Here is a 57022-nt window from a genome sequence, read left to right as displayed (position 1 = left end):
CGTCCTGGGCGGTGCCGCCGGTCAGCAGGGTGTCGCCGGGGATCACGCGCTCGTCCAGCAGGTTCATCGCGGCCAGCGGGGTCGCGGCCAGGTGCACGGTGGTGACCTGGGCCAGCAGGCGCCGCTGGGGCTCCAGGGCCGACGCCGAGCCGAACTCGCCCGAGCGGCGGCCGGCGTCGACGGTCAGCACCGGGACGCGCCGCCAGAACGCGGCCAGGGCCGGGGCCAGACTGTCCCGGACGACCACCGCGGCCGGCGTCCGCACGGCCCACAGCTCGTCGAAGCGGCGCATGGTCTCGGCGTGGCCGTCACCGGACGGCAGCGTGATCCGCGGGGTGAGGCCGAAGGCGGCCAGGGCCTGGCCGACCGCGTCGGGGTCGGTGCCGGTGGCCACGGGGACGGCGGTGAGGCGACCCTGCTCGCGCATCGCGAGCGCGACCGGGGCGAGCCGCAGGGCCTCACCCACGGTGCCGGCGACCAGATGGACTTCGGGCAACGACATCAACATCTCCGAGGCGTACGCAGGTGGGCGGCGAACCGGTGAAGGTCACGCGCCGTAGCGGGAACGCCTTGGACGCTATTTCAGTTACACAGCGTGATACAAGGTCCAGCGGTGTGATCTGGCTGAACGGCCCAACCCAGACATCTCAGGCGGGCTTTTCGGGCGCAAACCACCCGGGACCCGGGTAACGGTGAACATTACGCAGCGTCAGCCGCGGGGTTGCTGGTCGAGCAGTGACGGGTCGTCGCGCAGCAGCGCGGCCAGCCGACGGGCCGCCATCTCGGTCTCTTCCGGCCGCTCGACCTGCAACGGGATGGGCTGGGGCAACGGTGTGGGCATGCTCCGCTGCTCCGGCACCGAGGCGCCGCGCTCGGCCGCGGACGGCTCGGCCGGCGCCCGGTGCTGCTCGGGGTGGATGCGGCGAGTGGCCCCACCGGACGTGTCAGCCTGTGTCGGCACCGGCACCGGCGGCGGAGGCGTGGCGGCGAACGGGTGCGGCGGATAGGCCGGCGGTTGCTCGCTCGAGGCCATGCCCAGGTCGCGCAGGCGGGCGCCCAGGTCGCGGGACGACTCGCCGGGGTCGCGCTCGGGATAGCGGGGGTCGGCCGACGCGGGCGGCTCGTCGAAGGAGCCGTAACGGCGCTCGGCCGTGTCGGGCTCGGGGTAGTAACTGGCCGGGCCGTACCTGTCCTGATCGTCCTGGCTCAGCCGGCGGGTGTCAGCCCCGGGATCGGCCGGCGCCGCCGAATAGGGCCGCACGTCGGCGTCGAGATCGAAGTCGGCGTGCCGACCGCCGCCCGACTCGGGGGCCAGAGCATTCGCGTTCTCGGCGTTGACCTGCACCTGACCCTCGGACAGGTAGAAGTGCAGCAACAGGGGATCGCCGGCGCCCTCGACGCCCACGCTCACCCCCAGCTCGGGATGACGCGCGACCACCGCCGCGACCGCCTCGACCAGCTCCGTCACGGCCGCCGGCGTGCCGGGGGACTCACCCGTGGCTCGTCGGCGCAGCTCGTCACGACGCGCGAGCTTGTCGAGAGCGTCATCCAATCCGCCTCGCACGTGATCGTCCTTCCGTAGCGGGTCTCGCCGATTACCACTCTGCCCGCTCGAAGGCCGATTTGGGAACCTCGATCTCAGCGACCCGTCGCACACCCGCCGTCAGGAGTACGACGATTTCTGCCGGACCGCCTTGTCGAGAGCCTGATCGAGCACGACGAGCAAGGCGTCGCGCACCGACCCGCGGAAGCGGGCGTCGAACGCGAGCACGGGCACATCCTCCCGGATGGCCAGGGCCCAGCGCACTTCGTCCAGGCTGTAGCTCATTTGACCGTTGAAGGTGTTGACGCCGACCACGAACGGAAGCCCGGCCCGCTCGAAGTAGTCCACGGCGGGATAACAGTCGTCGATCCGGTTGGTATCGACCACGACCAGCGCGCCCAGGGCGCCCTTGATCAGGTCGTCCCACATGAAGGCGAAGCGGGTCTGTCCCGGCGTGCCGAAGATGTAGAGCTTCAGCGTCTGGTCGATCGTGAGCACGCCGAAGTCCATGGCGATGGTCGTCGTCGTCTTCGTCGAGCCCAGGCCGGGGTTGTCGATACCGACGGCGGCCGAGGTCATCTCGGCCTCGGTCGTCAGCGGCGAGATCTCCGAGATGGCGCCCACGGTGGTGGTCTTGCCGACGCCGAAGCCGCCCGCAACGATGATCTTGACCGGGACCGGGGCCTTCTTGGGCGGTCCGCCGCTGCCCACGGCGGCGGTGCCGACGACGCGGTCAGGTGATTGCTCGTAGTCCACGGATCACTCGCATGATGGTTTCGGGGTCGGGGGTCTCGTTGTCCAGCACGTGGACGTCCAGTTGGCCGGCGGCCCGCAGGTCGCCGACGAGGATGCGCGTGACGCCGAGATGCAGGCGCAGCCGGGCGGAGATCTCCGCCACGGAGACGGGTTCGAAACAGAGGCCGACGATGGCCCGCATCTCGGGTGAGAGACGGACGGGCCCCGCGCCGGGGGTAACGGTCACCTGCGTTTCCATCCCGATGTCGGGATCGGCGCCGTTGGTGCGGCCGGACGTGATGACGAACGGGCGCAACGCAGCGGACTGCTCGGGGGCCGGCGGTTGCTCGTCCTGGGGAGCGGGACGGTAGCCGCCGGCCGCGAGCGGGCCGGACTGCAGGAACGGGCGGACACTCGGCCGAGCCGGGTGTGCCGGGTCGTCGGGGTCCGGATAGGTCATTGCTGAACGGCGTTCTTCAACTCGGCGATCAGGCGCGGGCTGAGGGCGCCACCGGCCCGGGTGGCGAACAACGTCATTTCGTACGCCAAGGTGCCCAGGTTGGCCGAGCGGTCCGCGATCACACCGAGCACCGACCCGGCGCTGATGGCGGTGACCAGCAGATACCCGTCGGCCATGTCGATGATGACCCGGTTCAGCGAGCCCAGGCGGTACCAGCTCGCGGCCCCACCGGCCAGGCTGGTCAGACCCGAGACCACGGCGGCCAGACGCTCGGCGTTGGGCCGGTCCTTGATCGCCGACATCGCCATGAGCAGACCGTCGGACGACACCGCGATGGCCTCGATCACGCCCGCGGTGCCGGAGGTGAAGGAGTCCAGCAGCCAGTTGAAGGTCTTGGCCTCGGCGCTCAGCTGGGACTGAGCAAAGCCGTTGCCGGTGTCGGTGCTGTAGGGGGAAGTCATCGCGGTTGTCCCTCGGGTTGTGGCTTCGTTTCGTTCAGTGCGAGTGCGACGCCGTACTCGAACTGTTCCATCAGGGCTCGGGCCTCGTCCGGGTCCAGGGGAAGACTCGGCGACGCCGGCGGCGGGTAGTTCGGCTCGTCACGCGGCAGGGTGGCGCCCGGCACCCGGCGCGCCAGGGGCGCGTGGCCGGCCGACGGCGGCGAGGACATCTGCGTCTCGGCGACGTCCCACTCGGCCCGGCTGACCCCGGCCTCGAAATCGTCGAACGCGGCCCTCGCGGCGACCGCGTCGTCCTGCGACGGCAGGCGGGCCGGAAGCGCCCGTCCACCCTCTTCCGGCAACTGGCTGCCGGGGATCCGGCGGCGCAGCGGGCCGGTGTTGCCCTGGCTGGGCGGCTGCACGGCCGGGGCCGGCGGCGGTTCGGGCATCGACGGCGGCGGCATCGACGGCGGCTGGTAGGCCTGGGGCGCGTACCGGTAATCCTCGTCGCTCGTCCGCTGCTGCGGGATGGCCGGCATGGCCGGCGGCGGCTCGACGGCCGGCTGCGCCCAGCCGGTCGGGGCCGGCGTCTCCACGACGGGCTGTGACCAGGTGGTCTGCGGCGGCGTCGACGGCTGCTGGTGCCAGGCGCCCGGACCGGCGGCCGGCAGCTCCGGCATCGCGGCCGGCACCCGCCCGGCGACCGGGGCGTTCAGGTCGTAGTCGGGCGTGACCATCGGCTGCTGGAAGGCCACCGGCTGGCCAGGCGTGTAGACCGGCTCCGCGTCGTACACCGGCTGCCCGGCGTACGGGTCGAGGGCCGGCCCGGTCACCTGGGCCGTGGCCTTGATCGGCGCGAACGCGTTCCACGACTGCCCGGTCTCGAGCGTCTGGGTGGCCCGGTTCAGCACGTTGGCGTCGAACGGCTGCTGGCTCCCGGGCACCGAGGCCCGGGCGGCCGAACCGGCGATGACCTGCGCGAACTCCGACGTGTGGTAGCCGGCCGGAGCCGGCGCGGCGACCGACGGGAACGGCGGCACGTCCGGTGCCATCGTGGTGATCATGCGGGCGATCAGGTGCGACGGGTTGAGGTCGACCCATGCGGTGATGCCGCCGCCGGGCGTCTCGGTCAGCGTGACCTCGATGCCGTGCCGGCGGGCGAGCCGGCCGACCACGAACAGGCCGAGCACCTCACTGGGGGCGAGGTCGAGCCGCTCGCGCCGGGTGAGCCGGGCGTTCTCCTCGGCCAGGCGCTCGGGCGGCATGCCCAGGCCCTGGTCGACGATGGCCAGACGGGCGCCGCCGCGCAGCTCGTTGGCCGTGATCACGACGCGGGTGTGCGGCGGCGAGAACGCGGTCGCGTTCTCCATCAGCTCGGCCAGCAGCAGGGTCAGGTCGGCCAGGACGGCCGGCACGACCACGATCTCTTCCGGCACGTCGACGTCGACGCGGGTGTAGTCCTCGATCTCACCGAGGGCGAGGCGGACGACGTCCTGCAGCGGCAGCGGGGCCATGTGTTCGTTGGCGCCGGTGGCGCCGGAGAGCACGACGAGGCTGGACGCGTTCCGGCGCAGACGGCTGGACATGTGGTCGAGGCGGTACAGCTCGGCCAGGCGGTCACCGTCGGTCTCGCGGCGTTCCAGGTTGTCGATCAGCGCCAGCTGGCGGCCGACCAGGTTCTGGGTACGCCGTCCGACGTGCGCGAACATCTGGGCGGTGTTGCGCCGGCCGAGCACCTGACGCTCCACCAGGCGTACGGCGGTGGTCTGGACCCGGTCGAAGGCGCGGGCCAGGTCGCCGATCTCGTCCTGGGCCTCGACGTCGACCGGGTCGAGGCGGATCGGCCGGACGGATTCGGCGTCGTCGTCGGCCACCCGCTCGAGCTCGGCCTCGGCGGCCCGGGCGATCCGGTCGGCCGAGACGGTCAGACGGCGCAGCGGCCGGGCCACCGCGCGCGCCATGAACAAGCTCAGGCCGACCACGATCAGCAGCAGCAGGAACGAGCCGCCACCGATGAGGAAGGCGTCGCGGATGGCGGTGTCGCGGTTGTTGGTGACGATCGCGTCCACGTCGGCCGCGACCCGCTTCTCGACGAAGCCGCCGAGCACCAGCACGGACTGCAGCGACGGGAACAGCGTCTGGATCTGCAGCGACGCGATGGCCGTGGCCGGGTCGGTCGCGGCCAGCTGCAGGAACTGCGGGCCGACGCGGGACGAGAACGCGTCCTGGGCGCCGAGGTAGAGCTTGTACTGGCTGTCGGTGAAGAACGACTGGGCGTTCAGGATGATCTGCTGGAGCTGGATCAGCGACTGCGAGAACAGGCCGATGAAGCCGGGTTCCTTGGTGACCACGGCCGAGGTCAGGTAGCCGGAGGCCTGGCTGATCAGGTCGTCACTGCGCAGCGCCTGTTCCAGGGCGAACAGCTGGCGGCCGACACCGGTCTTGAGGTCGGCGTTGGACGAGAGCGCGAGCCCGTTGATGATCGGCGTGATCCGGTTGGTGAACTCGAGGACCAGGTCGTTGGGCAGGATCGCGCGGTTGATCACGTTCTGCCGGGTGTTGTCGAGCCGGGTCGCGTTGCGCAGCGCCCGGGACAGCTCGCGGGAGACCGCGTCACCGCCGTCATCGACCCGGGCCACGGCGTCGCGGGCGGCGGAACTCTGCAGCACCAGGTCGGACTGGCCGACCAGGCCGAACAGGAACCCGACCGAGAGCAGGCGCTCCTCCTGGAGCTCCTGCACCGCGGTGCCGACGCGGGTGGCCAGGGCCACGGTGTCCGACGTGTTCTGCGCGTCCGTGGCGGCCTGGACGCGGTTGACGATGATCGGCACGCTCAGCGCCACGACGCCGAGCAGCGGCACGAGCACCAGCAGGGCGAGCTTGCCCAGGATGCGGAACTTACCGAAGAGCACCGGACCGCTCCCCCCGCCGTGTCGGGTCGAGCTCGCCGTAACCCGGAGCCTGGTCGTACGGGTTGTTGTACGGGCCGGGCCGGTTCGAGCCGACGTCGCTCGGGCGCTCTGCCGCCGGCTCGGTCTCGCGCCGGCGGGTGAACGCCGGCCAGATCAGCGCGCCCAGCACCAGCAGCAGGGCGAGCGCGCCCATGATGATGGCCTCGGTGCGCCGGTAGTCGTACGTGCCGATCCGGTCGTCGAGCAGGCGCTCCATCTCTTTGAGCGTGATGCCGGCGAGGTTGCTGAGCGCCGTCTGCAGCGTCGTCTGCGCGGTCGACATGGTGGCGGCGTTCGGGGTGCCGGCCGGGTTGGCGCCACGGTTCATCGCCTCGACCCCGCGGCGGAACGAGTCGAGCGCGCTGACCAGGCTGCCGCTGAGCGTGTCGCTCTCGGTGTTGTCGACCGCGGCCTGCAGGTTCTCGGTGAGCTGCTTGACGTTGTCCTGCACGGTGAGCACCTCGTGCGCGAACTGCGCCTGCACCTGCGGCCGGCTGGCGGCGGGCAGGCCCTGCAGGAGGTTCGCGTAGTCGCCCATCCGGTTCACCCGGGTCACGGTCGTCGGCATGTCGACCGCCACGGCCTGCTGCAGGTTCGAGATGTCGCCGTCGGGGTCGCGGTTGAGCTGGGCGTTGCGCCGGACCGCGGCGTACAGCGCCAGCGTCAGGTCGCTCGCCTCGACGTGCGCGTTGAGAATGTTGACGGGGCCGGTGACCTTCGGCAGCTTGCTGATCTTGTCTTTGAGGTCGGCCCAGCGCTCCTTGGTGCGCAGGTCGTCGCCGAGCTTGGCGTCGGCCGCCGAGACACGGGTGACGGCCGCGGCCAGCGACTCGGGCGCCTCGCTGACGCCCTGGATGCCGGTCGACTGCGATTCGGCGAGAGCGCTCACGAGCGGGGTCAGGGCGGTCATGTACTCCACGCCCTTGAGTTCCAGCTCGGTGCTGCTCCGCTTGTCGGAATTATCCGTCCAGACCCGGCCGAACAGCACTGCTGTCGGCACGAGAACCAGGACCGTCAAAATCACCGCGAGAGCGGAGCCTAAACGGGTTCGCCGGCTGTTCATTGCTTTCGTCCTCCGCCATGCACACGCGATGAGCCGTATTTTTGGCTACGTTCCGTAGCCGTCAGGCGCACGATCCGGGCCAATCTATCCGAGAAATCCTCAAGGAACCCCTTTCCAAGGGCCAGAACTCTCTCGGCTGATCGGGGGATACAGGGTGCCGTTGTCGTCGTTGTAACGAGCGTTCAGTTCCGTTGCCCGGGTCGGAAGCCCCAGCCCAGACCGGTTCGCAGAAGACAGGAAAGTTATCGCGGCGATGGTAACGGCAGAGTGGCCGGACGAAAAGCTACAAGATCGGTAAACGTCGGCCGATAAGACCGACGTCGATTAAGCGAAAAGTAGTTGACTCATAACACTCAGCAATGAAGTGGCTGAAAGTGCTGGACTGATCACTGCTCAACGACGGGCGTTCGGACCCCGGTGGGGCTTTCCCGCGGCTTTTCCCCGACGCGAACCGGGGAAAAGCCCGAAACGGGTCAGATGCGGGCGAGTGCCTTGCGAAGGGGGTCGAGACCGAGCGAACCGAGGTTCAGCGCATCCCGGTGGAACGTTTTCAAATCGAAATCCGCACCCTTGCGCCGGCGGGTCTCCTCACGGGCCTGGAGCCAGATCCGCTCGCCGACCTTGTAGGACGGGGCCTGGCCCGGCCACCCAAGGTAACGCTTCCACTCGAAGCGCAGCGTCTTCTCCTCCATCCGGGTGTGCGCCCGCAGGAAGTCCCAGCCCAGCTCCGGCGTCCAGCGCTCGCCCGGGTGGAAGCCGAACGGATTGTCCCGCGGGATCTCGAGCTCGAGGTGCATGCCGATGTCGACGATCACCCGCGTCGCCCGCAACGCCTGGCCGTCGAGCATGCCCAGCCGGTCGCCCGGGTCGGCCAGATAGCCCAGCTCGTCCATCAGGCGCTCGGCGTACAGGGCCCAGCCCTCGCCGTGCCCGGAGCACCAGCACAGCAGGCGCTGCCAGCGATTGAGCGTGTCGGCCCGCAGCAGCGTCTGGCTGATCTGCAGGTGATGGCCGGGCACACCCTCGTGATAGACGGTGGTGACCTCACGCCAGGTGGAGAACTCGGTGACCCCCTCGGGCACCGCCCACCACATGCGGCCGGGCCGGCTGAAGTCCTCGCTCGGGCCGGTGTAATAAATGCTGCCGTCGCTGGTCGGGGTGAGGCAGCACTCGATGGTGCGGGCGGGCGGCTCGATGTCGAAGTGGGTGCCGTTCAGCTCGGCGATGGCCTTGTCGGCCAGCGCCTGCATCCAGTCGCGGAACGCCTCCTTGCCCGGGATCAGGCGGGCCGGGTCGGCGTCGAGCGCGGCCACCGCCTCGTCGATCGAAGCGCCGGGACGGACGATGTCGCCCGCCGTCGCCCGCATCTCTTCCTCGATGCGGTGCAACTCGGCGAAGCCCCACTCGTACGTCTCCTGCAGGTCCACCTTCGCGCCCAGGAAGTACTGCGAGGCCAGCTCGTAGCGCTCGAGCCCGGCCGCCTCTTTGTCACGGCCGCGGGGCGCCAGCTCGCGCCGCAGGAACTCGGCGAACTCGACCGTGGCCGCCGTGGCCGCTTCGGCGCCCCGGGTCAGCTCGGCCGCCAGCGCCCCCTCGGCGTCGAGCCGGCCGGCCAGCCCGCGGTAGAAGTCGTCCCGGTCGGGATCGGTCCAGGCGTCGCATTGCTCGGCCACGGCCAGCAGCTGGGCCCGCGCGCTGATCCGGCCGGCGCCGGCCTCCTCGAGCAGGGTGCGCTTGTACTGCTCGACCGCGCGCGGCAGGTCGTTGAGCCGGGCCGAGATGTTGGCCACGGCCTGCTCGCCCTCGGTCGGCATGACGTCGAACACGCCGCGCAGGCTGTGCAGCCCGCTGCTGATCACGCTCACCGCGCTGCGCGAGAAGCCGGCCTCGTCGGTGGCCAGCTCGAGGCCGAGCCGCTCCATCATCGCGTCCTTGGCCACGGCCTCGGACTCGTGCTTCGGGTCGATCACGTCGAGTTCGTTGAGCGTGCGCCGGGTCAGCTCGGTCTGCGCGGCGAAGCCGTCGGGGGAGAAGTCGTCGGTCCGGGCGTCCTGCCCGGCAATGCCCGCGTAGGTTGCGCCGATCGGGCTGAGTTCCGCCCACTCGTCGACATAACGGTCGGAGAGGTCATCAATTCGTCCCACGGCCCGACCCTACGACCTTTCAGGCGTGTCCGGCGGTCCACTCGAGCAGGCTCTCCATCGACCAGGTGTTGACCACTCTTTCCGGTGGCACACCGCAGAGAGCGGCGCGCTCACAGCCGTACCGGAGCCAATCGAGCTGCCCGGGCGCGTGCGCGTCGGTGTCGATGCTGAACAGACAACCGGCCTCGACCGCGACGGTCAGCATGCGCTTGGGCGGATCGAGCCGGTCGGGCCGGGAGTTGATCTCGATGGCCTTGCCGTGCTCGACGGCCGCCGCGATCACCTGGTCGAGGTCGAACGTGCTTGGCGGGCGGGTGTGGCCCTTGCGGTGGCCGCGGTCGCCCTCGCCCGCGGCCGCCACCTTGCGCCCGGTCATGTGCCCGAGGATGTCCAGATGCGGGTTGGCCAGCGCGTTGACCATCCGCTTGGTCATCCGGGGCGACTCGTCACGCAGCTTGCTGTGGACCGAGCCGACCACCACGTCGAGCCGGGCCAGCAGCGCGTCCTCCTGGTCGAGCGAGCCGTCGTCGAGGATGTCGACCTCGATGCCGGTGAGGATGCGGAAGCCCTCGGGCAGCGCGTCGTTGACCTTGGCCACGTAGTCGAGCTGGCGGCGCAGCCGGGCCGGGGGCAGGCCGCGGGCGACGGTCAGCCGGGGCGAGTGGTCGGTGAGCACGAGATACTCGTGGCCCAGCTCGACCGCGGCCAGTGCCATCTCTTCGATCGGGGAGCCGCCGTCGGACCAGTCCGAGTGGGAGTGGCAGTCGCCCCGCAACGCCTCGCGCAGGCGCAGGGCCGCGCCCTGCAGATCGGTGCCCTGGGTGCTTTCGAGCCGGCGCAGATAGACCGGCTCCTCGCCCTCGAGCGACTCGGCGATGCAGCGGGCGGTGACGTCGCCGACGCCCGGCAGCTCGCCCAGCGTGCCCGCCGCGGCCCGCTCGTTCAGCTCGGTGACGGGCAGGGCCGCGATCGTGTTGGCGGCCGAGCGGAACGAGCGGACCCGATAGGTCGACTCGTTCGCACGCTCGAGCAGAAAGGCGATGCGCCGCAGGTCGGCCACCGGATCACGAGACGCCATGACGATCAGCTTAGAGACTGGCCGCGGCTACCATCGCCCCCATGCGGACGATCGACTGGGTGGACGGCGCGATCGAGATCATCGATCAGACAGTGCTGCCGGGCGAGGTGAAGATCCTGCGCCTGCACACGGTGGGTGAGCTGGTGGCGGCCATTCAGTCCCTGGCCGTACGGGGTGCGCCCGCCCTCGGTGTGGCCGGCGCCTTCGGAGTGGCGCTGGCCGCCCGTGTGCACGCCGACGATCCGCAGGCCCTGGCCCGGGCCGTACGGCGGGTCGAGACCGCCCGGCCGACGGCGGTGAACCTGGCCCGGGGCGCCCAGCGGGCCGCCGCCCTGCTGTCGCGCGGGCCGCAGGCCGTGCTCGAGGAGGCGTGCCGCGTACGGGATGAAGAGATCGCCGCCTCGGACGCGATGGCGGCCCGGGGCGCCGACCTGCTGATCGAGCTGTGCGGCGCCCGCCCGCGGCTGCTCACCCACTGCAACACCGGCGGGCTGGCCGCGGTCACCGTCGGCACCGCGCTCGGCGTCGTCCACGAACTGCACCAGCGGGGGCGGCTGGCCGGCGTGATCGCCAGCGAGACCCGGCCGCTGTTGCAGGGCGCGCGGCTCACCTCGTGGGAGCTGACCCGGTGGGGCATCGAGCACCGGGTCGCGGTCGACTCGGCCGGGCCCTTCCTGATGGCCCGGGGCGAGGTCGACGCGGTGATCCTGGGCGCCGACCGGATCTGCGCCAACGGCGACGTGATCAACAAGATCGGCACGTACGCCCATGCCCTCGGCGCGCGGGCCGCCGGGATCCCGTTCGTGGTCGTCGCGCCCGAGTCGACCATCGACCTGGACACCCCGTACGGCGCGGCCGTGCCCATCGAGGACCGCGGCCCCGGCGAGATCACGCAGTGGGCCGAGGCGGTCAACCCGGCCTTCGACGTGACCCCGCACGACCTGGTGACCGCGATCGTGACCGACCGCCGCGTCATCACCGGCTCGCCGGGCTCCACGGCTTGAGCCAGTCGGTCGCGGGCCAGCCCTCGGCCGCGGCCATCAGCGGGTAGGCCGTGGCGCCGTCGACCGACTCGCGCACGATGTCGGCGTGCCCGGTGTGCCGGGCTGTCTCTTGCACCAGGTGCAGCAGGACCCACCGCAGGGTCCAGTGCGTCATGTCCTTGCTGTTCCACGGCACCGAGTGGTCGATCGGGACCTGGTGGTCGAGGTTGTTCAGCTCGGTGACCGTTTTCTCGGTCTGCTCGGCGACCCGGTCGTAGCGGGCGAACACGTCGTCGATGGTCTCGCCCTCGGCCAGGCGGAAATTGTTCGCGTACTCCTGATAGTCGAGGACCTGCGGCTCGCCGCGGACCTGGCCCATCCAGCCGGCCTCGGTCGAGGCGCAGTGCTTGATCAGGCCGCCCACGCTGAGCGCGCTGGCCGAGGGCGTGGCCCGCAGCTGCTCGTCGGTGAGGCCGTACGCGGTCAGCCGCAGCACGTAGCGCATCTGGGTGAGGTAGGCGAGCAGGCCCTGCTGCTCGTTCTCGATGGCGCCGACCTGACCAGGCATTTGTGACTCCTCGGGTTGGTGGTGAACCCAGGCTAGGAGGTATTGCGGTCAGTTTCGGGCCGCATTGCCACGACCTTGGTGCGGTCTGCGGCGACGTCGGTGACCCAGCCGCCCGACCGGCCCAGATCCAGCAGTACGGCGGGGTCGGCGGGCAGTTCGACCCGGGAGCCGGGGTTCGGGGGCCAGGCCCGGCGCAGCTCGACGGCCGGTCGCAGGGCCGGGACCAGCGCGGCCACCGGGTCGGGGGCGTCGAGGCGGGCTCGCAGGTCGTGCAGCTCGGCCAGCAGGTGGTCGAGTTCCTCGCGTACGGCGGTGGCATTGCCCCCGCACATGGCGGCGATCAACTCGGCGCGGGTGGCGGCGACGCGGGTGCCGTCCCGGAACGAGCCGGCGGCCAGGGTGGCGGCGGGCGGATTGGCGCGCAGCTGGCCGGCCAGGGCGGCGGCGAACAGGTGCGGGACGTGGCTGATCTGCGCAACCACCCGGTCGTGCTCGGCCGAGGTCAGCGGGACGACGCGGGCGCCCAGGGCGGTGTAAAGAGCGGCCAGCGTGAGCCAATCAGACAGGTCTGTCTGACCAGTTTCGAAGGTCAGAACCCAGGCGCAGCCGTTGAAGAGAGCCGGATCGGTGGCGGCGAAGCCCGAGGTCTCCTTGCCGGCCATGGGGTGACCGCCGACGAAGCGGGGCGGGGCCAGGGCGCGGACGGGGCCCTTGACGGAGGTCACGTCGGTGATCAGGCCGGGGTGAGGGGCCAGTTCGGCGAAGACCGCGGGGAGGGCCGGCAGGGGGACGGCGAGGATCGTGAGGTCGGTGCCAGTCGTCATCGAGGGGGTGACGGTGTAGCCGGCCGATTTGGCTTCGTCGCGGGTGGTGGGGTCGGCGTCGTAGCCGGTTACCTGGTGGCCCTGGGCTGCTAGGGCGCGCAGTAGGGAGCCGCCGATGAGGCCGAGGCCGATGACCGCGATATCCACAGCCGGGACTTTTCCACATGCCCTGTGGACAACTTGCTCCCGCCCCGCGCGGAAATTCGTACGCTCGCTTCCTCTTTCCCTTGGGTGGGCGGGGGAGGCGGTGGCACACCCGAAGATCGAATCCTTGTCCTTCGTTCAAGATCAGCCGTTTGGTCAGCCGTGGCGGGCCGTCCCAGTGTCCGTTTCTGCCCGTTTCGCACCCAGTGGTCAGGGAGCCTCGGCGCTTACCGTTGTTTCGTGACCACCTAGTCATTAATCCCGGCAGCACGGAAGCCGCACCCATCGGGCGAGGGTGCGGCTTCCGTGTGTAGACCGAAGTCTCAGGCCTTGCAGTTGTGCGAGCGCTTCCAGGCCGCGACCTCGGCCACCGGGCTCTTGGTGCCGCCCTTGCGCCACGAGGCCAGGTATGAGTACGGCCACACGACGCCGCGGCGGACCTTCCAGTCGCCGACCTTGGCGCACGGCGGCGAGATGCCGTAGTGCAGGTGGCACACGTTGTTGGCGTTGCCGGTGCGGCCGACCTTGCCCAGCTGCTGGCCGGCCTTGACGCGTACGCCCTTTTTGATGCCGGTCTGCACCTTGCTCAGATGCGAGCCGTAGTAGCGCACGCCGTCGTCGCCGAGCAGCGACACCGACAGGCCGCCGTTGTTGGGACCGTCAGGCGATCCCTTCTTGTATTTGTCGGTCAGGCTGACCTCGAGCACGACACCGCCGGTCGTGGCCACCACCGGCTGCCCGCAGTCGGCGAAGATGTCGGTCGCCTTGTACTTCGAGTGGGTGGTGTGCCAGTCGACGTTCGACGCCTTGACCGGGAAGGCGTACTTCACCGTCACCTTCTTGGGCAGGCGGGACGGCGTCGTCACCGGGGGCCGGGTCCGAGCCAGGCCACCGGCCGACGTGGTGGGCGTCACCGGAACCTGGGCCGCGGCCGGAGTGGTCGCGGTGGTCGTGGCCGGTGGGTCGACGAACTGCGGCGTCGGGCCGGCCGAACCGGGCCCGGCCGTGCCGCCGCAACCGGCCAGGCAGACGGCCAGAACGGTCAAACCGGAGAGGGTACGGAGCAAGGGCACCGAGCCATCGTGGCAGACGTCGGCCGGTCCCGCCGACCCGCGCTGGCTAGGCTGGCCCGTACGGGCAACGGCCGAGTGCGACGGAGGTGGGCCGCGATGAACCGGCACGACATCTGGCAGCCGACCGCGCCGCCGCCCATGCGCGCGCCCTCCGGGCTCTTCCCCGGGCCGTCCCGGCCGACCTACCGCGAGCCCCACCCGATCAGCGCGGTCCCGCTGCTGGCCGGTCTGGGCGCGGGGGCGGCCTGGCTCACCCTGTTCGGCTCTCTCGGTCGTGACCTTGCCGGTTACGCCTGGTGGACGGTGCTCGCGGCAGTCAGCGCGTGGGCCGTGGCCCTGGTCCTGACCGCGATCGGCGACCGGGCCGTGGCCGTCGGGGTCGCGGTGGCGGGCGGGTTCGGGCTGTCGATCGCGATGGCCTTCGTGGGCGCCCAGTGGATCACCACGCAGGACTGGCCGCTGTGGTGAATGTCCGGTGGTGACCGGCTTGTCGGCGACCCGATGTGCCCTACTCGTCGCCGTGCGCACAGGGCCCTGATTTAAAGAACACTGGGCCTTGACTTAAAGACTTGAAAAGGTTCAACCTCGGCATGTGCCCCCCACATCCCCGCGGTCCGACCCCGATCGTCGCCGCCGCCGACTCGAGCTGCTGGCCGCGCTCGCGAGCGCGAAATCGGCGCGGGAGACCACGCAGCCCCAGCGGCTGCGCCGGGCCCGTCTGCGCGAGCTCATCGCGATGCGTCGTCGCCTGGTCAACTGACTTCATCGGCCCGCCGAAGGCGTGGCGCGTCGCGCCTGCCGTTCTTCCAGCTACCGTCACTCGCGAGCACATACGTCGCGTGGGGGGAAAGTTGTCGACATTCGCTGCCGCCGTGGGCCGGGGCAAGAACGGGTGGACGGCGTCCGAGATGGACCTGAGTGGCCTGGCCGACATCGACGAGGTCGTCGACGCGCTGCGGGACGTGGAACCGGACGCCGACGTCACGCTGCTCTTCGTCGAGAGCGACGACCAGTATCTGGCCGTCCTGCGCCTCGACGAGGGGGAGGACCTGCGGGTCTTCGGCTCCGACTCGGCGTTCGCCGACGAGTCGCGGATCGGCGCGATGCTGCTGGGTGAGATCGAGGCGCCGGCGCTCGAGATCGACGACCTGACCGCGGGCGACGACGACGAGACCGACCAGCCGGCGGCCGACCCCGACGCGGACCCGGTGGGCGACGCCGAACTGCTCAACGACCTCGGCATCAACGCCCACAAGCTGCTCGGCCTGTGCGGTCAGGAAGGCACCATGCCGGCCGACGTGACGGCCGAGATCTGCGGGCGGATCGGCTGCGGCGACGAGATGGAAGAGCTGCGCGAGGCGTGAGCCTGGTCGCTTCGCCCCGCCACGAGACCTGGATGCGCCGGGCGCTCGAGGTGGCCGCCGCGGCCGGCGAGGACGTGCCGGTGGGGGCGGCGCTGTTCGACGCCGGGGGCCGGGAACTGGCCGCGGCCGGCAATCAGCGCGAGGCGACCGGCGATCCGACCGCGCACGCCGAGATCCTGGTGCTGCGCCAGGCGGCCGAGCAGGCCGGCACCTGGCGGCTCGACGGCTGCACGCTGGTGGTGACGCTCGAGCCGTGCACGATGTGCGCGGGGGCGCTGGTGCTGGCCCGGGTGTCGACGCTGGTGTTCGGGGCCTGGGAGCCGAAGACCGGGGCGGCCGGGTCGCTGTGGGACGTCGTACGGGATCGGCGGCTCAACCACCGGCCCGAGGTCTATGCCGGCGTGCTCGAGGACGAGTGCGCGGCCCTGCTGCGGGATTTCTTCCGCTGACCGCGGGTCACGGCCTTCCCGCGTACGCAAGAAGGCCGTGACGCCGCAGGCCGGGCTCACTTCTTTCCCGTACGCCGGGAAGGCAGTGACGCCGCAGGCCGGGCTCACTTCTTTCCCGTACGCGGGGAAGGTCGTGATGCCGTGGGCCGCGCTCAGGCGATGGCCGTCTCCAGGCCGATCTTGACCATGTCGCCGAAGCCCTGTTCGCGCTGGGCCGAGTCCATCTTGGCGCCGGTCTTGATGTGGTCGCTGACGGTCAGGATGGTCAGCGCCTTGGCCCCGTAGCGGGCGGCGATCGTGTAGATCGCGGCCGACTCCATCTCGACCGCCAGCACGCCGTAGTCGGCCAGCGCGTCGTAGAGGTCGGGCCGGTCGGTGTAGAACGCGTCGGCGGCCAGGATCGGGCCCACCCGCAGCGCCGTGCCCTGTCGCTCGGCCACCTCGGCCGCGGTGCGCAGCAGGCTGAAGTCGGCCACCGGGGCGTAGTCGATCAGGCCGTCGAAGCGGGACCGGTTCATGTTCGAGTCGGTGGCCGAGCCGATGGCCGCGATGACGTCGCCCAGTTGCAGGTCGGGGGCGAGCGCTCCGCACGAGCCGATCCGGATGACCGACTTCACACCGTACTCGTTGATCAATTCGTGGGTGTAGATCGAGGCTGACGGCATGCCCATGCCGGAGCCCTGCACGGACACCGGAACGCCCTGGTAGGTGCCGGTGAAGCCGAGCATGCCGCGGACCTGCGTGTAGCACTTGGCGTCCTGCAGGAACGTCTCGGCGATCCACTTCGCCCGCATCGGGTCGCCCGGCAGCAGGACCCGCTCGGCGATGTCGCCCGGCTGTCCGCCGATGTGCACGCTCATCGTCCTGTGTCTCCTCGCTGATTCGTACCGCTCATGCCCCGATCCTGCCAGGTCGGGCCTGGTCGCTCGGGCCGGGCGCGGTAAAGGGGAACCCGGCGGCGAGCGCTGATCGGCGTCCGGTAACGTACTTCCCGGTGGTGTGTCCGAGCGGCCTAAGGAGCACGCCTCGAAAGCGTGTGAGGGTGCAAGCCCTCCAAGGGTTCAAATCCCTTCACCACCGCCAACAGCCCGCCTGTTCCGTCACCACGGAGCCGGCGGGCTTTTTGCATGCCGGGTCACCGTCGGTCACCGCACGATCGGGTTGTCTCCAAGATCAGATATCGGACAAGTAACGCCGTGGTTTCGGCTCCGGACGATCACGATCACCACCTGGTTCGATGACGGAAAGTAGTGGCAAGGGGACGGCCCAAAGAACTTCGCTGTAGCGCAAGTCACGAAGGGGAAAACCACCGGATCAGACAATGCGCTTTTAACCACCTGGTGAGAAACTTTCACAAGATAGCTCTGCGCCGATGCCTGCTAACTGTCCTAGATTTGACTGGTGAGAGTTGACAGTCACTGGTGGAATGGTGACGTCCGGCTTCAGCGCCGTGACGTCTACGTCCGCACCGACGGACAGGCCTGGGAAGTCGAAGCTCAGATGGGCGGACCAGAGGGCAAGTCGAAGGTGCAACAGTGTCCAGGGCGGGCCTCGGCCATGATCCTGGCGGACGCGTGGCGTGGACCACGCTGGCAGTGGCGCAAGCTGTAGGTCGCGCCAGGAGCCCAGGCTGCGCCGCCAGCTCGACCGACATCGGCCAGCCGACTTTCGGATAGGGGCCGGATCCCGTCAGGGGATCCGGCCCCTATTGCGTTCCCGATCCCGGCGGACCGTTTGTCCGGTGACAATTGTTGACGCGGTTCTAGCCTGAGCTGCCATCAACAGCGCCAGGAAGCGATTCCCATGCAGGCCTCTGTCACCGATCACCGAAGCGACATCGCTGTTCTCCACCTGCGGGGCGAACTCGACTCGGAAACCGCCGGCCAGCTCCATGCGACCTTGGCCGACCTGCTGGAGCGGCCGGTCCCTCGCATCGTCGTCGACCTGACCGACCTGAAGTTCTGCGACTCCGTCGGGCTGAGCGCATTCATCACCAGCAAGCAGGTCATCACTGCGCGTGGCGGCTGGCTCAGTTTCGCCGGCGCCAACCCGTTCCTCAACCAGTTGATGGAGACGGTCGGTCTGAGCCGATATTTCGCCATCTTCCCCGAGGTCGACGACGCCATCGCGGCCGCCCAACTCTGACTCTGGGTAACAGAAAAGCCGGGCCCTCAGGGCCCGGCTTTTGTCGTGGTGCCGGTGTGCTGGCGGAGGATACGAGATTCGAACTCGTGAGGGGTTTCCCCCAACACGCTTTCCAAGCGTGCGCCCTAGGCCACTAGGCGAATCCTCCGTCAGTCAGGATACAGACGCGGGAGGGCCGCCGGACGCAGGGTCCCCGCCCGCGTCCGCGGCGGGCCGGGTAAGCTCAAGGCCAGCCTCTCGTGCGGCGTGCATCTCGTGAACCTCCCCAGGGCCGGAAGGCAGCAAGGATAAGCGGGCTCTGACGGGTGCACGGGAGGCCCTTTACGTTTTTGACCACCCCAGCGGTACCGGGGTTGGTTGTTGTCGTACCCCCGACGGACAATGGCGCGGTCGTCGAGGAGGGGCACCAGTGGCACTCGCGCTTTACCGCAAGTACCGTCCGCGCACGTTCGCAGAGGTCATCGGCCAGGAGCACGTCACCGAGCCGCTGTCGCAAGCGCTGCGCAGTGGCCGGCTGCACCACGCCTATCTCTTCTCGGGGCCACGCGGCTGCGGCAAGACCTCCAGCGCCCGCATCCTGGCCCGCTCGCTCAACTGCGAGCAGGGCCCGACCCCCGAGCCGTGCGGGGTCTGCGCCTCGTGCCGCTCGCTCATGAACGACGGCGCCGGCTCGATCGACGTCATCGAGATCGACGCGGCCAGCCACGGTGGTGTCGACGACGCCCGCGAGCTGCGCGAAAAGGCGTTCTTCGCGCCCGCCAACAGCCGCTACAAGATCTACGTGATCGACGAGGCCCACATGGTCTCGTCGGCCGGCTTCAACGCGCTGCTCAAGCTGGTCGAGGAGCCGCCGGAATACGTGAAGTTCATCTTCGCCACCACCGAGCCGGAAAAGGTGCTCGGCACGATCCGGTCGCGCACCCACCACTACCCGTTCCGGCTCATCCCGCCGGCCGTGCTGCGGCCCTACCTGCAGCAGCTCACCGAGGCCGAGGGCGTCCAGGTCGAGCCGACGGTGTTCCCGCTCGTGGTCAAGGCCGGCGGTGGCAGCGCCCGCGACACGCTGTCGGTGCTCGACCAGCTCATCGCCGGGGCCGGGCCCGAGGGGGTCAGCTACACCCGTGCGATCGATCTGCTCGGCGTCACCGACGTCACCCTGCTCGACGAGATGTGCGACGCGCTCGCGGCCGGCGACGGCGCGGCCGCCTACGCCACGATCGACCGGGTGGCCGAGGCCGGCCACGACCCGCGCCGCTTCGCGTCCGACCTGCTCGAGCGCTTCCGTGACCTGATCGTGCTGCAGCAGGTGCCCGACGCGGTGTCCAAGGGCCTGATCGACGGCCCGGCCGACCAGCTCGAGGCGATGGGCGCCCAGGCGGCCCGGCTCGGCCCGGCCACGCTCTCGCGCTGCGCCGACATCGTGCACAACGGCCTGGTCGAGATGCGCGGCACGACGGCGCCCCGGCTGCTGCTCGAGCTGATCACGGCGCGCATGCTGCTGCCGGGGGCCGAGGATTCGACCGGCGCGCTGCTCCAGCGTCTCGAGCGCATGGAACGCCGCCTGACCCTGGGCGGCGAGCCACTGCCCGCGGGCGAGACTCCGGTGGCCGCGCCCACGGCTGCCGCCTCGGCCGCTGCGCCCGCCGGGGCTCCCGCTCCGGCCGCCGACGGGGGCGGTAGCTCCGGGCTGTCGGCGGCTCGGGCCGCCGCCGCGGCCGCCGCTCGGCGCGGCGGTAGTGCTGGTGGTCGTCCGGCGGCCGCTCAGCCGAGCGCACCTGCTGCCCCCGCTCCAGCCGCTCCGGTCTCAGCTGCTCCTGTGTCAGCCGCCCCGGTTTCGGCGGCCCCTGTCTCTGCCGCGCCTGCTTCAGCGGCTCCCGTTTCGGCTGCGCCTGTGTCACCCGCGCCTGTGTCACCCGCCCCTGTTTCGGCCGCGCCTGTTTTGGCCGCTCCCGTTTCCGCTGCTCCGGCGTCGGCCGTGCCGGTTTCGGGCGGCGCGGTTCCGGGTGGCGGGGGTGCGGGCGGCACTGTCTCGGGTGGCCCGGGTGCGGGGCCCGACTGGAACGACGTCGCGGCCGGGACGACGCCCGCCGCGGCCCGTGGTCGAGTCGGCGACGAGCCCGAACCCGACCACGACGAACCGCCGTGGGACGACGAGCCCGACGACACCACAGCGCCCACCCGCCCGGTTGAGCCGCGGGCCGCTGAATCTGGGCCCACGTCCGCGGGTTCGAGTGCGGACGCGTCGGCGCGCCGGGCCGAGTCGCCGAACCGCGAGGCGGTCGACCACGTCGCGTCCGACAGGCGTGCGGAGCCCGTGGCCGAGAACGCCTCCACACAGCGACCCGTCTCAGCCGCGCCCGTCTCAGCAGCGCCCGTCTCAACCGCGCCCGTCTCAGCCGCGCCCGTCTCAGCAGCGCCCGCTCCAGTCGCGCCGGCGCAGGACGGTGCTGACCCGAGCGGCGCTTCGGGCGGTGCGGCCGCGTGGGCTGAGACCCCGCAGGGTGGATCTGGGCCCTCATCAGCCGGACAGGCACGGGCGGCCGGAGCCGGCGGTGCTGGTGAGCGGCGAGGCGAGCCGGCGGGGGTTTTGCCGGATGCGCCCGAGGAGCCCGCGGCCGCTGCGGTCGAAGCGGCGGCGGCCGGGCCGGGGCAGTTGACGGCGCAGGCCGTACGCCAGGTCTGGCCCGAGGTTTTGGCCGAGGTCAAGAAGCAGCCGCGCGGCGTGGTGCTGCGGGCGATGGCGGCCGACGCCACCGTGCGCGAGCTCGACGGCGAGACCGTCATCCTCACGGTGCCTTCCCCTCGGCACGCGCAGGGCATCACCCAGGGCGCGGCGCTCATCGTCAACGCGCTCTACGAGGTGCTCGGCGGCCAGTGGCAGATCCACTGCGAGGTCGCCGGCGCCGCGGGCGCGACCCCCTACGGCGATTCCGGCCCGGGTCGCGGCGGGTCATCCGGCGGCGGACGAGCGCCGGGGCGCAACCAGGCCACGCCCACCCAGCGGCCGGACGCCGGCGGTCCACGCCAGGCTCCCGCCCGTGCGGCGGCTCCCACCGCTGCACCCACGGGGGTGGCTCCGGCCGGTGCCGCCCCATCGGGAACGGCGCAGCAGGCGACTCAGCCCGCGACGGCCGGCCGGGCCCCGCACACCCAGCGCCGCCAGCCGGAGGCCCCAGCTTCCGGCGGCGACGACGAATGGCCGGGACCGGCTCAGCGACGGCAGCCCGAGACCCCGTCCTCCGGCAGCGACGATGAATGGCCGGGATCGGCCCAGCGGCGGCAGCCCGAGGCCCCGGCTTCCGGCGGTGACGACGGATGGCCGGAACCAGCCCAGCCCGGCGGCCGTTCCACAGTCACTGAAGCTCCCGCCGAGGACGACGACGAGGACTGGCCCGAGGTCCGCGCGATCCCGACCAGCCCGCCCAGGTCCGACGATCAGGACGGCCAGGCTGCGCCCGAGGCCGGATCGCGTCCTGAGACCGGGGTCAGCGGCAACACCTCTGCCTCGTCTCATCCGGGCCAAGCGGACGGTGGTGGGGCGAACGGCCTCGTAGCTGCCCGTGGCGGTCCGGACGACCTTGCCAACAGACCGACCGATTTGGCCGGGCGACCCGGTGGGGCGAACGACCTGACGGCAGGAGCTACCGGGCCCAACGGCGTTGCCGCTGGGCTCACCGATGCAACTGACCTTGCTACGGGGTCTGACCCGGCCACCGGCCCTGCTGCGGCGCCTGGCGGGCCGACCGGCCTTGCCGCGGGGCTTGGCGGGCCGACTGGCGTCGCCGAGGACGCATCCGCTGGACGGCCTGACACCGTCGGTGGGGTGGGCGGCTCCCACACGGACGGCGGTTGGGGGACGGCTGACGTCTCGTCCACGGATGATGGTCGTCCCGTGGCCTCGATCGACGGCCCGCGCGATGGCTCGGGTTTCGAGGGCCGGGTCGCCGAAGGTCGTTCGGGCACCGACGCCCTGGGTGTGAACGATCAGGGTGGGACGCCGAACTCCGCGCGGGTGGACGACGGCGATCGGTCTGGCCCGGCGACGACCGGGGACGCTGCGTCTCGGCCGGGCGACGACGCCCGGCCGCCGGACGCCGCGCAGGCTGAAGACGGCGAGCAGGTACGCGGCCCGGTCGCCGCGGCCGGCAGTTCGGCTGTGGCCGCGGCCCGGGCGGCTGCGGCGCGGGCGAGCGCGGCCAGGTCGAACGCGAACGCGGCCGGCGCGGCCCCGGCGGCCAGTGCTCCTCCGAACGCTGGTGGTGGGGCCGCCACTGCGTCCTCTGGACGGAATGCCGGACCGGGCAGTGGTCTGGCCGCGGCGCGGGCCGCGGCGGCCGGAGCGCGGGGGCCGGCCGGGCCCAAGCCGGCCGGGAAGCCGGTGGGTGAGGCCTGGTCCGACGGCTCACCCACGGAAGAGGCGCCGTACGACCCCGAGTTCGACGGGCCGCCGTCGCGGGGGCCGAAGTTCGAGGGGTTCGACCCTGGCGACGAACCGCTCGACGAGGTGATCGACGAGAAGACTGCCCGCGAGAGTGGGGAGCAGATGGCGATGCGGCTGCTCCAGGAAGCCTTCGGCGCCGAGAAGATCGGCGAGAGCTGACGCCGCCGAACCCGCCGGTGGCACCTGCGCCGGTGGGATAACGGCGGTGGTGCTTGCGCCGGGGTGACGCGGTGGTGCTTGCGCCGGTGGGGTGGTGCAGTGGTGCCAGTCTCGGCGGGTGGCGGTGGTTGCGCCTGTGCCAGAGAGGTGCGGTGGTAACGCCTGCGCCGGTGGGGTGACGGCGGTGGTGCGGGTGTCGGGAGTGGCGCTTGGTGTCGTGGGCGGCGGTGGCGGCTACGCTGGGCGGCGACTGCGCGCGGGAACGTGGTGGATATCGACGGGCTTGCGCGTGTGCGGACTTTGAGCAGACATGAGGAGCGGTGCCATGCGCCCGGGCGGACAGCCGAACATGCAGCAGATCATGAAGCAGGCGCAGAAGATGCAGCAGCAGGTGGCGGAGGCTCAGGCTGAGCTGGCCGCGGCCGAGCTGACCGGCACTTCCGGCGGCGGGCTCGTCACCGTCACCGTGACGGGGCTCGGCGAGTACAAGTCGGTGAAGATCGACCCCAAGGCCGTGGACGCCGACGACGTCGAGACGCTGGAAGATCTCGTACTCGCGGCTATTCACAACGCGGCCGAGGCGCAGCGGGCCCTCACCGAGGAAAAGATGGGCCCGGCCACCGGTGGCCTGACCCTGCCGGGGTTCTGATCGCGTGTACGAAGGCGCCATCCAGGACCTGATCGACGAGCTGGGACGGCTGCCGGGCGTCGGCCCGAAGAGCGCCCAGCGGATCGCCTTCCACGTCCTGTCCGCGGACCCGGCCGACGTCAACCGGCTGTCCACCGCCCTGCGCAAGGTCAAGGAGCTGGTGCGGTTCTGCACCACCTGCTTCAACGTGGCCGAGTCGGAGCAGTGCCGGGTCTGCCGGGACACCCGCCGCACCAGCGAGGTGCTCTGCGTCGTCGAGGAACCCAAGGACGTCGTGGCGATCGAGCGGACCAATGAGTTCCGGGGTCGCTACCACGTGCTGGGCGGGGCCATCAATCCGCTCGAGGGCATCGGGCCGGACAACCTGCGCATCCGCGAGCTGCTGATGCGGCTCGGCACCGGCGAGGTCAAGGAGTTGATTCTCGCCACAGACCCCAATACCGAGGGTGAGGCCACCGCCACCTACCTGGCATTGATGGTCAAGCCGATGGGGATCGCAGTCACACGTCTGGCAAGTGGTTTGCCGGTTGGTGGTGACCTGGAGTATGCGGACGAGATTACTCTCGGTCGCGCCTTTGAGGGTCGGCGCGCGGTCTAGGTCTACATATCGTGATCGTATGATCACGATGAGATAGCGTTTTGGTCCGGAATTGCTGCTCACGGCCCTTCTACCCGGTAGTTTCCGATTGGTCGGCAGCTCAGATCACGGTCACATCACGGCGGGGACACGGAACTGGTCGTGTGCGCTCGGTGAACTTGACCTGAAGCACCGCAGTAGGTGAGTGTTCCTCCGATGGCGGCACACCCGCCGTCGAGTGCCTTCGTGGCGTGGGTCTGATCTGACCGTCGCGCGACGAGGGTCGGCACTCGAGGCATGCGATAACCGATCGGTTGCCGTTCGCTGCGTGGGCCATCGCCCTCCGGTCTCGCGGGTTCTTAGCCGAACCCTGTGCGCCGGCGGTCGTGGACTCATGCTCGGCCGGCCTCCCGGGAGAGGACCGGCGCTTAGATGTCGCTAGGCCCAGAGGCGTCGATCAAGGAAGAGTCGACGGCGCCTGTTGCCGACGCGGCCGACGGTCGTGGTGGCGAGACCGCGATCGCGGGTCGATCCCTCAAGCAGATCGCCTGGCGTCGGCTCAAGAGGGACAAAGTGGCGATGGCCGGTGCCATCGTTGTCATCTTCCTGATTGTCGTCGCCATCCTGGCCCCGGTGCTCACGAAGTGGTTCGGACACCCGATCGACGAGTACCACATCGATCAGATCGATCCGACCTTCAGCACGCCGATCGGCAAGTTCGGTGGCATCAGCCGGGAGTTCCTGTTCGGCGTCGAGCCGACGTCCGGTCGTGACGTGTTCAGCCGCATCCTCTACGGCGCGCAGACCTCGCTCTCCGTCGCCTTCCTGTCGGCCGTGCTGTCGACGATCCTGGGCACGATCTTCGGCCTCGCCGCCGGCTTCCTCGGCGGCTGGGTCGACGCGGTGATCAGCCGGATCATGGACTTCCTGCTGGCCTTCCCCCAGCTGCTGTTCGCGATCGCGCTGGTCTCGGTCCTGCCCGACTCGTTCCTGTTCTTCGGCGACCGCTGGTCGCGCGTTTTCGTGCTGGTCGGCGTCATCGGCTTCTTCGGCTGGCCCTACATCGGCCGCATCGTCCGGGGCCAGACCCTGTCCCTGCGCGAACGCGAGTTCGTCGAGGCCTCGCGCAGCATGGGCGCCCGCTCGGGCCGCATCCTCTTCAAGGAACTGCTGCCCAACCTGGCCGCACCGATCCTCGTCTACACGACGCTGATCATCCCGACCAACATCCTGACCGAGGCCGCGCTGAGCTTCCTCGGTGTCGGTATCCCGCCGCCGAACCCGTCCTGGGGCGGCATGTTGTCGGACGCGGTGACCTTCTACTCGATCGACCCCATGTACATGATCATTCCGGGCGGAATGATCTTCATTACCGTGCTGGCCTTCAACCTCTTCGGAGACGGCCTGCGCGACGCGCTCGACCCGAAGGCTCGCTGAGCCGCCGGGTCGTACCTCCGCAATATCCGCGGACCGGCCGGGTTCGCTTTCGAAAAGGTAGGAGTACAGGGTGGCAAGCAAGAAAAGGGTGATGGCAGCCGCTGGCATCGCCGTCACGCTCGGGCTGACCACCGCCGCGTGCGGTGGCAGCTCGGACAGCGACGACAAGGGCGGCGCCTCGGGCGACGCGGGCGGCTACAACGCCGCCGTGACGACCGTGGTCAACCCCAGCACGACCAAGGGCGGAACCCTCAACCTCTGGTCGTCGCAGGATGCCGACTCGTGGGACCCGGTTCGCGGCTACTACGCGTTCGTCTGGAACCTGAACCGCCTTTACACCCGCAAGCTGGTCGACTACTCGGCCACCCCGGGCAAGGAAGGCCTCAAGCTCACGCCCGACCTGGCCGCGGCCGAGCCCGAGGTCAGCGCGGACAAGCTGACCTACACGTTCAAGCTGCGGGACGGCATCAAGTTCGACGACGGCAGCCCGATCACGTCGAAGGACATCAAGTACGGCATCGAGCGGGTCTGGGCCAGCGACGTCCTCTCGGGCGGTCCGGTCTACCTGCCCGGCGTGCTCGACCCGGACAAGACCTACAAGGGTCCGTACAAGGACACCGACCCCGACAAGCTGGGTCTGAAGACGGTCACCACGCCGGACGACAAGACCATCACCTTCAAGCTGGCCAAGCCGAACGGTGACTTCCTGTACCTGCTGGCCATGCCAGGCTCGGGCCCGGTGCCGCAGAAGCGGGACACCGGCGCGCAGTACGGCAAGAAGCCGGCCTCGTCCGGCCCGTACATGTTCAAGGACATCCAGCCCGGCAAGAGCGCCTCGTGGGTGCGCAACCCGAACTGGGACCCGGCGACCGACCCGATCCGTAAGGCGCTGCCGGACGCGATCAACCTGACCATCACCACCAACCCCGACGACCTGGACAGCCGTCTGCTGGCCGGCACCGCCGACCTCGACGTCGGCCAGGTCGGCGTGCAGGCCGCGGCCCGCACCAAGCTGCTCAGCGACCCGAACCTGAAGAAGAACGCCGACAACCCGGTGTCCGGCTTCCTGCGGTACGCGGGCATCACCCCGGTCGCGCCGCTCGACAACATCGAGTGCCGCAAGGCCGTGATCTACGCCGCCGACCCGACCGCCCTGCAGGCGGCCTTCGGTGGCCCGCTGGCCGCCGGCGACATCGGCACCAGCATGCTGCCCGAGAACATCGCGGGCTCGGACGCGAACTACGACCCGTTCAACCGCAAGCAGGGCAAGCCGCAGGTGGACAAGGCCAAGGAGGCCCTGACCAAGTGTGGCAAGCCGAACGGTTTCGACCTGACCATCACCGCTCGTAACAACCGGGCGACCGAGGTCAAGGCGGCCGAGGCTCTGCAGGCTTCGCTGAAGGCCGTGGGCATCAACGCCAAGATCGACCAGTACGACGGTGCGCAGCAGGCGTCGGTCACCGGTTCGCCCGACAACGTGAAGAAGAAGGGCTACGGGATCATCATGGCCGCCTGGGCGGCCGACTACCCGACCGGCTCCGGCTACATGCAGCCGCTCTCGGACAGCCGCTTCATCCCGGCCAACGGCAACTACAACCTGCCGGAGATCAAGGACCCCGCGATCGACGAGCTGTTCGACAAGGCCAACCTCGAGGCTGACCCGACCAAGGCCGCGGAGTACTACAAGCAGATCAACACCAAGATCATGGAAGGTGCCTACTACCTTCCCGTGGTCTCCGCCAAGGCGCTCAACTACCGCAACCCGCGGCTGACGAACGTCTACATCCACGACACCTTCGGCCAGGTGGACTTCCAGGCCCTCGGCGTCAACGACGGCAAGTAATACGGCTAGGCCGAACCGTCCACAGGGTTATTCGAAGGGTTGGTGAAGGCCGCCCGTGAGGGGCGGGCACCGGAGTGATCCGGTGCCCGCCCGTCCAACAGGCCGCTCGTCGTGCTGGCATACCTGATTCGGCGTCTGTTCAACGCGGTCCTCACGCTTCTCGTGGTCACCGCGGTGACCTTCGGCATCTTCTTCCTGGTCCCGAAGGCCACGGGCACTGACCCCGCGCTGCTCTACATCGGCAAGACTTCCGACGCGGCCTCGGTCGAGGGCATCCGCGTCAAAATGGGGCTGAACGACCCGATCGTCGTCCAGTACGGCAAGTTCCTCAAAGGACTCGTGGCCGGCCGGGACTACGCCAACGGCCCGGACGTCCAGCACTGCCCGGCCCCGTGCCTGGGCTACTCGTTCAAGACCGACCAGGAAGTGACGCCGTTGCTGCTCGGCGACCTCCCGGTCACCCTGTCGCTGGCGCTGGGCGCGGCGGTCCTCTGGCTCATCATGGGCATCTCGACCGGCGTGATCTCGGCTCTGCGAAGAGGCACAGTGCTCGACCGCGTGGTGATGGGTGGCGCCCTGGCCGGTGTCTCGCTGCCCATCTACTTCACCGGTCTGCTGGCGTCGGCGATCTTCGTCTACTGGCTCGGCTGGTTGCCCCAGGGCGAGTACGTGCCGTTCACCGAAAGTCCAGGTGACTGGTTCGTGCAGCTGATCCTTCCGTGGATCACGCTGGCCTTCCTGTTCGCCGCGACCTACGCCCGGCTCACCCGGGCCAACATGCTGGAGATCCTCGGCGAGGACTACGTGCGGACCGCCCGGGCCAAGGGCCTGCGCGAGCGGGCCGTCATCGGCAAGCACGCCCTGCGCTCCAGCCTCACTCCGATCGTCACCGTCTTCGGTCTGGACCTCGGCGCGCTCCTCGGCGGCGCCATCCTGACCGAGAAGGTGTTCAACCTGCGCGGCCTCGGCTATCAGGCGCTCACTGCGATCCAGGGCAACGACCTGCCGATCATCCTGGGCGTCACGCTGATCGCGGCCAGCTTCATCGTGATCGCCAACCTGATCGTCGACCTGGTCTACGGCCTCATCGACCCCCGCGTCCGGCTGGCCTGAGGGAGAGTCACATGTCCATCGGCGCCACCAACGCCCGCCCGTACCTCGAGGTCAAAGATCTCAACGTCCGGTTCGAGACCGACGACGGCATCGTCCAGGCGGTCACCGACTCGACGTTCAGCGTCGAGGCCGGCCAGACGCTCGGCATCGTCGGCGAGTCCGGCTCGGGCAAGAGTGTCACCTCGCTCGCCGTCCTCGGCCTGCACCGCACCCGTAGCAACGCCAAGGTCTCGGGTGAGATCTGGCTCGACGACCAGGAACTGGTCACGGCCACCGACGAGCAGGTCCGCCTGCTCCGCGGGGGCAAGATGGCCATGATCTTCCAGGACCCGCTGAGCGCGATGCACCCGTACTTCACGGTCGGGTCGCAGATCGTCGAGGCGTACCGGGTGCACCACCCCGGCGTGAACAAGAAGGTGGCCCGGGAGCGGGCCATCGACATGCTGGCCCGGGTCGGCATCCCGCAGCCCGAGCGGCGCTTCAACGACTACGCCCACCAGTTCTCGGGCGGTATGCGCCAGCGCGCGATGATCGCGATGGCGCTGGTCAACGACCCCAAGCTGCTGATCGCCGACGAGCCCACCACGGCCCTCGACGTCACCGTGCAGGCGCAGATCCTCGACCTGATCCGCGACCTGCAGGACGAGTTCGGCTCCGCGGTCATCATGATCACCCACGACCTCGGCGTGGTGGCCGAGCTGGCCGACGACGTCCTGGTGATGTACGGCGGCAAGGTGATCGAGAAGGGCCCGGCGCTCGAGGTCTTCCAGAACCCGCAGCACCCGTACACCTGGGGTCTGCTCGGCTCGATGCCGCGCCTCGACCGCGAGGTGCGCGACCGCCTCAACCCGGTCAAGGGCTCGCCGCCCAGCCTGATCAACCTGCCGAGCGGGTGCGCGTTCCACCCTCGCTGCCCGTACGCCGGGCGCAACGGCAACCGGTCCTTCAACGAGGTGCCTCTGCTGCACGGCGACGTGCACAAGGTCGCCTGCCACCTGCCTCCGGAAGCTCGTACCGAGATCTTCCAGCAGGAAGTGCTACCGAACCTCTGAGCGGAGTTGATGAAGATGAGCGAGAACCTGCTCGAGGTGTCGGGGCTGCAGAAGCACTTCCCGATCACCAAGGGCCTGCTCAAGCGTCAGGTCGGGGCCGTACGCGCGGTCGACGGCATCGATCTCGAGGTGCGCTCGGGCGAGACCCTGGGCCTGGTCGGCGAGTCCGGCTGTGGCAAGTCGACCGCCGGCCGCCTGTTCACCCGGATCCTGGAGCCGACCGGCGGGAAGATCGTCTTCGCCGGTGAGGACATCTCCCATAAATCGGTCACGCAGCTGCGGCCGCTCCGCCGCGACGTACAGATGATCTTCCAGGACCCGTACTCGTCGCTGAACCCGCGGCACACGGTCGGCTCGATCATCTCGGCGCCGCTGCAGATCCAGGACATCCCGACCCCGCAGGGCCTCAAGAAGGCCGTGCAGGAGCTGCTCGAACTGGTCGGGCTGAACCCGGAGCACTACAACCGCTACCCGCACGAGTTCTCGGGCGGTCAGCGGCAGCGCATCGGCATCGCGCGGGCGCTCGCCCTGCGGCCGAAGCTGATCGTGGCCGACGAGCCGGTGTCCGCGCTCGACGTGTCGATCCAGGCCCAGGTGGTCAACCTGCTCGACGACCTGCAGCGCGAATTCGACCTGACGTACGTGTTCATCGCGCACGACCTGTCGGTCGTGCGGCACATCTCGGACCGCGTGGCCGTCATGTACCTGGGCAAGGTCGTGGAGATCGCCGAGCGCGACGAGCTCTACAAGAACCCGCGCCACCCGTACACGGTCGCCCTGATGTCCGCGGTGCCGGTGCCCGACCCGGCCCGGCGTGACAAGGCTCAGCGCGACCGGGTGCTGCTCACGGGTGACGTGCCCAGCCCGATCAACCCGCCGTCCGGCTGCCGCTTCCGCACCCGCTGCTGGAAGGCGCAGGACATCTGCGCCACTGAGGAGCCACCGCTGACGGTCCGGCTCGACGACCCCGAGTCGCACCTCACGGCGTGCCACTTCCCGGTCGTCGAGGACGAGGTCGTGGCGGGTCGCCGGCCCGCGGCCACACCGGCCTGATCCCGTACGCGAAACGGCCGTTCCTCCCCGCGGAGGAACGGCCGTCGTGTTTTGCTCGATCTAGAAACGCGTACGTTCGCAGTTGACGGCGGTACTGCCGTTGCCCGTGCTGCAGATGTCGCCGGCCGCTGTACGGTTGGGTCCGCCGTCGAGCCGGCCGGGTCCCCTCAGGTCGTCGTCCCCGCCCAATCCGAAGATGGTGTTGGAGCCGGCCCCGCCGTTGCCGTCGATGATGTTGTCGGCCGCGTTGCCGGTGAGCCGGTCGCTGCCCTCTCCGCCGGTGATGTTCTCGACGTCGGCGCCCACGGTGTCCTTCTCGCCCGGCTTACCGTCGTCGCCCTTCGCTCCGTCGAGGTCGACCACGACCGCCGCTTGGTACCAGATGTAGTCGACCGTGTCCCGCCCCGGGCCGCCCAGCATCGTGTCGGCGGCGATTCCCCCGTACGCCGGATGATCGCCCACGAGCGTGTCGTCCCCGGTCGAGCCGCTCAGGTAGTCCTTTCCGGCCTCGCCCTCGAGGGTGTCGTTCCCGCCGAGCCCGCCGATCGTGTCATTGCCTGGGCCGCCGTACAGGAAGTCGGCGCGTGCGGTGCCCATCAGCCGGTCCGGCCCGTTGCCACCCTGAATGATCTCGACCGACGTGCCGATGCTGTCCTTCTCGCCGGCCCGGCCGTCGTCGCCCTTCACGCCGTCCGCGTCGGCGGTCACGCCCTTGTCGCGGTGGCCGTAGTGCACCATGTCCTTACCGGGCCCACCGTAGAGCGAGTCGGCGTCGGGGCCGATCGGTTCCGTGTTCTGCCCGAGGTAGTCGTTGCCCGGGCCGCCGTCCTCGACGTCGTTGTCCTCCCAGCCGTACAACTCGTCGTTGCCGTTGCCCCCGGAGAGCCGATCGTTGCCGGCCCACCCGAAGAGCTTGTCGTCCCCGTCGCCGCCGGCCATGGTGTCGTTGCCGTCCGAGCCGTCGAGATCGTCGTTGCCGCCCAGGCCGAGGACGGTGTCGTGGCCGTAGTCGGCCTTGAGGATGTCGCGCTTGGGGCCGCCGGTGATCCGGTCGTTGCCGTCTTCGCCGTGCGCGGTCATCGAGATGTCGGCCTTGTTGACCAGGACGTCGTTGTACATGCCGAGTTCGATCAGCAGCCAGGTCGGGTTCTTCGCGGGCGTACAGCGAACCTTGGTCTTGTCGCCGCTGACCGCCGCGCACCCGGAACCAGCCTTGATCGCCACGACGTCGTCGATCGTGACAGTGCGGCCGGACCGGGTGATCACGACGTTGTGGGTCTGCTTGTAAGCCCCTCGATAGCGGACGATCGTCGACGACGTCACGTCGGCGGTGCCGGTGGTCGCGGCCTCGGCCGGCAGGGCCACCCAGGCCACCCCGGCCACGCCGACGCCGAGCACGGAGACGGCGACGCGCCGGGCCTTCTTGCTGAGTCTCATGGGGATGCTCCGTTGTCTGTTGTGGAGACTCGCGCAGCATAGGACGGTACGGGACCGTCCCGCTGTCCCGGTCGATCATCCTTTCGGACAGGAAAACGGCCGCCCCGAGCGGAGCGGCCGTTTCTCGTTCGTCCGAACCCTATCGACGGCGCGCCGAGTCGGCCTCGCGCTGCAGCCGCTTCATCTCTTCGAGCTGATCGGCCCGCGCCTCGGCTGCCTTGCTGGACCGCAGGGCCGGGGCGCCGTCACCGTACTCGCAGTTGACGACGGTTTCGCCCGCCGCGATCGGGTCGTTGCAGAAGTCGTAACCGGCGCCCGCGTCGAGGTTGTCGATGCCCGCCTCGCCCCACAGGAAGTCGTCGCCGGCGCCGGCCGAGATCGTGTCGTTGCCCGGGCCGCCCTTGAGAGTTTCGGCGCCCGAGGTGCCGGTCAGGCGGTCGTTACCGGAGCCGCTCCAGATGTGCGACATCGGAGTCTGGATGGTGTCGCCCTCGCCGGCCGCGCCGTCGTCGCCCTTGACCCCGTCGGCATCGGCGGTGATGTCCGTGGTGCGTTCGTCGTAGATCAGCACGTCGATGGCGGGACCACCGATGAACGTGTCGGCGTCGGCGGTGCCGACGGGCAGGTCCTTGCCCTCGTTGTAGTAATTCTCGCCGGCCCCGCCGTTCATGACGTCGTTGCCGTAGCCACCGTCAAAATGGTCGGTTTCGGGGCCACCGGTGAGCGTGTCGTTGCCGGGGCCGCCGTGGATGATGTTCCGGCCGCTCCCGCCCTCGATCCGGTCGTTGCCCTGGTCGCCGAGGAGATAGTCGGCGTCGCCGCCACCGACGATCCGGTCGTCGCCGGCCCCGCCGTAGACCGAGTTCTCGCCGTTGCCGCTCTCGATGATGTCGTTGCCCTCGTCGCCGGCCAGGGAGTCGTCGCCCGCGCCGCCGTAGATCTTGTCGTTGCCGGGGCCGCCGTAGAAGGTCTTGTCGTTGCCGTCGCCGGCGTAGATGATGTCGTCGCCCGGGCCGCCGTAGGACGTGCCGTCGTCGCCGGGGCCGGCGTTCAGCGTGTCGTTGCCGGTGCTGCCGGAGAGCGTGTCGGCGCCGTCGCCCCCGATGACCAGGTCGTTGCCGGCGTCGCCGCGCAGCACGTCGTTGCCGCCGTTGGACTGGATGACGTCGTCGCCGTCACCGGCGTAGACGTCGTCGCGCTTGGGGCCGCCGGTGATCCGGTCGTTGCCGGCCCCGGTGCGGGCGGTCATGCCGAGGTTGGCCTGGTTGACCACGATGTCGTTCTTGTCGCCGAGGTCGACCCGGATCCAGTTCACGGTGACCTTGGGCGTGCAGCGGATCTTGGTGGCGTCGCCGCTGACCGCCACGCAGCCCGCACCGGCCTTGATGGCCATGGTGTCGTCGACGGTGACCGTGTTGCCGGACTGGGTCAGGACCACCGTGTTGGCCTTGCCCGTCGCCGCTGTGTAAGTGACGACGTTCGATTCGACGACTGAGACGATTCCCGTAGTCGCGGCGTCGGCCGGAAGGGCGATCCAGGCGACGCCGGCGACCGCGGCACCGCCGATCGCGACCGTGGCGACCCGGAGCGAGCGCTTGCGGAAATTCAAGGTCGTTCCTCTCCTGAGGGACATGAAGCCTCAGGAGTGTAGGTCGATACGGGGCCGTCCCGCTGTCCCGCTTGCCGATCGGGCAGGTCAGCCCTCGGGGCGGTTCAGGATGCCCACGACCACGGCGTGGATCGCGTCGGCGTCCTTGGGGTCGTGCAGCGGAGCCTTGGCCCCGGTCACGGTGTACCACTCGTCGGCGTCCTTGTACTGCACGCGAACGGTCACGTCGTAGCCGTCGACCTCTGTCCGCAGTGTCAGGTCGCCCGTCACGACCCCGACCTCGTCGGTCATGACACCGCCCTGACCAGCCACGATGTCTGTGGTCGGCGGGCCCACCACAGCCGTCTCGGCCGGCGGAGGCGGGGCCTCTTCGGCCGGTGCGACCTCGCCGGTGGCGGCGGCCTGCTCGACCTCGGCGGCCTGCTCAGCGGGCGACGCTTCGGTGTCGTCCTCCGGCGAGGGGGCGGCGGCGGGTACGGGCTCCGCGGGGGAGGTGGTCATCAGCAGTTCTCCAGCATCTCCTCGAGCGCGGCCTTCTCTTTGGTGGTTACCGTCAGCTTCCACTTGGCCTTCACCGTGACCCAGTCTTGCGCATATTCGCACCAGCTGCTGGTCTCGGTCGGCTTCCAGGTCGACGGGTCCTGGTCGCCCTTCGAGCGGTTGGACGAGGCCGACACGGCGATCAGCTGCGGGTCGTCGAGGTCGTTGGCGAAGTCGCCGCGCTTGTCGTCGGTCCACTTGGCCGCGCCCGAGCGCCACGCGTTGGCCAGCGGCACCATGTGGTCGATGTCGACCTTGGTCGGCGAGTTCAGCACCTGGCCGTCGTAGAGGCTGGTCCACGTGCCGGCGACGACGTTGCAGCCCGAGTACTTGACCTTCTTGCCGTCGCGCTTGAGCACGGAGTCGCGGACGTCGCAGTTGTCACCCGTGCTGCGCCAGTGCGGGAACCGGTCGCGGCTGTACTTCGCCATCGTCCCGGCCTTGGCCACGGTCAGCGCGTCCAGCTTCTTCTGGGCGCCGGCTGCGTCCTTGGTGGACTGAACAGTGGGCTGCTCGGCGGGCGGTTCGAGGGAAACGCCCTGGCAGCCGGCCAGGGCGAGCAGGGCGGTGACGAGGATCAGTGGAGTACGTGGGGGCACATGCCCCAGAGTAGGGGGGGTACGCCCGTTCTGCCCGGGTCGTGCCCCGTGGGTGGATCATCCCGCGCGCCGCAGCACCCGGGATGATCCCCCGAAAGATCAGCGGGCGCGGTTGACCGCGCTGGTGACCGCCTTGATCGAGGCGCTCACGATGTTCTCGTCGATGCCGACGCCCCACACCGCCCGATCGCCGACCTCGACCTCGACGTACGCCGCGGCCCGGGCGTTCTCGCCCGAGGTCAGCGCGTGCTCGTTGTAGTCGAGCACCCGCGCGGTGATCCCCAGGGGCGCGACGGCCTGGACGAACGCGTCGATCGGGCCGTTGCCCACGCCGACCAGTGGCCGCCGCTGCCCGCGGTGGAAGATCTCGACGTCGATCTCGACCTTGCCGTCGCGGATCGAGGTCGAGTAGTTCTCGATCGTGAAGGCCTTGCTGGTCTGGTGCTCGACCAGGTATTCGCCGGCGAAGATGTCCCACATCTCCTGCGGGCTGACCTCGCCGCCCTCGACGTCGGTGTGGTGCTGCACGACGCCGGAGAACTCGATCTGCAGCCGCCGCGGCAGGTCGAGCTTGTGCTCTTCCTTCATGATGTACGCCACGCCGCCCTTGCCGGACTGCGAGTTGACCCGGATGACGGCCTCGTAGTTGCGGCCCAGGTCCTTGGGGTCGATCGGCAGGTAGGGCACGCCCCAGGTGAACTTGTCGATGTCGACCCCGGCCGCGTCGGCGTCGGCCTGCAGCGCGGCGAAGCCCTTCTTGATCGCGTCCTGGTGGGAACCCGAGAAGGCCGTGTAGACCAGGTCGCCGACGTAGGGGTGGCGCTCGTGCACGGGCAGTTGGTTGCAGTACTCGACGGCCCGCTTGATCTCGTCGATGTCGGAGAAGTCGATCATCGGGTCGATGCCCTGGGAGAAGATGTTCAGCCCCAGGGTGACCAGGTCGACGTTGCCGGTGCGCTCGCCGTTGCCGAACAGGCAGCCCTCGATGCGGTCGGCCCCGGCCAGCAGGCCCAGCTCGGCCGCGGCCACCGCGGTGCCGCGGTCGTTGTGCGGGTGCAGCGAGAGCACGACCGATTCGCGCCGGGGCAGATTCCGGTGCATCCACTCGATCGAATCGGCGTACACATTGGGGGTGGCCATCTCGACCGTGGCCGGCAGGTTGATGATCAGCGGCCGGTCCGGGGTCGGGTCGATGACGTCGATGACGGCCGAGCAGATCTCGAGCGCGTACTCCAGCTCGGTGCCCGTGTAGGACTCCGGCGAGTACTCGTAGAAGATCTCGGTGTCCGGGGTGTGGATCTCGGCGTACTTCTGGCAGAGCCGGGCCCCGGTGGTGGCGATGTCGGTGATGCCGTCCTTGTCCAGCCCGAACACGACCCGGCGCTGCAGTGTGGACGTCGAGTTGTAGAAGTGCACGATGGCCCGCTTGGCCCCGCGGATCGACTCGAACGTACGGTCGATCAGGTGCTCGCGGCACTGCACCAGCACCTGGATCGTGACGTCGTCGGGGATCAGATCCTGCTCGATGAGCTGGCGGACGAAGTCGTAGTCGGTCTGCGACGCGGCCGGGAAGCCGACCTCGATCTCTTTGTAGCCCATCTGCACCAGCAGCATGAACATCCGCCGCTTGCGCTCGGGGGACATCGGGTCGATCAGCGCCTGGTTGCCGTCGCGCAGGTCGACCGCGCACCAGCGGGGAGCGGCCTCGACGTGCCGAGCCGGCCACTGCCGGTCGGGCAGATCAATGGCGAATTGCTTCTGGTACGGGATGTAGCGCTCGAACGGCATTTTGCTGGAGCGCTGGGTCTCGAAAGCCGGAGTGGACATGTGGAACTGCTCCAAAGGGAGAGAAGACGAGAAGGCGGCGCGCGTCAGCTCCGCGACGAGGTGCCGGCCTGGGATGGGGCCTCGTCGCGGCAGCTAAGAAGAAGGAGCGCCTGCCACATGTCGAAAATGACCCTACGTGATCAGCTGAGCCGGTGCCAGCCGTACGCCCGGATGGTGAGAAGGCTCAGGCCGAGGGGACCAAGCCGGTCGGCTGAACGGGGTCGGGCGCGGGCGGAGGCGCGTCCATGCCCATCGGGGGCCCGGCGACCTCGGGGCCGGGCAGCGCCACGGTGGCCGGGCCCTCGACCTGGCTCACCATTTTGAGGACGCCGAAGCCGACCCGGACCGCGGTCAGCACCCCGTCGTCGGCGTAGCAGTAGACGCCGATGTCGACCGGGTCGGCCAGCGAGGCCGAGATCGAATCGATGGAGAAGCAGCTGCCCTTGGCCCCGGCCAGCGGCTGCACCTGGGTCACGGCGAGCGCGGCCTGGCGGTCGGTGAAGACCGGGAGCCACTGCCGGAACAGACGCTCGACCTTGGGGTCGTACGGGTCGGGAACGGGTTTGCCCGGTTTGGCGACCTTGACGCAGGTGGCGGCGATCGGGTTGGACTGCGACCCGAGCGTGCACTGGTAGACGCCGGCCGGGGTGGAGACGATCGTCACGTCGGCCGTGCCGCCGAGCGCGCCGCCGCTGACGTCGACCCGCCACGTGCCGTCCTTGCCGACAGTCGCCACCACGTTGCGCGGCTGGCCCTTACCGTCGTCGAAGGAGTAGAGAGCGGCGTACGCCTTGTCCATGGCCAGCGCGGCTCTGGCGGCCAGGCTGTCGCGGGCGCTGCCGGCGGCCTCGCTGGGCGGCGCGCTCGACGATGGGGACGGGGTCGCCTCGGGGGCACCGCTGCAGGCCGCCGCACCCGACAGGAGCAGGGCGGTGGCGGACAGAAGCATCGAGCGTGGGCGCACCGAGACATTCTCGCCTCCACGGGCCGAATCGCCTCGGTCCCGGGCCTCGGGGGCCTTCGGCGTGTCGCGCGTGTCAGTTTCCTCCCGCGCCGGATTCTGGGATCGCCTGTCGGAGCCGGGCCGGGGCGCGGCTACTGTGGTGGCGATTGTCCTGACCGGCGCCGCCGGTACGTACAGCGAAGGTTGGTTTCGCCGTGGCACTGGTGGTGCAGAAGTACGGTGGCTCGTCGGTCGCGACCGCCGAGCGCATCAAGCGCGTCGCCGAGCGCATCGTCGCCGCCCGCAAGGCCGGTGACGACGTCGTGGTCGTGGTCTCGGCCATGGGCGACACCACCGACGAGCTGATGGACCTGGCCAACCAGGTCAGCCCGCTGCCGCCCGGCCGTGAGCTCGACATGCTGCTCACCTCGGGCGAGCGCATCTCGATGGCGCTGCTCGCCATGGCCATCCACAACCTGGGGTACGAAGCCCGGTCGTACACGGGCTCGCAGGCCGGCGTGCTGACCACCTCGACGCACGGCAAGGCCCGCATCATCGACGTCACGCCCGGCCGGCTGCGCAGCGCGCTCGACGAGGGCGCGATCGCCATCGTCGCCGGCTTCCAGGGCGTCTCGCAGGACACGAAGGACATCACGACCCTGGGCCGCGGCGGCTCCGACACCACCGCGGTGGCCCTGGCGGCGGCCCTGCATGCCGACGTGTGCGAGATCTACACCGACGTCGACGGCGTGTTCACGGCCGACCCGCGGATCGTCCCCGACGCCAAGCACATCAAGCAGATCACGTACGAGGAAATGCTCGAACTCGCCGCGGGCGGGGCGAAGGTGCTGATGTTGCGATGCGTGGAGTACGCGCGCCGCTTCAAGGTGCCCATCCACGTACGCTCTTCGTATTCACAGAAGCCGGGCACCCTGGTCACCGGATCGATGGAGGACCTTAACGTGGAACAAGCGCTGATCACCGGGGTCGCCCACGACCGGAGCGAAGCCAAGATCACGATTGTCGGTGTGCCCGACGAGCCGGGCGCCGCGGGCCGCATCTTCGACACCGTGGCCCAGGCCGAGATCAACATCGACATGATCGTGCAGAACGTGTCGACCGAGGGCACCGGCCGCACCGACATCTCGTTCACGCTGCCCAAGGCCGACGGCCCGACCGCGATGACCGCGCTCGACAAGATCAAAGATCAGATCAAGTTCAAGAGCCTGCTCTTCGACGACCACGTCGGCAAGGTCTCCCTGGTCGGCGCGGGCATGCGCTCGCACCCGGGTGTGGCCGCCTCGTTCTTCGCCTGCATCGGCGAGGCCGGCGTCAACATCGAGATGATCTCCACCTCCGAGATCCGGGTCTCGGTGGTCTGCCGCGACAGCGACCTCGACACCGCGGTCCGCGCCGTGCACGACCAGTTCGAGCTGGGCGGCGGCGAGCAGGCGGTGGTCTACGCGGGCACCGGGCGGTAGCCCCCGTCATGGCGCAGCCCACGCTCGCCGTCGTCGGAGCCACCGGCTCCGTGGGCACGGTCATGCTCGAGCTGCTGTCGTCCCGGCGCAACGTCTGGGGTGAGATCCGGCTGATCGCGTCCTCGCGGTCGGCCGGCAAGCAGCTGACCTGTCGCGGCGAACAGCTGACGGTGGCCGAGCTGACCCCCGAGGCGTTCGACGGCGTCGACGTGGCGATGTTCGACGTGCCCGACGAGGTGTCCCTGCAGTGGGCGCCGATCATCGCGGCCCGCGGCGTCACCGTGGTCGACAACTCGGCCGCCTTCCGCATGGACCCAGACGTGCCGTTGGTCGTGCCCGAGGTCAACCCCGACGCGCTGTCCTACCGCCCGCGCAACATCATCGCCAACGCCAACTGCACCGTGATGGCGATGATCATGGCGATCGCCCCCCTGCACCACGAGTACGGCCTGCGCGAGCTCGTGCTGGCGTCCTACCAGGCCGCCTCCGGGGCGGGCCAGATCGGCGTGGACACGCTGCACGACCAGCTCAGCAAGGTGGCCGGCGACCGCTCGCTGGGCTCCCGGCCCGGCAACGTACGCCAGGCCGTCGGCGACGAGCTGGGCCCGTTCCCGGCCCCGCTGGCGCTCAACGTGGTGCCCTGGTCGGGCGCGCTCGAGCCGCTCGGCTGGTCGTCGGAAGAGCTGAAGCTGCGCAACGAATCCCGCAAGATCCTGGCCCTGCCGGCGCTGAAGGTCTCGGCCACCTGCGTACGCGTCCCGGTCGTCACCGCCCACTCGATAGCCGTGCACGCGGTCTTCGCCGCCGAGGTCGACGCCGAGGGCGCCCGCCAGGCCCTGCGCAACGCCCCCGGCGTCATCCTGGTCGACGACCCCGAAGCCGGCGAGTTCCCGATGCCGATCGACGCGGTCGGCACCGACCCGAGCTGGGTGGGCCGCATCCGCCGCGCGATGGACGACCCCAGGGCTCTCGACCTCTTCGTCACCGGCGACAACCGCCGCAAGGGGGCCGCCCTCAACACGGTCCAGATCGCCGAACTGATCGCCAAAGAGCTCACCAAGTGACCGACGTCGTCGAGGTCGTGATCACCGCGGCCGACGCCACCTGGCTGACCGACTTCACCCGCCGCCTGGTCGACGACCGCCTGGCCGCCTGCGGCCAGCAGGTGGCGGCGATCCGCTCGATCTACCGCTGGCAGGGCGAGGTCCACGACGACCCCGAGGCGCGGGTCGCCCTGCACACCAGAGCGACCTTGGTCGACCGCATCATCGAACGGGCCAACACCGAGCACCCGTACGACGTCCCGTGCGTTTTGGCTCTGCCGGTGACAGCCGGAAATCCCGCGTATCTGGAATGGGTGCTACGAGAGACCGAATGACTGCGGCTCAGTCCGGTGGCGGTTGAAGCACGCAGAACTCGTTGCCGTCGGGGTCGGACAGCACGTGCCAGGTCCAGCCGTACTCCTCGATGGGCTCGTTCGTGACGCGGGTCGCGCCCAGGGTGACGAGCCGGTCGGTCTCGGCTGTGAGGTCGGGTACTCGCAGGTCGAGGTGTACGCGGTTCTTGCCGGCCTTGGGCTCGGGCACCTGTTGCAGCAGCAGCTCGATGCCGTTGCCGTCGGCCGGCAGCAGGGACTGGTAGCGGCCCGGTGAGCTCGGCTCGGCCCGGTAGCCGAGCACACCGCACCAGAAAGCAGCCGATCGTTCCAGGTCCAGGCAGTCCACCACGACCGCCAGAACCACGTCGTCGCGCCCACCGAAGCGGGCCGGTCCATGAGTCATGTCAGCACGCTACGGGCCGGTCCCTCGGCGGCTACTTCAGAGGGATCTTCACGCCGCTCGAGAACATCGAGTCGTGCAGTTCGATCGAGGTGAGCTTGGTGCCCTTGGGGACGTCGTAGACGAGCTTGCCGGTCACCTGGTTGCCCGGGTTGATCTGCTGCAGGAACGTCGAGGCGTCGCCGTTGACCGCGAGTTCGGCCTCGAGGTCGTCGGAGTACTGGGTGCCCTTGGCGTCGTACGCCTTCTGGCTGGTGCCGTCGAACGTCTGGGCCTCGTCGCCGATGTTCTTGATGGTCATCGTGACGATGCAGAAGGTGCCCTGTGCCTTGACGGCCAGGACGGATTGGCCGACTGAGGTCTTGGTGTAGTCCATCGACTTCACCGTGAACTCGAACTTGCCGTCGCGGGCGGGCTGGCCCATGGCGCCGGCGACGGCGTTCTTGCCGGCGGCGGTGTCCCCGGCGGTGTCGAGAGCCTCCTTCGTCCCGCCGATGACCATGGTGAAGATGCCGACACAGCCGAGGATCATGACGACGACCACGGCCAGCAGGATCCAGGGCCACTTCTTGCGCTTCTTCGGCGGCTGCGCCACGGGCCCACCGAACCCCGGCTGCGGCTGTCCACCGAACTCCGACGGGCCGTTGAACCCCTGCGCCTGCGGGCCGGAGCTGCTGTAACCAGCCTGGTTCAGGTTGCCGTATCCGGCCTGATTCGCGACGGGGCTGCCGTACCCGGTCTGGTTCGGGGCGGTGCCGCTGAATCCGGACTGGTTGAGAGGCGGGCTGAATTCTTAAGTAGCGCGCTCATTCGCCAGTCAGCTCGTCGAGCACATCCTGAGCGTCGCCGCTGCCGGCCGCGGCCAGCCTGCGTAATTCGTCCAGATCTTCCCGTTCGGTGGCCAACTCGACCATCACGTCCACCGCGTCGCTGCTGCCGCCAGCCGCCGCAGTTCGTCGAGGTCACCGCGCTCCCCGGCCAGCTCCACCAGCTCATCGGACGCATCTCGATCCCCGGCCGCCGCCCGCGCCCGAAGCCCCGCCAGTTCCTCGTCGCTCACAACCACCATCTTCTCGCCGCACCGAGGAATGTCCACCTCGTACTCGCTCGACGCGGCTCTGGGCCTTGGCGCGGGGCAGGTCGAGCTGGTCCGCGCGGGCGGGTTGACAGCCAGCCTCCGCAGCCAACCGGACAGCGCACCCGAGACGACCGACCAGCGTTCCTAGGCGATGGCAAGCCTCCGGTAGCCAACGCCCACTCCCCACATTCACGGGCGCGCCCCAGGGGTGACGGCGACGGACCGTGCCTCCGAGCACAGCCGAGGCAGCGGCCGGTGGCCGGCCTCAATCGCGAATATCCGCCGTCATGCAGTCGTTCGCTGCGACCAGCTCTCGGCTGTTGTGACAACTTCGTGGCCGCTGTCGGCGGCTTCCTCGACGGCGAGGGCGAGCAACTGGTCCTGGCTACCTTCGGCCAATGGGTACGGCGGTGGCCCCTCGCCCCGCACCCAGGCCGCCATCGCGTCGAGCAGGGCCGCCGTGGCGATCTCGTCGTCATTGAGGCGATGCCCGACGTACGGGTTGCGATAGAGCACGTCACCCCCGAGCGCGATCGTCTCGGTGTCGAACCCGTTGAGGTCCAGTTCATGACCGCTCTGCCGACGGGCCAGGGCGGTCCGGGTGATCGTCCGCGGGGCCGGCATGTGCACGATCTCGTCGTTGCTCAGTTCGCCGTGCGTACCGCGGACGAGAAGCCGTCGCGTGCGCAGCAGGTTCCGGGTCTGGTTGGTCGTGAAGTCGTAGACGGCCGAGCGCCCGCCGCCGAAGTCCAGCGTGGCGATGATCGTAGTGACCGGCGAAGGGTCGACCGCGTCCGTCCAGCCGCCGCGATCGAGCGGATCGAGCAGCGGCGCTACGGTCCGCACCGCCCGCACTGCCGCCGGCCCATGGTTGACACCGAGCAGCCCTCGGATCAGCGAGATCGCGTGATACTGCTGCGTGGAAGACACGTGCACCTGCGTCGGCGTTCCGATGATCCCGCTGCGCACCGCCGCGAGCCGGGCCGCGTGCGACGGCATCAACAGATACTGCTCGGCCACCTGCACCAGCCCGGACGACCCGACCTTCTCCCACAGCAACCGCAGGCCATCCTGGTCCGGCGCCGGCGGCGTCTCGGCCAGCACAGGCAGGCCGAGCTCAACCGCGTCCACGACGACGCCCGGGTTCGCTGCCCGTGGCACAGCCGTGACCACGAAGTCGGGCCGCGTCTCACGCACGCAAGCCCGCAAATCACCGAAGCCCGTCACAGGCAACGCCCGAGGCTTCCGCACGACCGCCCCGACACATTCGACCGAGGGCAGCGCCTGCGCGACCCGATAGAACGCCGCAGCCCGAAAGCCGAACCCGACCAGAGCGAACCGCGTCACTCGTCCACCGTAGAGCCACGACGCCGGCCGGAGACCAGGGTGGCGGGATGACGGCCGCTCGCCAAGATCAACTGAACGCGCGGAAGTCAGCCCGAGCGGCGTGGGGTGGGTGTGGGGCGGCCTGGGCGCCGGCGAAAGGGAAACCGGAACCGCGTGAAGGGCCCAGCGGGCAGGAGGCCGAAAGAGGAGCGGGGATCACTGGCCAGTCGGCGTAGGACGCGGTTACAGGCCCAGGCCGCGACGACCGCGTTTATCCCGAGCTCATCAATGTCGACTTCGTCATCCACTCGTACCGGCATCGCTCGGCCGGGCCGACGGGGATCCGGCCCAAGCGGGCCGAGGCCGCGCTGAACGCTCCCGCGGTGACGCTGGACGGGACGGCCGACGACAGCCCAACCCGAGCTCGAATCCCAGGCGCTAGACGCGGACGCGTCGTCGGGCGACCCAGGCGCCGACGAGCAGGAAGGCGGCCACGAAACCGACACGCGAGCCGGTGAGGATCAGCACCCCGCGGGCGTCAGAGCCGGGCAGATCGGCGATGACCTGCAGGAACGCCACGCAGAAGGCCAAACCCACAGCCAGCGCGACCCGCTCGTCGACTACCGCCCACAGCAGTACCCCCAGCCCGATCAACCACGACGGCGCGGTGCCCAGAGCGACAGCGTCGAGCGGCACGAGCGCCAGCGCCAGCAGGATCGGATTACGCACCGGAGTGCTGGGCCCAGGAATGATCAGCAGCACCGCGGCCAGCGAATAGGCCGTGACCGAGCGCCAATCGACCCCGTCCGCCGCGCTGATCGCAAAAGCCGCGACGCCGGCCAGAGCCGCGGGCACCCGCCACCCGGCGATGATCGCGCCGACCGCCAAGGCCACCGCGACCCAGACCAGGATCTGCATGGTGCTCAGCGGCAGCCAAGTCGCCTCGACTTCACGAGCCGAGCCCACCGCGCTGTGGATCAGCAGCAGGAGAGCCGCCGCACGGGCCGCGTAGAGCCAGCGGTGATCGTTGCCGGTGCGGGCCCGCAGGGCACCCACCACCAGCGCCGGGACCTCGCGCCACATCGGACGGCGGGCCGTGAGCAGCACGTCGAGCATCTCGTCGCGTGGGTGCCCGGCCGGATAGAGGCGCAGCAGCACCTCGTACGCACGCTCGTTCATGCCGCACCCCCGACGGCCCGCGGCCGGAGCACGACCCGGGCCGCCGCGGCCATCCGGGCGGCCTCCGCCTGGAGGGCGGAGTGACCGTCCGGGGTGAGCGCGTAGTGCCGCCGGGCCCGCCCGTTGACCACCTCTTCCCGTACGACCTCGATCAGTGCCTCTTTGCTGAGGCGGTCGAGGGCCTGGTAGAGGGTGCCGGTGGCCAGGCGGACCCGGTCGCCGGAGAGCTCGGCGACCCGGCTCATGATCGCGTAGCCGTGGGCGGGCTCGTCCTGCAGAGCGGCCAGGATGTAATACGTCGGCTCTCTCACAGAGCCAACATATGTCGTCAGGTTACATATGTAAATGCGTCAGGCGACGGCTTCCAGGTCGGCCCGGGTCAGCAGCGCCCGCAGCTTGATGCCCTCGGCCGAGAGCGCCTCGGCGCCGCCCTCCTGCCGGTCGATCACGCACAGCGCGTGGTCGACGTGCGCGCCCAGTTTGCGCAGGTCGTTGGTGGAGAGGACGACCTGGCCGCCCGAGGTCACCACGTCCTCGACCACGAGGACCCGCCGACCGGCGACCTCGGCCCCCTCGGCCAGCCGCGCGGTGCCGTACTTCTTGGCCTCTTTGCGGACGAAGGCGGTGGGCAACTTGGCGTGCCGGGCAACCGCGGTGACGACGGCGATGCCACCCATCTCGAGGCCGGCCAGCACCTCGGTGCCCTCGGGGATCAGCACAGCCATCTCTTGGGCGAGCTGGTCGAGCAGCACCGGGTCGGCCTCGAACTGATACTTGTCGAAGTACTCGTTGGCGACGCGGCCGGAACGCAGGGTGAACTCGCCGGTCAGCCGGCTCACGGCGCGGACCTGCCGCGCAAGGTCAGAGTCAGTCACGGGAACAAGCCTGGCAGGCCGCTCGGGGACACCGGACGGCACCCCACACGCAACCACTCAGCAACCGACAAACCGTGCCGATCAGAGGATCATGCAGAGCACCCTGCACCGCTGGTTCGGCGTGGGCCAGAGCAGCGCGGCTGACTCCCGCAAGGCGGGGGCGGAGGCCGCGTCGGAGGCGATCGGCGGCCGCGAGACCAAGGCCGTCTTTGTTTTCGCGTCGGTCGCCCATGACCTGCCGGCCCTGCTCCGAGGCGTGCGGATGGAGGCCGGGCCGGACGCGGAGATCGTCGGCGCCTCGACCATGGGCGAGCTGGGCAGTTCCGGGACGACCGACGGGGGCGTCGCCGTCGCGGCCCTGGGCGGCGACGGGTTCACCGTGCAGACCCGGGCGGCCCGGGTCCACAAGTCCGATCCGCGGGCCGCAGGGGTGCTGGCGGCCGAGGCCCTGCACGGGCTGGACGACGAGCACAAGGTGCTGGTGCTGCTGGTCGACGGGCTGGTGGGGCAGCAACACGAGATCGTCCGCGGGGCCTACTCCTCGATCGGCGCGAGTGTTCCGCTGGTCGGTGGCTTCGCGGCCGACGACCGGCAGTTCCGCCAGACCTACCAGTTCATCGGCGACGAAGTCGTGACCGGGGCTGTCGTCGGGCTCGCGCTCGGGTCGGACGGCCCGATCGGCATCGGTGTCGCGCACGGCTGGCGCCGTCAGGAGCCGCCGATGGTGGTGACCAAGGCCAGTGGCCCGCACATCTATCAGCTCGACGGCGAACCGGCGCTGGACGTGCTGATGCGCCGCAACGAGGTCGACGGAACGGCCGACGATTTGTTCAACCAGGGTCGTACGCTGCGACCGCTCGGGCTGTCCCGGCGCAGCGGCGAGGACATCCGGGTGATCCACGCCGGCGACGACGCCGAACGCTCGATCTGGGGGACAGCCGACGTGCCGCAGGGTGCGCTGGTCTGGCTCATGGAGGGCGACCGGCAGTCGATGTTGGACGGAGCTGCCTGGTCGTGCACCGAGGCCATCGCCCGGCTCGACGGCCTGCCTCCGCTCGGCGTCATCGCGTTCGACTGCGGCGGCCGCTGGGCCGGTCTGGTCGAGGGGGGCCTGGATCAAGAGATTCAAGCCATGCGTACGGCCCTGAGTGATGCCCCGTTCGCCGGCTTCTACACGATGGGCGAGATCGCCCGGGTCCGCGGCTCGCTCGGCACCCACGCCCTGACCCTCGTCACGCTGGCCCTGGCCTGAGCCATGGAATCCTGGTCGACGCACCAGCTCACCGAGTACTTCACCATGGTCAACGCGGCCGAGGACGAGCAATCGGCGATCGCCGGCGCCGTCGAACGGGCCACCGAGATGGTCGAGGCCGAAGTGGGCGCGGTCGTGCGCGAAGGCCGGGTCTCCGGGGCGTACGGCTTCGGCCCGGTTGTGCCCGAGGCGGCGTTGCACGAGGTCGCCGCGGGCCAGCCGGTGCTGGTCGTCCCCTATCTCGGTGAGCTGCACGCCGTCAGCAACCCGCTCGGCAACGACTGTGGCGACGCGCTCATCGTGGCCCGGCTGTCCGAGCCGTTCGACCCCGCGGAACGGCAGATGCTGCAGGGCATGAGTCAGGTGCTCGGCCTGGCCCTGCGCAGCATCCGGGTGCTCGCGGCCGAACGGCACCTGCGGGCCGAGACGGAACAGCAGGCGACCAGCGCGCAGACCCGGCAGCGGCTGGTCGAGTCGCTGCTCATGATCCAGCGGGCGATCTCGGCCCGGAGCCCGCTGCCCGAGATCCTGGACGCGGTGACCAGTGGCGCGGCCGAGCTGCTGGGCGGGGCCACAGTGGCTCTGATGCTGGCCGAGGGCGGCGCCGACCGGCGGCTGAGTGTGGCCTCGACCTGCGGCGATGGGCACGCCCCGCCTGAGAGCCTGGCCCGCGCGGCCATGGCCGGGGGAACCGTGCTGGTGCGGCCGGACCCGCAGGGCGTGATGATCGCGGCCCCGGTCCGGGTCACCGGCGAGATGGCCGGCAGTCTGGTCGCGTATCTGCCCGGGGTGGCCGGTCAGCAAACTGAGCAGCGCGACCAGTTGGACGCCTTCGCCCAGCAGGTGAGCCTGGCCCTGACCGACGCGCGCACGGTCGAGGCGGTCCGCGAGGCCCACCACGACCTGATCACCGGGCTGCCCAACCGCGCGCTGTTCCTCAAGATCCTCAAGCGGGTGCTGGCCTCGCGCAACACCCTGGCCGACCCGACCAGCGTGCTCTTCATCGACCTGGACCGGTTCAAGGCGGTGAATGACAGCCTCGGCCACGATGCCGGCGATCAATTGCTCGCGCTGGTCGCCCGGCGACTGCGAGGGTGCGTACGAGCCAGCGACACCACGGCCCGGCTCGGCGGCGACGAATTCGCGGCGCTGCTGCACGATTCCCCGGCCGAATCGGCCCAACTGGTCGGCGAGCGCATTGTGGCCACCCTGAAGGAGCCGTTCCGGGTGGCCGGTCGCGAGGTCTTCATCGGTGCCAGCGTCGGCGTCGCCATTTCCCGCGAGGCCGATCAGAAGCCCGAGGAACTGCTGCACAACGCGGACGTGGCGATGTACCGGGCCAAAAAAGAAGGTCCGGGTCGGGTACTGCTCTACGAGCCCTACATGCACGCCGAAGCGCTCGACCATCTGAGTTTGCGCGGCGACCTGCAACGGGCCCTGCGCGACGGCGAATTCCGTCTGCAGTACCAGCCGCTGATCCGGTTGGCCGACGGTCAGCCGGCCGGGGTCGAGGCGCTGATCCGGTGGCACAGCCCGACCCGCGGATTCGTCTCGCCGGTCGATTTCATCCCGGTCGCCGAGGAATTCGGGCTGATCGTCGACATCGGCCAGTGGGTGCTCGAACAGAGCGCGAAACAGGTGGCGAAATGGCGCCGCGACTTCCCGGATCTGGGCCTCAACGTCAACGTCTCCGGTCACCAGCTCGTCCACCCGCGATTCGCCGACAACGTGATGCGGGCGCTGGCCATGGCCGGCTTGCCGTCGAGCGCGGTCACCCTCGAGCTGACCGAATCGGTGCTGGTCAGCGAGCCCGACCTGGGGAAGTCGGCCCTCGGCGTGCTGCGGGGTCTCGGCGTACAGCTGTCGATTGACGATTTTGGTACGGGATATTCCTCGCTCGCCTATCTGCGGGAGTTGCCGGTCGACGAGTTGAAGATCGACCGGGCCTTCATCGCGCGGGCCGAACTGACCGCGGAGGATCTGGCGCTGGTCCGCACGATTGTCGAACTCGCGCAGATTCTCGGCCTGCGGGTGGTGGCCGAAGGGATCGAGAACGCCGCCCAGCTGGCCGCCTTACGCGGACTAGGGTGCGGTTACGGGCAGGGCTTTCATCTGTGCCGGCCGTCCGATGCGGAAGAGATTCCAGCCCGACTCGCTGGGACGCAAGGGGAGTCACCCGTTGGCGTACTTGATCACCGCTCTACCGCATGAGCCATGCTCTAGGGGTATTTTTCGGCTAATTAGTACATTTACCCCGGAAGGAAAATAACGGTGACACCCTTCGCGTTGCTCTTCCTCCTAGCCCTCGCCGGCTCCTCCTGCTTCGCTCTCGGCCGGGCCCTCGGCCGGGGCGAGCGCTACGAAAAGGGCTACCGCGAGGGATTCCGCGACGGGGAGACGGGCTCACTGGCCCGCGCCGCCCGCCTGATCCAGCTCAACGACCGGCCGGCGATCGCGCCCGCCATCGAATCCATGCTCGGGCCGTACGCGGTGCCGCAACAGCAGTTGCCGGGGCGCACGGCCAGCCCGGCGGTGACGGTCGTTCCGGTTCGGCCGCAGCTCGCGATCTGACTCCATTCAACCCGCGGGGGTACGGCTGGTGGCCGCACCCCCGCTTCGCTGTTCGGGCCGGTCAGCGCGCGGTGACCAGCGCGCGCAGAACGATGCCGAGGGCGGCGCCGACGAGCCCGCCGACGATCGCCAGGATCAGGGCGAGACGGCCGAGGCGCTCGTGCCGCCGGATGCCGACGAAGGCCAGGATCGCGGCCAGCGGCGAGAAGACGATCGGCAGGATCAGGATGGCGATCGCAGCCAGCACGAACGCGGCGATGCTGAACGGGTTCCCTGCCTTCGCCGCCGGTGCTTGCGGGTAGGGGCTGTTCACCATGTAGGGCGGTGCTCCGGAGCCATACGGCGGTGGGTTGAACCCGGGCGCCGCGGTCTGGTGCGGATGGGCTGGGGCTTGCGGGTACGCGGCGGCCTGGTGCACATGAGTCGGGCCTTGCGGAAAGGCGGGGAAGCCCTGCACGGCCGTGGCGTCCATCGCCGGTGGCTGGTACTCGGCGGGGGCCGGATATGCGCTGGGCGGCGGCGCACCCGCCGTGGACTGGCCCGGAACCCCGAAGGTCGAGGTCGCGTCGGTGGCCCACGACGGCTGCTCAGGGGCCGCCTGCCACGACTGCGGCTGCTCGGGGGCTGCTGCCTGCCACGACTGCGGCTGCTCGTGGGCTGCTGCCTGCCACGACGGCGGCTGCTCAACGGGCTGCTGCCACGACGGTGGCTGCTCAGCCGGGGCCGGCCAGGGCGGTAGCTGGCCGGCCCACGGGGCAGGCTGTGCGGGCGCAGCGGGCGGCCAGTCGGCCGCGGGAGACTGAGGTGGGGCCGGTGGGGCGGCCGGCTGCCCGCAATTGCTGCACCAGCCGTTCGGCTGTATCGCGGGCGAGCCGCAGTTCACGCAGGTCATGGGCGCTCTTTCCGGGGATGTCGGGGGTCGATCAAGCAATCGACTTGCAACCCACGGACTTGAGAAAACCCCTCAGGACCGCCGCCCCAGGCCGTCAGCCCAGCTGCTTACGCACCGCCGCCGCGACCCGCCCACCCTCGGCCCGGCCCGCCACCGCGGCCTGCGCGGCCTTCATCGCGGGCCCCATCTGGCCCTTGCCGGTGAAGCCGCCGGCCGCGAGCGCCCCCGCCACCAGCTCGGCGATCTCGTCATCGCTGAGCTGCTGCGGCAGGTAACGCTCGAGCACCTCGCCCTCGGACCGCTCCTTGGCCGCCTGCTCGGCCCGCCCGGCGTCACTGAACGCCGTGGCCGCCTCGCGGCGCTTCTTCGACTCCTTGTTCAGGACGGCGAGCACCTCGTCGTCCGACAGGTCGCGAGCCTCGGACCCCGCCACCTCGGCGTTGCGCACGGCGGACAGCGCCATCCGCAGGGTGGCCGTGGTCAGCTCGTCGCGGCTCTTCATGGCCGAGTGCAGGTCATCGTTCAGGCGGTCTTTCAGCGTTCCCATGGACGGAGAAACTACCCTTGTCACCCATGCGCAAGCGCTCTCTTTTCGCCCTCGGTTCCGCGGTGCTCGCCACAGGGGCCGCCACGTTCGCCTACGCCTCGCTGATCGAACGCAACCTGTTCACGCTCCGCCGCTTCGACGTGCCGGTGCTGGAGCCCGACGCCGAGCCGCTGCGCATCCTGCACATCTCGGACCTGCACATGATGCCCGACCAGCGCCGCAAACAGACCTGGGTGGCCGCCCTGGCCGGCGTCGACCCCGACCTGGTCGTGGTCACCGGCGACAACATGGCCGACCCCGAGTCCCTGCCCGGCGTACTGCGGGCTCTGGACCCTCTGCTCGAGATCCCGGGCGCGTTCGTCTTCGGCTCGAACGACTACCGCGGCCCCCGCTGGAAAAACCCGATCCTCTACCTGCTGCCCGAACGCGAGTACGTCCAGGGCGACGCCAACCTCCCGGCCGAAGACCTCAGAGCAGCCCTGACCGACGCCGGCTGGGCCGACCTGAACAACGCCCGCACGATCATCAAGGCCGGCGGCCGCTCCGTAGAGCTCGTAGGAGTCGACGACCCCCACATCAACCGCGACGAGTACGACACCGTCGCCGGCCCCACCAACCCCGGCGCCGACCTGCACCTGGGCGTGACCCACGCTCCCGCCTCAAGGGTGCTCAACGCCATGTCCGCCGACGGCTTCAACCTGCTGCTGGCCGGCCACACGCATGGCGGCCAGGTCTGCGTCCCGCTGTACGGCGCCCTGACCACCAACTGCGACCTGCCGAAGTCCATGGCCAAGGGCCTGCACCGCTGGCCCGGCTCCGACTCGTGGCTACACGTCTCGGCCGGCCTGGGCACCCACCCCACTGCTCCCATCCGCTTCGCCTGTCGCCCCGAGGCTACGGTCCTCACCCTGATACCGCGCTGACCTGCAGTTTTACGCTTCTGGGGATACCGATTTCGCGCTGGCCACGGCGTCGGATAGTATTTCCAGGCAGCTCGGGGTGTGGCGCAGCTTGGTAGCGCGCTTCGTTCGGGACGAAGAGGCCGTCGGTTCAAATCCGGCCACCCCGACCAGAGCTTGGCCAGATCAGGGCCGGGGCACCGGAAATGGTGACCCGGTCCTGATCTGTTTCCACGACCGTTTTGGGGACGGCCTAGCGTTTCCGGTGCTCAGAGCGCCCGTAGCGACTTGTCGAGCACGGCGACTGCGGAGCCCGTCGGCGAGAGTCTTACGGGCCTGCAGAGCGGCGTTCCAGCGGTCTGCATGCCGTCACAGAGGGCGCGGCGCATCTAGGCTGTGACGTGTGAGTAGCTCGCTCCGATGGAGCCGTCAGCATGGCCCATACGGTCGTCCCTGAGTTCCTGCGGGATGGCCATCCCATCCATCTCGGTTTTGTGGAAGTGTCGCAGGCCGTGTGGATCCATCATCGCGCAATTGGCGGCCAGCAGGCGTCTGCCCGGGCGGTCCGAGAGGTAGAAGCCAGCGACTCGCTCGGTGTCCGGTGGCCGCGCAATAAGCGCAGTGATGATGCGACGCTCATCCTTGCCTTGGATGTGGAGTAGGGCGGCCGGCCAGGTTGAGACCCCGCTTCAAACTTGTTCTACGCCAAAAACATTTCATCAACGGGATGGCAGCGGAACGGCTCGTCAACCCGGAGCGGCTTTCCCGGAACCCTTCTCACCGTGCCCTCAACCAACACCGCTCTGCCCTGATAATGCCAATCCCAGGCCTTCTGGTATAGCGGCATCCGGAGTCGCACCAGGATTTCCGAAGCATGTCCCTGGCGGACCGTCGAGATTGCAATTTCACCGAATGGATCGTCTGGGCTTTCGTGCCGAAGCTGAACGATGGTTCCCGAGAATACTCGGCTTGGGTCAACCTTTTGCTGCCGCAGCTTGTCAGCGGCTTTCGAAACGAGCGATTCCGCCTCCGAATCTATTGTGACGCTGCGAGGCATGGTGGCTGGCGCGGGCACTGCCTGAGCCCAATCTACGGATGCTTCAAACTCGCCGATTGAGCGTTGCTTTAGAATGCCAGCCAGCGCATAGCAAAATTCTCGGCTAACGCCGCGATAAACCAATTCGTGCATGTCGTCCGCCCTGGGCTCTCTGGCGGGATCTACCACGAGTTCCTTTACTGCTTGCATCGATTGCGCGAAAGTCCGGATAACGCGCCGCTCGAAAGGCTCCGACGGCGACCGGTGGAACTCGACCTGTTCGTGATCCAGGTCAAGGGCCGGCTGGTGGAGATCTGCACCCTCTGGTTCGGGGAGAGGCATCAGTACTGGAATGACATATGAACCCTTCTGTGTGTGCCCCATCAGTGCTTGAGCTACTACGTCGTCACCGTACTTCGAGTAGTTAGATCCGATGTGTGCCCGTTCCCATCGCGCTGTCGTTGCGGTCGCGCGCAGCATGGTTCGCGCAGAATTGACAATCTTGGCTCCGGTTTCAAGCGGAATCGCATCGGCATATCGATAGTCGCTATCCGCCCGAAGGTGAGTCACGTCGAAAAGTAGGTACTTCACGCTTGTTACAACGTCGGCCAGGTCACGCTGTTCGGCAAAGGCAAGTCGCTTCACTACTCCTGCAATAAGCTCATTGTCGGGTTCGGAAGGAACGCCAATCCGTTTGCCGTTTCGTGTCCATAGCGCGCCGGTGGGTCCAGGGGATTGCTCGTTCCAGCCATTGAACCGCATGTAACTACGGAGCTCGTTCACTGTTGGGATCGCTTGTTCACCGAACACCGCCACCACCCCCAGCCTGCAAGCCAAAGCAGGCATCCACGTCGGCCGCCCACTCATGCAGGGTGTCGGCCGTCAGTCGCTGGTTCTTGGGGACGACGATGCCAGATGACTCTGACATTTGATCTACGCGCACCCAGAAGGCGGCAGCTCGATGCAGCGTTCCCTCGGGCACGTGCTGGACCCACCGAGGCTGGTCGTCGGGGTCTAGCACCAGCATTACGAAGTAGACAGGAACCTTGCAGCCGTGCCACTTGCTCCACCAGTGGCTGTCGGCGGGCCATGTAGCGGTTTGTCCGCCATTGATCTTGAACTTACCGGTGCACTTGACTTGGATCCGGGCGTCCGCCACCGCGAACTCAATCTTGCCGTCGATGGCGAGCACGTCCTCGTCGATGGAGGTCTCGGTGAACCCCACGCCAGCCTGGCTGCAGATCGACCGGAGGTATGCGACTCCGAAGCGGGCTTTAGCGCCGTTCGCTCCCAACGTCGCGATGTCCGGCGGATCAAGTTGGCGGGGGATCGTCATACCGGACATCATGTCGAGTTTCGAACACGTACGGTAGACGGTCGTTCGCGCTTTGCGACGAACGGTCAGACTTTGGATCCTAAGGCCTAACGTTGATTGGGCGATGGAACGAAGCTCAAACTCCACATAGGAGTGACGCAGGCCGTGAGATCGGCAACGGGCTGCCTGTAGCGCTCTGCCAAGCCGTCTCAGGGGCGCCCTTTGCGCATTGCCGAGGTGGCGCGTGAGCAGGGTCAGCCCCGGCGGCTCCAGCCGGTGACTGTCGGTGATGAGTTTCTGTGCACGGTCGAGGCGTCCGAGTGCTACTCCTCTGAGGCTGTTTCGCGGACGTAGACGCCTACGCCGGAGAGTGTCTCTGTGAGTCCCTTGACCCGCAGGATCAGCATTGCGCGGTCGATGACGGGCTCGGTGACCTCCTAGTGCTCGATCAGCTGACGTCGACTTGGCAAGCGGGAGCCGGGTGGAAACTCGCCGGCTTCGATCCGTTGTTCCAGGTCGTCGGCGATTGCTTCGTATCGGTAGCGCGGCGGCACAAGCTCTCCTCGGTTGGCATCCCGAGTAGACCACCAAAGACCACCCCTTGACTACCCAACGGCGGTTATGGGGCGTTGGCACTGGGCAACCTCGGTTGGCGCTAAGGCGGCCCAAGACAGCGAGGCTGATAGCAATGATCCGCCCGTGGTCAAGATTAAAGCCCGGAGCATGGTTGGTGCCCCGGGCTCTCACCTGTGCGCACTCTACGCGCGATGCGAACGCCGCTTGAGGCTCGCCTTTGTACACGGGACTTGCCTGTTCACGCGCGCTGAACGCAGCCGTTTCCTGAACGAGCCCCGCTACCAGTTCGGCTCGGTGGCCTGCCGCGGGGCGTCGGGCGGCCGTTGTACAGGTCGCTTAAACGCAAAGGGCGGGACGTCTGGAAGACGTCCCGCCCTTTGCGTTTACTGCTTTACCGCCGCGGTCGGCCTGAGGGTGGGCCGCCGGGGGTGTTGGGGTCGCCGGCTGGGGGGCCGGCTTTGGCCTTGGCCGGGTGGATGATGACGAAGCCGCCCTTGATGGTTCGGCCGTCGGGGCTCGTGCCGGCGGCTGTGCCGGCGGGGCAGGTTGATTCTTGTTCGCTGCCGATGGAGACGTCGAAGCCGGCGTCTTCCAGGCGGTTGCGGGCGCCGTCGATCGAGTCGCACTCGACGTTCGGGATGGAGCGTTGGTCGCCGTAGGCGATCTTTCGGTTTTCCGGCTCTTTGAACTGTTCCTTGGGCTTGCCGTCCATGAAGTCGCCAAGGGTCTGGTAGACCGCCGGGTTGACGATGTCGTGCGACATGCGGTCGCGGTGGTCGGGCCAGTCGGGGTTGACCAGGTAGCCGGCCACGACCAGGGACGTGGTGCCGGCGATCAGGGCGGCCGTCTTGTCGGCGTCCGTGGTGCCGGTCTTGCCGAAGACCGGGTGCTTGACCGTCGACTTGGTCTGGCGGGCGGTGGCGCCGTTGCAGCGGCCCATCTGGGCCGAGTCGCCGACCGGGCAGCGGGCGGCGTCCAGCGCCGCTCGGGCCACGTCTTTGCTGGTCGCCCTGATGCAGCGGGGTTTGCCGATGTCGAGCTTGTTGCCGTCCTGGGTGGTGATCTGTTCGATCGGCGTCGGCTCGCAGTACATGCCGTCGCCGGCCAGGGTGGCGTACGCGTTGGCCATGTCGAGCGGGGTCGAGGCGCTCACGCCCAGGGTGAAGGCGCCCCATTGGTTGGCCGCCACCGTGTTGTTGGCGAAGTCGGCGTCCTGCTTGACGCGGAACTGGACACCGAACCGTTTGGCCACGGCCACCACGTTCTCGGCGCCGACCTGTTCCTCGAGGGGCACGAAGTACGTGTTGATGGACTTCGCGAAGGCCGAGTGCATGTTGTAGACGCCCTCACCGCCGCCGCCCGAGTTGCTCGGGCACCAGAAGTGGGTGCCGGGGCAGGCCGAGTCGCTGCGGGAGCTGATGATGTAACCCGATTTGTAGCGCTTCTCGGCCTTGATCGGGTAGGCCAGCGGGTAGCCCTTCTCTAGCGCGGCGATGATCGTGAAGATCTTGAACACCGAGCCGGCCTGGTATCCGTTGATGTCACCGCCGCCGCTGAGCAGCGGGTTGGTCGTGTTGGGGTACGTCGCGCGTACGCCCGCCTTGGCCTTCTTCTTGTCCGAGGACAGCGGGTTCGGCTTGGCCGGGTCGGGCAGCTTGTACTTGCGGTTGGCCGCCAGCAGGCGCACCTTGCCGGTGCCGGGCTCGGTCGCGGCCAGCAGCAGGGCGTTCTTGTTGTCGTCCTTGATCCGCTTGTTGATCCGCTTGCGGGCGTCGGCCTGCGCGTTGAGGTCGAGCGTCGTGATGATGCGGTAGCCACCGCTCTTGAGGCGGCGTTCCCGGTCGAACGGGGTGGCGCCGAAGGCCTCCTGCTCCATCCACCAGCGGTAGAAGTAGTCGCAGAAGAAGCCCCAGTTGTTGTTGGCCACCGACACACAGCCGTTGCCGACCGGCTTGACCTGGCGCGGGATCGCCTCTTTCTTGGCCTTGTCAGCCTCGGCCTGGGTGATCTTCCCCAGCTCGACCATGGCCGGGAGGATGTAGTTGTCGCGGCGCTGCTTGATCTGGTCGTACCCGGCCTTGGTGGTCGGGTTGAAGCTCGAGGGCGCCTTGACCATGCCGGCCAGCATCGCGGCCTGGCCGGCCGTCAGGTCCTTGGGCTTCTTGTTGAAGTAGACCTGGCTGGCCGCGTAGACCCCGTAGGTCTGGTTGCCGAACGGCGCGATGTTGAGGTAGCGCTCGATGATCTGCTCTTTGCTGAGCTCTTTCTCGACCTGGAGCGCGTACTTCATCTCGGTGACTTTGCGCTTCGGGGTGTCCTTGGTGGCGTCGACGACCTCTTGCGGGTTGGTGGCCGAGTAGGCCAGCGACATCCGCACGTACTGCATGGTGATCGTCGAGGCGCCCTGCTTGGACTCCGACTTGCCGCTGTTGTTGACGAACGCGCGGGCGACACCCTTGAGGTCGACGCCGTTGTGGTTGTAGAACTCGCGGTCCTCGGCGGCGACCATCGCGTCGGGCATGAACTTCGCCATGTCCTTGAGGCGGACGTCGCTGCGGAACTCGTCGTAGAACTGGGAGATCTGCGTCTTCTTGTCCGCGGCGTAGATCCGGGTGATCTGCGGGGAGCTGAAGTCCTTGAGCTCACTGGGCAGCTGCGCGAAGGTCTCGCCGCCGGCCTTGGCGGCCAGGCCGGACATCGCGGCGGCGGGGAAAGCGGCGGCCGCGACGACGACGCCGGCGAGTAAGCCGCAGATCAGCAACGAGGTCGCGTTGGCGAAAATGTTGTGATCGCGTCTGCGCATCCAGGAGGTCACCCGAGCAGGGTACGCGAAGAAAGCACGTGACGACCCATCGGAAAGGTCACGCTTCGCCCCGATTAGTCTGCCCCGTCCGCCGAGATCTTGGGGGGATATCCGGGAAGCGCACCGGGTCCGCACCGGAGCGGGCGTCCTGAGCTTCGTGGCGTTTGCCCG

53 protein-coding genes, 3 tRNA genes, 1 other RNA gene and 2 pseudogenes (1 of these 59 only partly in view) are annotated in these 57022 nt (G+C 69.2%); 25 read left to right on the top strand and 34 right to left on the bottom strand.

Going from position 1 to position 57022, the window contains the following annotated elements; all coding sequences use genetic code 11:
* From M1L60_RS28685 to M1L60_RS28645, 9 genes are all read right to left on the bottom strand, one after another.
* Nucleotides 1–502, bottom strand: the beginning of a protein-coding gene (locus tag M1L60_RS28685) for a UDP-N-acetylglucosamine 2-epimerase (RefSeq protein WP_253240640.1). It extends 530 nt beyond the left edge of the window; only the first 502 of its 1032 coding nucleotides appear in the window; it begins with the start codon at nt 500–502; its stop codon lies off the left edge, out of view.
* 207 nt (nt 503–709) lie between these two features.
* Entirely contained in the window at nt 710–1564 is an 855-nt protein-coding gene (locus tag M1L60_RS28680; RefSeq protein WP_253240639.1) for a hypothetical protein, read from the bottom strand.
* Nucleotides 1565–1663: 99 nt separating this feature from the next.
* Entirely contained in the window at nt 1664–2254 is a 591-nt protein-coding gene (locus M1L60_RS28675) for a GTP-binding protein (protein WP_438862162.1), read from the bottom strand.
* A gap of 22 nt (nt 2255–2276) precedes the next feature.
* Nucleotides 2277–2738 carry a DUF742 domain-containing protein gene (locus M1L60_RS28670; protein ID WP_253240637.1) on the bottom strand — a complete coding sequence of 154 codons (462 nt, stop codon included), beginning with the start codon at nt 2736–2738 and terminating at the stop codon, nt 2277–2279.
* Entirely contained in the window at nt 2735–3199 is a 465-nt protein-coding gene (locus M1L60_RS28665) for a roadblock/LC7 domain-containing protein (RefSeq protein ID WP_253240636.1), read from the bottom strand. Before M1L60_RS28665 ends, M1L60_RS28670 begins: the two co-directional genes overlap by 4 nt.
* Nucleotides 3196–6090, bottom strand: coding sequence for an ATP-binding protein (locus M1L60_RS28660; RefSeq protein WP_253240635.1), 2895 nt, complete (start codon nt 6088–6090; stop codon nt 3196–3198). Before M1L60_RS28660 ends, M1L60_RS28665 begins: the two co-directional genes overlap by 4 nt.
* Entirely contained in the window at nt 6077–7153 is a 1077-nt protein-coding gene (locus tag M1L60_RS28655; RefSeq protein WP_253240634.1) for a hypothetical protein, read from the bottom strand. The genes M1L60_RS28660 and M1L60_RS28655 overlap by 14 nt, the downstream gene beginning before the upstream one ends.
* A gap of 512 nt (nt 7154–7665) precedes the next feature.
* Nucleotides 7666–9336: a DUF885 domain-containing protein gene (locus M1L60_RS28650; protein ID WP_253240633.1), complete on the bottom strand. Its 1671-nt coding sequence runs from the start codon at nt 9334–9336 to the stop codon at nt 7666–7668.
* A gap of 19 nt (nt 9337–9355) precedes the next feature.
* Complete coding sequence (locus M1L60_RS28645) at nt 9356–10414, bottom strand: PHP domain-containing protein (RefSeq protein WP_253240632.1); 1059 nt, start codon at nt 10412–10414, stop codon at nt 9356–9358.
* A 41-nt stretch (nt 10415–10455) separates the two neighbouring features.
* On the opposite strand from M1L60_RS28645, the gene mtnA reads away from it, so the two are divergent.
* A complete protein-coding gene (mtnA, locus tag M1L60_RS28640) occupies nt 10456–11418 on the top strand; it encodes an S-methyl-5-thioribose-1-phosphate isomerase (protein WP_253240631.1) in 963 nt (320 codons plus the stop codon).
* Here the strand turns inward: mtnA and M1L60_RS28635 are convergent.
* The 3 genes from M1L60_RS28635 to M1L60_RS28625 all read right to left on the bottom strand — a co-directional run bounded on the left by M1L60_RS28635 (nt 11390) and on the right by M1L60_RS28625 (nt 13763).
* On the bottom strand, nt 11390–11965 hold the full coding sequence (locus tag M1L60_RS28635; protein WP_253240630.1) for a DinB family protein: 576 nt from the start codon (nt 11963–11965) through the stop codon (nt 11390–11392). The genes mtnA and M1L60_RS28635 overlap by 29 nt on opposite strands.
* Nucleotides 11966–11997: 32 nt before the next feature.
* Nucleotides 11998–12936: a prephenate dehydrogenase gene (locus M1L60_RS28630; RefSeq protein ID WP_253240629.1), complete on the bottom strand. Its 939-nt coding sequence runs from the start codon at nt 12934–12936 to the stop codon at nt 11998–12000.
* Between the two features lie 320 nt (nt 12937–13256).
* Nucleotides 13257–13763, bottom strand: coding sequence for a M23 family metallopeptidase (locus M1L60_RS28625; protein ID WP_438862161.1), 507 nt, complete (start codon nt 13761–13763; stop codon nt 13257–13259).
* A gap of 339 nt (nt 13764–14102) precedes the next feature.
* Between M1L60_RS28625 and M1L60_RS28620 the strand changes: the two genes are divergently transcribed.
* From M1L60_RS28620 to tadA, 4 genes are all read left to right on the top strand, one after another.
* Entirely contained in the window at nt 14103–14474 is a 372-nt protein-coding gene (locus tag M1L60_RS28620; RefSeq protein WP_253240627.1) for a hypothetical protein, read from the top strand.
* Nucleotides 14475–14598: 124 nt separating this feature from the next.
* Nucleotides 14599–14766 carry a hypothetical protein gene (locus M1L60_RS28615; RefSeq protein WP_253240626.1) on the top strand — a complete coding sequence of 56 codons (168 nt, stop codon included), beginning with the start codon at nt 14599–14601 and terminating at the stop codon, nt 14764–14766.
* A 91-nt stretch (nt 14767–14857) separates the two neighbouring features.
* Complete coding sequence (locus M1L60_RS28610) at nt 14858–15370, top strand: tRNA adenosine deaminase-associated protein (protein WP_253240625.1); 513 nt, start codon at nt 14858–14860, stop codon at nt 15368–15370.
* Nucleotides 15367–15819, top strand: a complete 453-nt coding sequence (tadA, locus tag M1L60_RS28605; RefSeq protein ID WP_438862158.1) for a tRNA adenosine(34) deaminase TadA — start codon at nt 15367–15369, stop codon at nt 15817–15819. The genes M1L60_RS28610 and tadA overlap by 4 nt, the downstream gene beginning before the upstream one ends.
* 152 nt (nt 15820–15971) lie before the next feature.
* Here tadA and deoD read toward each other — a convergent pair whose 3' ends face one another.
* On the bottom strand, nt 15972–16679 hold the full coding sequence (gene deoD / locus M1L60_RS28600; RefSeq protein ID WP_253240624.1) for a purine-nucleoside phosphorylase: 708 nt from the start codon (nt 16677–16679) through the stop codon (nt 15972–15974).
* 133 nt (nt 16680–16812) lie between these two features.
* Between deoD and M1L60_RS28595 the strand changes: the two genes are divergently transcribed.
* Both M1L60_RS28595 and M1L60_RS28590 read left to right on the top strand, forming a co-directional pair.
* A tRNA-Ser gene (locus M1L60_RS28595) sits at nt 16813–16902 on the top strand.
* Nucleotides 16903–17622: 720 nt separating this feature from the next.
* Nucleotides 17623–17964 carry an STAS domain-containing protein gene (locus M1L60_RS28590; protein WP_253240623.1) on the top strand — a complete coding sequence of 114 codons (342 nt, stop codon included), beginning with the start codon at nt 17623–17625 and terminating at the stop codon, nt 17962–17964.
* 60 nt (nt 17965–18024) lie between these two features.
* Here M1L60_RS28590 and M1L60_RS28585 read toward each other — a convergent pair.
* Nucleotides 18025–18112 (bottom strand) — tRNA-Ser (locus M1L60_RS28585).
* 81 nt (nt 18113–18193) lie between these two features.
* Between M1L60_RS28585 and ffs the strand changes: the two genes are divergently transcribed.
* Nucleotides 18194–18288, top strand: an RNA gene (ffs, locus tag M1L60_RS28580) — signal recognition particle sRNA small type.
* A gap of 85 nt (nt 18289–18373) precedes the next feature.
* Nucleotides 18374–19918: pseudogene (locus M1L60_RS48355) on the top strand (DNA polymerase III subunit gamma and tau); the annotation flags it as partial.
* A 430-nt stretch (nt 19919–20348) separates the two neighbouring features.
* Here M1L60_RS48355 and M1L60_RS48345 read toward each other — a convergent pair.
* Nucleotides 20349–20483 (bottom strand): annotated as a pseudogene (locus tag M1L60_RS48345) (hypothetical protein); the annotation flags it as partial.
* Nucleotides 20484–22889: 2406 nt separating this feature from the next.
* Here M1L60_RS48345 and M1L60_RS28570 point away from each other — a divergent pair.
* The 7 genes from M1L60_RS28570 to M1L60_RS28540 all read left to right on the top strand — a co-directional run bounded on the left by M1L60_RS28570 (nt 22890) and on the right by M1L60_RS28540 (nt 30288).
* Nucleotides 22890–23213: a YbaB/EbfC family nucleoid-associated protein gene (locus M1L60_RS28570; protein ID WP_253240621.1), complete on the top strand. Its 324-nt coding sequence runs from the start codon at nt 22890–22892 to the stop codon at nt 23211–23213.
* Between the two features lie 4 nt (nt 23214–23217).
* Entirely contained in the window at nt 23218–23811 is a 594-nt protein-coding gene (gene recR / locus M1L60_RS28565) for a recombination mediator RecR (RefSeq protein WP_253240620.1), read from the top strand.
* Between the two features lie 411 nt (nt 23812–24222).
* Nucleotides 24223–25227 (top strand): ABC transporter permease, encoded by a 1005-nt coding sequence (locus M1L60_RS28560; RefSeq protein ID WP_253240619.1) that lies wholly within the window; start codon nt 24223–24225, stop codon nt 25225–25227.
* Nucleotides 25228–25318: 91 nt separating this feature from the next.
* Nucleotides 25319–27070: an ABC transporter substrate-binding protein gene (locus tag M1L60_RS28555; RefSeq protein WP_253240618.1), complete on the top strand. Its 1752-nt coding sequence runs from the start codon at nt 25319–25321 to the stop codon at nt 27068–27070.
* 111 nt (nt 27071–27181) lie between these two features.
* The gene (locus M1L60_RS28550) at nt 27182–28183 is read left to right on the top strand and encodes an ABC transporter permease (protein ID WP_253240617.1); all 1002 of its coding nucleotides are present in this window, start codon (nt 27182–27184) and stop codon (nt 28181–28183) included.
* An 11-nt stretch (nt 28184–28194) separates the two neighbouring features.
* Nucleotides 28195–29235, top strand: a complete 1041-nt coding sequence (locus M1L60_RS28545; protein ID WP_253240616.1) for an ABC transporter ATP-binding protein — start codon at nt 28195–28197, stop codon at nt 29233–29235.
* Between the two features lie 15 nt (nt 29236–29250).
* Complete coding sequence (locus M1L60_RS28540; protein WP_253240615.1) at nt 29251–30288, top strand: ABC transporter ATP-binding protein; 1038 nt, start codon at nt 29251–29253, stop codon at nt 30286–30288.
* 60 nt (nt 30289–30348) lie between these two features.
* Here the strand turns inward: M1L60_RS28540 and M1L60_RS28535 are convergent, their stop codons facing one another.
* The 6 genes from M1L60_RS28535 to M1L60_RS28510 form a co-directional block, all read right to left on the bottom strand.
* Nucleotides 30349–31725 carry a calcium-binding protein gene (locus tag M1L60_RS28535; RefSeq protein ID WP_253240614.1) on the bottom strand — a complete coding sequence of 459 codons (1377 nt, stop codon included), beginning with the start codon at nt 31723–31725 and terminating at the stop codon, nt 30349–30351.
* A gap of 139 nt (nt 31726–31864) precedes the next feature.
* A complete protein-coding gene (locus tag M1L60_RS28530; RefSeq protein WP_253240613.1) occupies nt 31865–33334 on the bottom strand; it encodes a calcium-binding protein in 1470 nt (489 codons plus the stop codon).
* Nucleotides 33335–33421: 87 nt separating this feature from the next.
* Complete coding sequence (locus M1L60_RS28525; RefSeq protein ID WP_253240612.1) at nt 33422–33835, bottom strand: hypothetical protein; 414 nt, start codon at nt 33833–33835, stop codon at nt 33422–33424.
* Nucleotides 33835–34473, bottom strand: coding sequence for an HNH endonuclease family protein (locus M1L60_RS28520; protein ID WP_253240611.1), 639 nt, complete (start codon nt 34471–34473; stop codon nt 33835–33837). Before M1L60_RS28520 ends, M1L60_RS28525 begins: the two co-directional genes overlap by 1 nt.
* Nucleotides 34474–34572: 99 nt before the next feature.
* Nucleotides 34573–36300, bottom strand: a complete 1728-nt coding sequence (gene leuA / locus M1L60_RS28515) for a 2-isopropylmalate synthase (RefSeq protein WP_253240610.1) — start codon at nt 36298–36300, stop codon at nt 34573–34575.
* Nucleotides 36301–36484: 184 nt separating this feature from the next.
* Nucleotides 36485–37264, bottom strand: a complete 780-nt coding sequence (locus tag M1L60_RS28510; protein WP_253240609.1) for a hypothetical protein — start codon at nt 37262–37264, stop codon at nt 36485–36487.
* Between the two features lie 194 nt (nt 37265–37458).
* Between M1L60_RS28510 and M1L60_RS28505 the strand changes: the two genes are divergently transcribed.
* Genes M1L60_RS28505 through cutA form a run of 3 tightly spaced genes read left to right on the top strand, consistent with a single transcriptional unit; the run spans nt 37459 to nt 40102 of the window.
* On the top strand, nt 37459–38724 hold the full coding sequence (locus tag M1L60_RS28505) for an aspartate kinase (protein WP_253240608.1): 1266 nt from the start codon (nt 37459–37461) through the stop codon (nt 38722–38724).
* A gap of 8 nt (nt 38725–38732) precedes the next feature.
* Entirely contained in the window at nt 38733–39788 is a 1056-nt protein-coding gene (locus M1L60_RS28500) for an aspartate-semialdehyde dehydrogenase (protein ID WP_253240607.1), read from the top strand.
* Nucleotides 39785–40102, top strand: coding sequence for a divalent-cation tolerance protein CutA (cutA, locus tag M1L60_RS28495; protein WP_253240606.1), 318 nt, complete (start codon nt 39785–39787; stop codon nt 40100–40102). The genes M1L60_RS28500 and cutA overlap by 4 nt, the downstream gene beginning before the upstream one ends.
* Nucleotides 40103–40109: 7 nt before the next feature.
* On the opposite strand, the gene M1L60_RS28490 is transcribed toward cutA, so the two are convergent.
* The 7 genes from M1L60_RS28490 to pyrE form a co-directional block, all read right to left on the bottom strand.
* Nucleotides 40110–40505 (bottom strand): VOC family protein, encoded by a 396-nt coding sequence (locus M1L60_RS28490; RefSeq protein ID WP_253240605.1) that lies wholly within the window; start codon nt 40503–40505, stop codon nt 40110–40112.
* Nucleotides 40506–40536: 31 nt separating this feature from the next.
* Nucleotides 40537–41097, bottom strand: coding sequence for a DUF4352 domain-containing protein (locus tag M1L60_RS28485; RefSeq protein WP_253240604.1), 561 nt, complete (start codon nt 41095–41097; stop codon nt 40537–40539).
* A 318-nt stretch (nt 41098–41415) separates the two neighbouring features.
* Complete coding sequence (locus M1L60_RS28480) at nt 41416–41562, bottom strand: hypothetical protein (protein WP_253240603.1); 147 nt, start codon at nt 41560–41562, stop codon at nt 41416–41418.
* Between the two features lie 303 nt (nt 41563–41865).
* Nucleotides 41866–42927 carry a Gfo/Idh/MocA family protein gene (locus M1L60_RS28475; protein ID WP_253240602.1) on the bottom strand — a complete coding sequence of 354 codons (1062 nt, stop codon included), beginning with the start codon at nt 42925–42927 and terminating at the stop codon, nt 41866–41868.
* Between the two features lie 417 nt (nt 42928–43344).
* Entirely contained in the window at nt 43345–44085 is a 741-nt protein-coding gene (locus tag M1L60_RS28470) for a hypothetical protein (RefSeq protein ID WP_253240601.1), read from the bottom strand.
* The gene (locus tag M1L60_RS28465; protein ID WP_253240600.1) at nt 44082–44396 is read right to left on the bottom strand and encodes a PadR family transcriptional regulator; all 315 of its coding nucleotides are present in this window, start codon (nt 44394–44396) and stop codon (nt 44082–44084) included. The genes M1L60_RS28470 and M1L60_RS28465 overlap by 4 nt, the downstream gene beginning before the upstream one ends.
* A gap of 39 nt (nt 44397–44435) precedes the next feature.
* Nucleotides 44436–44960 carry an orotate phosphoribosyltransferase gene (gene pyrE, locus M1L60_RS28460; RefSeq protein ID WP_253240599.1) on the bottom strand — a complete coding sequence of 175 codons (525 nt, stop codon included), beginning with the start codon at nt 44958–44960 and terminating at the stop codon, nt 44436–44438.
* A 91-nt stretch (nt 44961–45051) separates the two neighbouring features.
* On the opposite strand from pyrE, the gene M1L60_RS28455 reads away from it, so the two are divergent.
* Genes M1L60_RS28455 through M1L60_RS28445 form a run of 3 tightly spaced genes read left to right on the top strand, consistent with a single transcriptional unit; the run spans nt 45052 to nt 48783 of the window.
* On the top strand, nt 45052–46212 hold the full coding sequence (locus M1L60_RS28455) for an FIST signal transduction protein (RefSeq protein ID WP_253240598.1): 1161 nt from the start codon (nt 45052–45054) through the stop codon (nt 46210–46212).
* 3 nt (nt 46213–46215) lie between these two features.
* Entirely contained in the window at nt 46216–48423 is a 2208-nt protein-coding gene (locus M1L60_RS28450) for a putative bifunctional diguanylate cyclase/phosphodiesterase (RefSeq protein WP_253240597.1), read from the top strand.
* A gap of 60 nt (nt 48424–48483) precedes the next feature.
* Nucleotides 48484–48783 carry a hypothetical protein gene (locus M1L60_RS28445; RefSeq protein ID WP_253240596.1) on the top strand — a complete coding sequence of 100 codons (300 nt, stop codon included), beginning with the start codon at nt 48484–48486 and terminating at the stop codon, nt 48781–48783.
* Nucleotides 48784–48844: 61 nt separating this feature from the next.
* Here M1L60_RS28445 and M1L60_RS28440 read toward each other — a convergent pair whose 3' ends face one another.
* Both M1L60_RS28440 and M1L60_RS28435 read right to left on the bottom strand, forming a co-directional pair.
* Entirely contained in the window at nt 48845–49675 is an 831-nt protein-coding gene (locus M1L60_RS28440; protein ID WP_253240595.1) for a hypothetical protein, read from the bottom strand.
* A 94-nt stretch (nt 49676–49769) separates the two neighbouring features.
* Nucleotides 49770–50222 (bottom strand): GatB/YqeY domain-containing protein, encoded by a 453-nt coding sequence (locus M1L60_RS28435; protein WP_253240594.1) that lies wholly within the window; start codon nt 50220–50222, stop codon nt 49770–49772.
* A gap of 26 nt (nt 50223–50248) precedes the next feature.
* Here M1L60_RS28435 and M1L60_RS28430 point away from each other — a divergent pair, with 26 nt between their 5' ends.
* The 3 genes from M1L60_RS28430 to M1L60_RS28420 all read left to right on the top strand — a co-directional run bounded on the left by M1L60_RS28430 (nt 50249) and on the right by M1L60_RS28420 (nt 51783).
* Nucleotides 50249–51145, top strand: a complete 897-nt coding sequence (locus M1L60_RS28430) for a metallophosphoesterase (RefSeq protein ID WP_253240593.1) — start codon at nt 50249–50251, stop codon at nt 51143–51145.
* A gap of 72 nt (nt 51146–51217) precedes the next feature.
* Nucleotides 51218–51294: transfer RNA gene (locus M1L60_RS28425), tRNA-Pro, on the top strand.
* Nucleotides 51295–51555: 261 nt separating this feature from the next.
* Nucleotides 51556–51783 (top strand): hypothetical protein, encoded by a 228-nt coding sequence (locus M1L60_RS28420; protein WP_253240592.1) that lies wholly within the window; start codon nt 51556–51558, stop codon nt 51781–51783.
* A gap of 38 nt (nt 51784–51821) precedes the next feature.
* Here M1L60_RS28420 and M1L60_RS28415 read toward each other — a convergent pair whose 3' ends face one another.
* The 4 genes from M1L60_RS28415 to M1L60_RS28400 all read right to left on the bottom strand — a co-directional run bounded on the left by M1L60_RS28415 (nt 51822) and on the right by M1L60_RS28400 (nt 56851).
* A complete protein-coding gene (locus M1L60_RS28415; RefSeq protein WP_253240591.1) occupies nt 51822–52973 on the bottom strand; it encodes a hypothetical protein in 1152 nt (383 codons plus the stop codon).
* On the bottom strand, nt 52957–53493 hold the full coding sequence (locus M1L60_RS28410; RefSeq protein WP_253240590.1) for a DUF4365 domain-containing protein: 537 nt from the start codon (nt 53491–53493) through the stop codon (nt 52957–52959). The genes M1L60_RS28415 and M1L60_RS28410 overlap by 17 nt, the downstream gene beginning before the upstream one ends.
* Nucleotides 53494–53909: 416 nt before the next feature.
* Nucleotides 53910–54026: a GntR family transcriptional regulator gene (locus M1L60_RS48550; protein WP_253240589.1), complete on the bottom strand. Its 117-nt coding sequence runs from the start codon at nt 54024–54026 to the stop codon at nt 53910–53912.
* A 413-nt stretch (nt 54027–54439) separates the two neighbouring features.
* Nucleotides 54440–56851 (bottom strand): transglycosylase domain-containing protein, encoded by a 2412-nt coding sequence (locus M1L60_RS28400; protein WP_256517302.1) that lies wholly within the window; start codon nt 56849–56851, stop codon nt 54440–54442.
* Nucleotides 56852–57022: the final 171 nt, after the last annotated feature.

The sequence above is a fragment of the Paractinoplanes aksuensis genome, assembly GCF_024137025.1.
Taxonomy (GTDB): Bacteria; Actinomycetota; Actinomycetes; order Mycobacteriales; family Micromonosporaceae; genus Actinoplanes; species Actinoplanes aksuensis.
This window is presented reverse-complemented; position numbering and strand designations above follow the sequence as displayed.

Bases quoted from the DNA above. Each gene is read 5' to 3' on its own strand.
- M1L60_RS28670 (WP_253240637.1), bottom strand. From the start codon at position 2,738: ATGACCTATCCGGACCCCGACGACCCGGCACACCCGGCTCGGCCGAGT.
- M1L60_RS28665 (WP_253240636.1), bottom strand. From the start codon at position 3,199: ATGACTTCCCCCTACAGCACCGACACCGGCAACGGCTTTGCTCAGTCC.
- M1L60_RS28645 (WP_253240632.1), bottom strand. From the start codon at position 10,414: ATGGCGTCTCGTGATCCGGTGGCCGACCTGCGGCGCATCGCCTTTCTG.
- mtnA (WP_253240631.1), top strand. From the start codon at position 10,456: ATGCGGACGATCGACTGGGTGGACGGCGCGATCGAGATCATCGATCAG.
- M1L60_RS28635 (WP_253240630.1), bottom strand. From the start codon at position 11,965: ATGCCTGGTCAGGTCGGCGCCATCGAGAACGAGCAGCAGGGCCTGCTC.
- M1L60_RS28620 (WP_253240627.1), top strand. From the start codon at position 14,103: ATGAACCGGCACGACATCTGGCAGCCGACCGCGCCGCCGCCCATGCGC.
- deoD (WP_253240624.1), bottom strand. From the start codon at position 16,679: ATGAGCGTGCACATCGGCGGACAGCCGGGCGACATCGCCGAGCGGGTC.
- M1L60_RS28590 (WP_253240623.1), top strand. From the start codon at position 17,623: ATGCAGGCCTCTGTCACCGATCACCGAAGCGACATCGCTGTTCTCCAC.
- M1L60_RS28570 (WP_253240621.1), top strand. From the start codon at position 22,890: ATGCGCCCGGGCGGACAGCCGAACATGCAGCAGATCATGAAGCAGGCG.
- M1L60_RS28560 (WP_253240619.1), top strand. From the start codon at position 24,223: ATGTCGCTAGGCCCAGAGGCGTCGATCAAGGAAGAGTCGACGGCGCCT.
- M1L60_RS28555 (WP_253240618.1), top strand. From the start codon at position 25,319: ATGGCAGCCGCTGGCATCGCCGTCACGCTCGGGCTGACCACCGCCGCG.
- M1L60_RS28545 (WP_253240616.1), top strand. From the start codon at position 28,195: ATGTCCATCGGCGCCACCAACGCCCGCCCGTACCTCGAGGTCAAAGAT.
- M1L60_RS28540 (WP_253240615.1), top strand. From the start codon at position 29,251: ATGAGCGAGAACCTGCTCGAGGTGTCGGGGCTGCAGAAGCACTTCCCG.
- M1L60_RS28535 (WP_253240614.1), bottom strand. From the start codon at position 31,725: ATGAGACTCAGCAAGAAGGCCCGGCGCGTCGCCGTCTCCGTGCTCGGC.
- M1L60_RS28525 (WP_253240612.1), bottom strand. From the start codon at position 33,835: ATGACCACCTCCCCCGCGGAGCCCGTACCCGCCGCCGCCCCCTCGCCG.
- leuA (WP_253240610.1), bottom strand. From the start codon at position 36,300: ATGTCCACTCCGGCTTTCGAGACCCAGCGCTCCAGCAAAATGCCGTTC.
- M1L60_RS28500 (WP_253240607.1), top strand. From the start codon at position 38,733: ATGGCGCAGCCCACGCTCGCCGTCGTCGGAGCCACCGGCTCCGTGGGC.
- M1L60_RS28490 (WP_253240605.1), bottom strand. From the start codon at position 40,505: ATGACTCATGGACCGGCCCGCTTCGGTGGGCGCGACGACGTGGTTCTG.
- M1L60_RS28470 (WP_253240601.1), bottom strand. From the start codon at position 44,085: ATGAACGAGCGTGCGTACGAGGTGCTGCTGCGCCTCTATCCGGCCGGG.
- M1L60_RS28455 (WP_253240598.1), top strand. From the start codon at position 45,052: ATGCAGAGCACCCTGCACCGCTGGTTCGGCGTGGGCCAGAGCAGCGCG.
- M1L60_RS28450 (WP_253240597.1), top strand. From the start codon at position 46,216: ATGGAATCCTGGTCGACGCACCAGCTCACCGAGTACTTCACCATGGTC.
- M1L60_RS28440 (WP_253240595.1), bottom strand. From the start codon at position 49,675: ATGACCTGCGTGAACTGCGGCTCGCCCGCGATACAGCCGAACGGCTGG.
- M1L60_RS28435 (WP_253240594.1), bottom strand. From the start codon at position 50,222: ATGGGAACGCTGAAAGACCGCCTGAACGATGACCTGCACTCGGCCATG.
- M1L60_RS28430 (WP_253240593.1), top strand. From the start codon at position 50,249: ATGCGCAAGCGCTCTCTTTTCGCCCTCGGTTCCGCGGTGCTCGCCACA.
- M1L60_RS28420 (WP_253240592.1), top strand. From the start codon at position 51,556: ATGGCCCATACGGTCGTCCCTGAGTTCCTGCGGGATGGCCATCCCATC.
- M1L60_RS28410 (WP_253240590.1), bottom strand. From the start codon at position 53,493: ATGACGATCCCCCGCCAACTTGATCCGCCGGACATCGCGACGTTGGGA.
- M1L60_RS28400 (WP_256517302.1), bottom strand. From the start codon at position 56,851: ATGCGCAGACGCGATCACAACATTTTCGCCAACGCGACCTCGTTGCTG.